Origin of the sequence: Mycobacterium sp. smrl_JER01 (assembly GCF_048513595.2) — a bacterium.
GTDB lineage: Bacteria > Actinomycetota > Actinomycetes > Mycobacteriales > Mycobacteriaceae > Mycobacterium.
The window spans coordinates 4,857,229-4,914,899 of sequence record NZ_JBLXXK020000001.1 but is presented as its reverse complement, the minus strand read 5'-3'; the positions used below and the strand labels follow the sequence as shown (position 1 = coordinate 4,914,899).

Below are 57,671 nucleotides of genomic sequence, written 5' to 3'. Positions count from 1 at the left end.
CTGTCGCCGTGGTCGCGGGCGCACCGAGGTGTGGGCCGGACTTTCCAGATCACCAGGCTGTTCCGTGAGATGACGGTGCTGGAGAACGTCGTCGCTCCACTGCGTGACTTCTCGGTGCCCCAGCTCGGTCTCGGTGCGGTGAGCGGGTCAGAAGCCGCGCGGGCCGAGGAACTCCTGGAGTTCGTCGGGATGGCCGCCTACCGCGACGCCAGGGCCGGAGCACTGTCCTACGGCCAGCAGAAGCTCGTCGAGCTCGCCCAGGTGCTGATGCTCGATCCCAAACTGATCCTGCTCGACGAACCGGCCGGCGGTATCAATCCCACCCTGATCGAGCGGATGGGAGACCTTATCCGCGAGCTGAATTCGAAGGGCAAGACCTTCCTGCTGGTCGAGCACAACATGCCGTTCGTCGTCGGGTTGTGCGACCCGATCCGGGTGCTGGCCCGCGGTGCGGTGATCGCTCAGGGCACCCCGGAAGAGATCCAGAAGGATCCGCTGGTGCTCGATGCCTACCTCGGTGACGACTACCTGCTCGAAGCGCCGTCCAAAGGTTCAGTACCGGTGGTGGAGAGGAATCCGGCATGATCAAACTCGAAGGAGTGGTCGCCGGATACGGCGGCGGTAACGTCCTGCAGGGCGTCGACCTTGAGGTCGGTCCGGGAGAACTCGGCTGCATCGTCGGCCCCAACGGTGCCGGGAAATCCACAGTGCTGCGGGCGGTCAGCGGCATCCTCAAGCCCAGCGCCGGACGGATCCTGCTGGACGGCAGAGACATCACCGGAATGGCACCCGACGAGGTGCTCGGATGCGGCGTCACCCAGGTGCCGCAGAGCAACGGGCTGTTCCCGCCCCTGACGGTCAAGGAGAACATCCTGATGGGCGCCTACGTCATCCGTAGGCAGCGCCGGTTGGTCAAAGAGCGCTACGACCAGGTGCTCGGCATGTTCCCGCTGGTGCAGGACAAGACCGGAATACGGTGCGGCAATCTCTCCGGTGGTCAGCGACGCATGGTGGAGTTCGCCCGGTCGCTCATGCTCGACCCCAAGCTGGTCCTGCTTGACGAACCGTCGCTGGGTCTCGATCCGAAATCGCTGACGGTCATCGACGAAGCCGTTGCGATCATGCGCGGCAACGGAAAAGCGGTGCTGATGGTCGAGCAGAACGTCCGATTCGGACTCCGGATGGCGTCGTCAGGCATCGTCATGGAGAGCGGCCGGGTACTGCTCACCGGCCCGGCGCAATCGGTGCTGTCCAATCCCGAGATCGCCGATCTGTACTTCGGTGGTGCGGTGCACGCGCCCAGCGCATCCGACACCCCGGCCCCCCAACCGAGCGCCTGAAACAGAAAAGGAAAGCACATGTCTGCCTCGAACGTGAAAATCGGCTGGATCGGCGCGGGCCGGATGGGCGCCCAGCTCGTCATCCGCCTGCTGGACGCCGGTTACGACGTCACCGTGTACAACCGCACCGCCTCCAAGGCCGCCGCGCTGGCCGACAAGGGCGCCAAGGTCGTCACGCAACCCGTCGACCTCGCCGATCGTGACCTGGTGTTCGCGATGGTGTCGTCGTCGAAAGACCTGGAGCAGGTGATGCTCGGCGAGGGCGGGCTGCTCACCGGCACCGATTCCCCTCGGGTGATCGCCGACTCGTCCACGGTGTCTGCCGACATCAGCGCCAAGATCCGCGAGGCCGCCAACTCCCGTGGCTGCGACTTCCTGGCCACTCCGGTGAGCGGAAACCCGAAAGTCATTGCGGCCGGCAAGCTCACGGTGGCGGTGTCGGGCCCGCGCGAGGTGTTCGACTCGATCGAGCCGGTGCTCAACGTCTTCGGCCGCAGTGTGACCTATGTGGGCGAGGGCGAGGTGGCCCGGTTGGTCAAGATCGCCCACAACCTGATGCTCGGTGTCGTGACCCAATGCCTGGCCGAGATCACCGTGCTGGTAGAAAAGGGTGGCGTCACCCGCGCCGACTTCCTGGCGTTCCTCAACGACTCCGTGATGGGATCGACCTTCACGCAATACAAGTCACCGGCATTCGTGAATCTCGACTTCAGTCCCACCTTCACCATGGAATTGCTGCAGAAGGATTTCGACCTGGGTCTGGAGGCGGCGTACGCGCTCAGATCGCCGATGCCGATCGCTTCGGCCACCCGGCAGATCGTCGCGCAGGCCGCGGGTGCGGGGGTGGGTGTCGAGGAGGATTTCGCGACGCTGTTGCTCGAGGTCGCCCGCGGTGCCGGCATCGAGCTCAAGCCCGAGAACGTCTCTGTCGATGACGGCCTGACCCCGGTGCACTCGTGACCGCATTGGTCGCCCCACCGGTGGCGGCGCGTCAACTCGGCGCACCCGGTCACATGGGCGTGGACTACGAGCAGCGGGTGGACTTCGCGCGGCTGCGCGACTACCGGATCGGCCGGGCGAAGGCCGCACTGGAGGCCAGCGGCTGCGGCGCTTTCCTGCTGTTCGACTTCTACAACATCCGCTACACCACCCAGACCTGGATCGGCGGTGCGTTGGGCGACAAGATGATCCGGTACTGTCTGCTCGCTCGTGACGCCGAACCGATCCTCTGGGACTTCGGCTCGGCCGTGCGACACCACAAGCTCTACAGCCCGTGGCTGCCGCAGGAGAACTGGCGGGCCGGGTTCCTCGGCTTCCGCGGTGCCGTCGCTCCGGACGCAGGCCTGATGCGTGATGCGGTGACCGAGATCAAGGGCATCCTGGTCGAGGCGGGCCTGGCCGATGCGCCGATCGGTATGGACATCGTGGAGCCACCGTTCCTGTTCGAGATGCAGCGACAGGGCTTGAAGGTCGTCGATGCCCAGCAGAGCATGCTCGATGCCCGGGTCATCAAATCGCAAGACGAGATCATGCTGCTCAACCAGGCCGCGGCCATGGTCGACGGGGTCTACCAGGACATCGTCGACGCGCTCAAACCCGGTGTTCGGGAGAACGAGATCGTGGCGCTGGCCAACAAGCGACTCTACGAGATGGGGTCCGATCAGGTGGAGGCGGTGAACGCCATCTCCGGTGAGCGGTGCAACCCGCACCCGCACAACTTCACCGATCGCATCATCCGGCCCGGCGATCAGGCGTTCTTCGATATCATCCACTCCTACAACGGGTATCGAACCTGCTATTACCGGACCTTCGGGGTGGGCAGCGCCACGCAGAGTCAGCGCGATGCCTACAAGCAGGCCCGGGAATGGATGGACACGTCGATCGCGGCCATCCGACCGGGCGCCGGCTCCGACCAGATCGCCCGGTTGCTGCCCAAGGCGGAGGATTTCGGGTTCGAGAACGAGATGGCGGCCTTCGGTCTCCAATTCGCCCACGGTCTCGGTCTGGGTCTGCACGAACGGCCGATCATTTCGCGGCTGAACTCGCTGGACAACCCGATCGAATTGCAGGCCGGCATGGTATTCGCGATGGAGACCTACTGTCCGGCGTCGGACGGAACCTCCGCGGCGCGGATCGAGGAGGAAGTGGTGGTCACCGACGACGGACCGGTGATCCTCACCAAATTCCCCGCCCAGGAACTGTTCGTCGCCAACGAATACTAGGTGGGTAGCGTCATGCTCGCCGCAGGCGGACCAACAGAAAGTACAGTGCGCCGGCGACCAGGCTTCCCGAAAGCCAGGAAAAGTCGGTGTTGCCCAGCGCTGTCGCAATCGGGCCCTGCATGGCCGGTACCAGTCCGTACTGCCATGACCACCCTGCAATGATCCCGGCGGCCAGGCTGGTCAGTCCCGCGGCGTTGTATCGCCCGTGATTCGAGGAACCGGCCTCCTCGTAGAGCGTGGCGACATCCAATGTGCCGCGGCGGATCACAAAATAGTCCACCAACATGATCGCGGCCCAGGGGCTGATCCACACCAGGATGGACACCATCCAGTGGTCGAAGGCGTGGGCGAAGCTGTCGGCGCGGACGAAGATGGCCAGAACGGCCGAGGCCACCACTCCGGCCACCAGCGTGATCTTCCAGCGGGCGGCACGCACACCGATTGACAATGCGGCCAGCGAGCAGGAGTACAAGTTCAAGATGTTGGTCGCGATCGGGCCGTGAACAAGCAGCAACAACACCGGGATCGCCATCACGCCGAAGGTGCTGACTACCAGGGCCGAAGGATCGCTGCCGCTGCCCGCACTGGCCAGGCACGCGCCGAGCGCCGCCAGCCACACTGTGGGAATGTACATGCCCAACGACGATGACCAGAACACCGTCCGCGCGGAGGCTGAGACGCGCACGAACCGGCTGTAATCCGAGGCGTAGGGAATCCAGGTCAGACCCCAGCCGACGCCGATCGCGGTCAACAGCTGGGTGACGGCGGTGAACTTCTCGTCCGGAGCCAACTCGGTTCCGGCAAGGGACCAGTTGACGTCGGTCGTCATCATCGCCAGCACCGTCATCGCTGCCATCACGAGAACCGTTGCGGGCACGGTGTATTTCTCGAAACTGCGGATTGCGTAGAAGCCGTAAAGCGCCAAACCCAGCTGAATCGCCATGATCGCGGCCGCGACGACGATGTCGAGCCACGCACCACCGGTGACGCCAACTTCGGCCAGGACGGCCATCACCAGATCGAGCACCACCCACGTGTTGACGCCCACCCAGCCCATGGTCAGCAGGAACTGCACGACTCCCGGTACGGCGGCTCCTCGTCGACCGAAGGGCGCACGCCCCAAGACCATTTGGTTGACCGCGGTGCGGTGACCGATCACATTGAAGATGCCGAAGATCGTGCAACCGAGAACGTTGCCGACTGCGACCACCACGAGCGTCTCGACCAGACTCAGCCCCAGTGTGATACCCAGCGCACCCAGCACCCAGTTGATCGGCGCGATGTTGGCGCCGGACCAGATCCAGAATAGTTCCCAAGGTGAGCAGTCGCGACTGTCCTCGGGGATGGGTTCGATGCCATGCGCGTCGAAGGGCACGCCCGTATCGACGTCGGTGATCGTGGGTGAGTCGACGGGAGTTGTCGGCATTGGTGTCCTCCTCAACACGGGTTGGCTCATCAAAACACCGTGGCGACGACAAACGCAGTGTATAAATGTCCATCATCAGACGCTTCCAATGGATGTAGACACATCGATGTTGAGCCTGCAGTCCCTGCTTCACGAGTCGGCTTTGGAGTTGTCCGTGTCTGTTGCGGGCCCGGTCGGAGCTTTGCAGGGTGAAGTGCTCTGGCTGCACAACACCGAACTACCTGATCCGTCTCCGTACATCCGCCCTGCCGAGGCGGTCCTGACCAACGGATTGTGGCGCTCGTCGGTGTCCGCTGCGGAGTTCGTCGATGCCCTTCTCCGTGCGCGTGCGTCCGGCCTGATATTCGGTCTCACCGTTGAAATGCCGGATTTACCGGCTGATTTGGTTGAAGCTTGCACGGCGAAGGGCATTCCGCTACTGGCGTTGCCCATCGCAGTGCCCTTTACAGCTGTCACTGAGGCGGCTGCCCGAATCCAGGGCGCGGCACGCCAGGACGCCCTGACAAAACTGGTCCGACGCGGGAACGCGCTGGCGCTGTCGATCGCACGCGGCGGCGGTGCTCAGGGAGTGCTGGATGTACTACGCCGTGAGCACGACCTGCCGTTGCTGGTCGTCGATCGGCTGGGTCGGCGCCTGGCGGGCCAGACGCAGGGCGGCGGAACGGATGTCGACGGTATCGCCGCAGCAGCGTTGACCCGCCGCCCCCCGCCGCTCGAAGTCGCACTGCCCGGTGTCGGCATCGCGGCGGTATTTCTGATCGAAGGCGCGATGGGTGAGGTCGACGCGGGGCTCTTCTGCGCGAAGCCGCTGGCACAGTTGACCCAATCCGAGCGCGACGCCGTAGATCAAGCCGCCCGGTTCCTGAGTCTGGAGGTCACCAAGCAACAGGCCCTGCACGCCATCGAATCGCGATTCTCCAGCGAGCTGCTCGAAATGATATTGTCCGGCGCCGCCCGCGCCGGCGAAGTGAGGGACCGATTGCGGGCCTTCGGCATCGATCCATCCGCACAGCTCGCTGTCATCGCAGTCGTGGTCGGTGACGAACCCGTGCGTCCGGCCGGTTCCACCGATGAGATCGAGGCATTCTTCCGTGGCCGCGGCCTTCCGGCGGTCGTGGTGGCCGGTAGCCAAGACACGGTGGTCGTCTTTCCCTGGTCGGGAACCGGGCCCGACGTTGTCGGCCTGTGTGACAATCTGGTCGCCGCCATCACCGAGGTTGCTCCCCGCGACCGCGTTGTCATCGGAATCGGCTCGCTGGCAACCGATTCCGCCGCGCTTCGGGAGCCGCTGATCGGCTCGCGGGAGGTCTGCCAGGTGCTTCGCCGGCGCGGAACCGACTCGCGCGTTGGCACATTCGCCGATGTCAGTACCTATCGGATGCTGCTGGGGTTACATGATCGCAGCGTGCTGCGCCGCTTCGCCGATGCCATTCTCGCCCCGCTGCGGGGCCACGACGAGCAGCATGGTACGGAGCTGGAGCGCACCCTGCGTGTCTTCCTGGGGCAGGATGGCCATTACGGGACCACCGCCGCCGAACTGTACATTCACGTGAACACCCTGCGAAACCGGTTGGTACGCATCAGCGAGTTGGCCGGACGTGATGTGGCGCGACTCGAAGACCGGGTGGACCTGTTTCTGGCGCTGGAGGCCGACGCCGTGAGTTGAAAGACTCAGTCGGGGTAGATATCCGGTGTCACCGGCGGCGGAGTGAGGACGCGGGGTTGTATCGCGGGGTCGGCGTTCACTGCGTCAGCCACCTCCCGGCATCGTGCGAACCGGACATCCCCGAATGACAACGCCTCCTCGATGACCCCACGCAGTGCCACGATGCGGCTGGGCCGGCCCGACAGAAACGGGTGCACACACAGGTTGAACAGACAGCGGTATCGGCGCATGGCGGCCAGCTCGGCTCGCCACATCTCCGCCACCTTCGCCGGTGACTCGATCACCGCGCCGATGTGCGGGTCGGGCAGATACGCATACTGCTCCCAGTCGTCGAGCGACCAATGCACGGGAAGCTCGACGATCGGCGTCGTGGCGGTGGCGACCAGGTAGGGACGGTCGTCACCCATCAGCGACGAGTCGTAGGCCAGGCCGTAGTCGGCGATGATGTCGGGCGTCTGCCAGCTGGCACCCCACAGTGCCGCGCGGTGTCCACGGATCTCGATATCCTGTGCCGCGAACACCTCCAAAGCGCGCTCGAAGTCTTCACGTTCCTCGGCTGCCGTCATGGTGGTCGGTGAGCGGTGGCTGTAGGAGTGGTGTGCGACCTCGTGCCCACGCTGCGCAATCGACGCCGCCAAACCGGGACGATGCTCAGCAACCCAGCCGGGGATGAAGAACGTTGCCGGCACCCCGAGCTCATCGAGCATGTCGAGAATTCGCGGTACGCCGACGTCTGGGCCGTACGACTGGTGTGACATCGTCATCAAGTGACCTGCGTAGTGACGGCCCTGTGCCAGGATCGGGGTCTCAGCATCGACGTCGAAGGTCAGGATCGCCACGGCAGCGGAATCGCCGTGCCATGGTGTCGTCATCGTCGGGACAACCAAGCCTGGGCAGTTGCGATGGTCGCCGTTGGCGAGAGCATTCCGTGGTCGAACTTGTTCAGCTCAGTCGCGGACGAAACTCGCTGCGGGAAATCTGGATTGGCCAACGCCCCGCGGCCCAGGGACAGCAGATCTGCGTGCCCGCCCTCCAGTACCACGGCGGCCTGACGCAGGTCATGCATACCGCCGTTGGCCATGACCGGCAGCCCCGTCGTCTCTCGCGCGAGCGCAGTGATGGTGCGGTCATCGCCCAGGCGGGCCGTCTCGATGAAATCGCGTCCCTCGCTCGCGATGTGCAGATAGTCGACTTCTGCCTCGGCCAGACGGGAGAAGATGACTTCGGCATCGGCGGCGCCTCCGGGCCAGCGATAGGTGAAGTCGTTGACCTTCGTCTGCGAAAGGCGCACACCGACGAGTGTGTCGGCGGCGACAGCATCGCGGATCTGGCGGACTATTCGCGATGTGAGGCGGATCCGGTTCTCGACAGGCCCGCCGTATTCGTCATCACGAGTATTGGTGTACTCGGTGAGGAACTGGTCGAGCAGATATCCATTGGCGGCGTGCACTTCAACACCGTCGAAGCCGGCGGCCTCTGCACGACGGGCTGCTTCCACGAAGCCGGCCACGGTGGCATCAATGTCGGCATCCGTCATGGCGCGCGGAGTAGGCCATGCCCCCGCCCCTCCGTACTCTTCGAGCATCCGTCCACGGGGCGCGATCGCGGACGGCGCGATGGTGTGCGCACCGTAAGCGTTGCCCTGCGAAAGCGCACCGGCGTGCATGAGCTGGGCGATGATCGGCGCCCCCTGAGCATGCACCGCGTCGGTAACCTGCCGCCAGGCTGCGATATGGATGTCGCGGGCCAACCCGGGCTGGTTGAGGTAGCCCTGGCTGTGCGTGGCGTCGGTGTAGATCCCTTCGGTGATGATGAGGCCGAAGCCTCCCCGAGCAAAGGCTGCATAGTATGCGCCCATGTCCGTGGTGGCGGAACCGTCGGAGGTTGCCGAGACGCGCGTCATCGGAGCGACGACGAATCTGTTGAGCAGGTGGGTGCTTCCGAGCCGGAATGCGGTGAGTGCTGGATGAGGCGACACGATCAGTTCTCCTGTCAGGGGTTGATGTCTAGGGCAAGAGGCGTTGGATGCTCACCGTTGATGGGATTGAGGTCCATCGGGCACGCGGACACCACCACCACGCAGTCCATGGCAGCGGTGAAAGTGATGGCGTCGCCTGGACCACTGCGGGCAGGAAGCCAGCTCAGGTCACCGTTCGGGCTCACCGGGATGTTCATGAAGGCGTTGACGGGCTGCGGTATCAGAGTCGGGGTCAGCCCCCGCTCTGCCAGTGCAATGCGAAGATTGTCGGCACATGACCGGTGGTCGACGGCCCCGAGGCCGCGGTACCTCTCCGGATCGCAGGCGGCCACCAGCATGTCGTGGACACCGGGCGAGGTATCAGCGCTGAGCGTCAAGATCGGTCGACGGCGGTTGGTGACGAACTGCTCGCCCACCCGGGGGAACAGTCGACCGGTGGTGGTGCGGGTGTGTGATGCGGACAGGTACTCGCCGATGTCGTGCGCAGCGAAGGCGAAGACATCGCCTACCTGACCGCCGTCGACGTCAATGACCCGAAGTTGGTCGCCGCGGCGAAGTTCGACCGCGCGGCCCTGGCGGGCAGGCACCTCCAACTCGCGGATGGGGATCCTCTGCTTCATGAACGCATTCAACGTCGGACAGCGCGCAGTCCGTCATGTCGAATTGCACAGCGTTCCCATTGAGTGTTGGAGATTCATCCATGCCGGGCGGAGGAGTGTTGCGCATAATCTCCGCGAATGCATCTCGAAAGAGTCGCATCGCGTGCATTGGTGGAACACGTCCTGCAACGGAGCCAGTCGTCAGAGACGATGATCAGCGTCACGGCAGACCGCGCCCGGCGGGAAGCCGACGCCAGCGACGCGCGTCGCCGCCGCGGCGTACTCCGCAGTGCGCTGGATGGGGTTCCGGTGGCATGGAAGGATCTCTTCGACGTCGCCGGCACGGTGACGACCGCCGGTTCGCGGTTGCTGTGTGACGGTCCGGTCGCCGACCGCGACGGAGCACTGGTGCGTCGGCTCAGTGCCCTCGGGGCGGTGACGGTGGGCAAGACCAATCTCAGCGAGTTCGCCTTCTCCGGCCTGGGCATCAACGCGCACTTCGGCACCCCGCTCAATCCGCTGAATCCGGCGCTGGTCCCTGGAGGTTCTTCCAGCGGCGCGGCGGTGGCCGTAGCAACAGGGTTGGTGCCGCTGGCGCTGGGAACCGACACTTCGGGTTCCGTGCGCGTGCCGGCCGCATTCACCGGCTGTATCGGATACCGTGCCAGTCACCAGCGATACGGCCGCAACGACTTCCGAGCGCTGTCGCCGTCCTTGGACTGTGTGGGCGTGCTGGCACGCTCCATGGGCGACATCGAGATTCTGGACCGCCTGTTGTGTCCCGGGGATGCCGCAGCACCAGTGCGAGAGGCCGTGATTCCAGCGGGCGAGTGGGTAGACGACTGCACCCCCGGGGTTCGGTCGGCCTTCGACGCAGCCGTCGAACGGTTACGGGCCTGCGGGATGGTCGTCACCGTGCGGCCGATGGCATCGATGCAACGTGCGCAGCGACTTCTCGACCGTCATGGGACGATCGTCGCAGCAGACGCCTACTCTGCCTACGGCCACCTCCACGGAGTCGAAGCCGCCACGCGCCGCCGTCTGTTGCATAGCGCCGATGTCTCGGTTGGGCCTGTTCGGCACGCTATGGCATTGGAGCGGAGGAGCTTTCGGGAAGAGCTCGACGGCGCTGTACTGATATGTCCCACCGTTCGACACGAACCGCCGATGGTGCAGGCGCTGCTGGCTGACGACGCTGCCTACGACGCGGCGAACGCCAGCACTCTACGCACCACAATGGTGCTCAGCTATCTCGGCACTTGTGGTGTATCGCTGCCGTTGCCGAGCGCCGGGTTGCTGATCTCGGCACCTGAGGGTTGCGACGCCGCAGTGCTCGCCACCGCCGACTTCTGTTCCAGGACCGTCAAAGCTTAAGTCACGGGCTGCCGCGCGAGACCCGCAGCCGCTCGGCGACCTCCGGCGCCAGACCCGCCATGCTGTCGGTACCGAGGTCGCCGTGGCGCAGGTCCAGGGTCTTGAGGAACTTCTGCTGTCCCATCGTCAGTGCGATGAAATAGCCCAGCTCCACCAGTTCAGGTTCGGTGAAGTGACGGTGCAGTTCGTCCCAGAGCTCATCGTCGGCGAGATTCGGGTCCCAGACGATGGCCTCGGCCCAGCACAATGCAGCCTTCTCCCGGTCACCGAGCACCGTCGACTCACGGAACTCGATCACGTCGTCGAACTCGCGCTCGGTCAGACCGGCCTGGGCGCCGAGGTGGGAGCGCTGGCCGGCGCAATACCCGCACTCCAGGCTCTTGGCTATGAAAACCCGGGACAGTTCCTTGACCGGATGGTCAAGCACGCCTTCGCGGAACGTCTGTTGCCACGACGCACTGAACGTGCGCAGAACAGCGGGCACGTGTGCGCGAATGGCCTGACTTTCCAATCGTGGAGTGCCGAAGGTCCGGGACTGTTCGAGGATCGCGACCAGATCGGGATCGGTGACCTGCTCGGGGCGAATGTAGCTGATTCGGGCCATGGTCAGGCCTTCCAGACCGTCTTGAGGTTGCAGAACTCGCGGATGCCGGCAGCTGCCAGCTCGCGTCCGTAACCGGAGTCTTTGATGCCGCCGAACGGAAGTTCCGGGTAGGACACCGTCATACCGTTGAGGAACACCGCACCGGCGTCGAGGTTGGCGACGAACCAGACCTGCTCGGCTGCGTCGTTGCTCCACACCGCCGAGCTCAACCCGAAGGTGGTCTGGTTGGCGATCTGCACCGCCTCGTCGCGGTCGCTCACCCGGTAGACCGACGCCACCGGTCCGAACGTCTCCTCCAGGACGATTCGCATGTCCTCGGTCAGTCCCGCCAGCACGGTGGGGGTGTAGTACCACCCGGGGCGATCGGGTGCGCTGCCGCCGGCGAGCACCTGGGCGCCCTTGACTACTGCGTCGTCTACCAGTTCGGCCACGTCGGAGCGGCCGGACTCGGTGGCCAGCGGGCCGACGTCGGTGCTCTCGTCCATCGGGTCACCGACCTTGAGCGCGTTCATTCTCTCGACGAAGGCGCCGACGAACTCGTCGTAGATGTCGGCGTGCACGATGAATCTCTTTCCGGCAATGCAGGACTGGCCGTTGTTGGAGATTCGGGCCTTCACCGCCGTCGCAGCCGCCGCCTCGACGTCGGCACTGGGCATCACGATGAACGGATCCGAGCCGCCGAGTTCCAACACGGCCTTCTTGATCTCCTGGCCGGCGGTGGAGGCCACCGACCGCCCGGCCGGTTCGGAGCCGGTCAGCGTGACGGCCTTGACTCGGCTGTCCTCGATGACGGTGGCGACCTCGCGGGCGCTGATGAGCAGCGTGCGGAACGAACCGGTCGGGAAGCCCCCCTTCTCGAACAGGTCGTCGAGGTAGAGCGCGGACCGCGGCACATTGGAGGCATGCTTGAGCAGGCCGGTGTTGCCGGCCATCAGTGCCGGGGCGGCGAACCGGATCACCTGCCACAGCGGGTAATTCCACGGCATCACGGCCAGCACCACGCCGAGCGGCTGCCACACCGTGCCTGCCGAGGAGGCATTGACCGTCGCCGGATCGGCCAGCTTCTCGGCGGCGAGGAACGCTTCGGCGTTGTCGGCGTAGTAACGCATGTTCCTGGCACATTTGAGCACCTCGGCGCGCGACTGCGCGATGGGCTTGCCCATCTCAACGGTGATCATCTCTGCGGCTCTGTCGACATCGGCCTCCAGCAGGTCGGCGGTGGCGTGCATCCACTCGGCACGCTGGGCATACCCGGTAGTGCGCAGTGTCTGGGCCGCTTCGTGCGCCTCGGCGATGCGGCGCTGCACCTCATCGGGAGTGTGGGCCTCGAAGGTCTCGACCGTCTCACCGGTGGCGGGGTTGATCGTCGCGATGGCCATGGCATTCCTTCTCTCGGGGGATCAGTCGAAAATTTCTGGGTGACGGGCCAATTGGCGCCGGGTGCGGCGGATGTGGCCGAGCAGCACCCGCTCGGCCTCCTCGGAATCGCGGTCGCGGATGGCGGCGACCAGCATGTGGTGCTCGTCGTGCACGATGCGGTGGCTGTCGTCGTCGAGCAGCTGGGTGAACGCGCGACGGTAGTGCTGGGTGGTGTTCCACAGCCGTTCCACCGTCGGGCCCAGGAAGGACGTCATCGCACCGGCATAACTGCCCAGATGGAACTCGCGGTCGAGGGCCAGGAATTGCTCGACGTCGGTGGTACCGCGCATCTGCTCGGCGAGTGCGGCCAGCCGATCGACGTGTCCGCCGTCCAGGTGCGGCAGGCTATAGCTCAGCAACAGTGGTTCGATGCGTTCACGCACCTGGTAGAGCTCGACACATTCGTCCAGGCTCAGCCGCGCGATCCACGCGCCGGCGTTGGCCACGGTGGTGACCAGGCCGTCGGATTCCAGGATTCGCAATGCTTCTCGGACCGGAACGCGGCTGGCACCGTACTGGGCCGCCAACTCCTCCTGGCGTAGCCGGGTGCCTGGGGGATACGCCCCGGTCAGGATGGCCTGGCGCAGTTCGTCGGCGACCCGGGCGCCGGTGACGCCGTCACGTACCTGGGGTTGGGTCATCTCAGTCCGCCGGATGATTCGGATTCCACAGCAGCACCGGGGTGTCGGCCTCGTATGCTTTGCCGTCGGGGAAACTGACCAGCTCGAATTGCATGCCCCACGGACTCAGAAAGTACACCCACCGCTGGCCCTCGCTGGCGTTTCGGCTGGCGGTCGGGCCGCCCAGCACCCGAAGCCCCTCGGCCCGCAGATAGGCCACCGCGGCGTCGATGTCGTGAACGTAGAACGCCAAGTGGTGCCCGCCGATATCGCTGTTGCGTGGTTGTGGGGCCTGCCCGTCGGCGGCGTCGTACTGGAAGACCTCGAAATTGGCGCCGGTGCCGCAGCGGTAGAAGCGCAGTTCGCGCATGACGGTTCGCGGATGGACGTTGAGGTGTTGTCGCATCCAATCGTCGTCGTGGGCGTACGGGCCCAGCGTGTAGACGTGCGTGCAGCCAAGGATCCCGACGAAAAAGTCGTGGGCCTCGTCGAGGTCGGGGACCGTGAAACCGATGTGGTCGGTGCCGACCAGGCCAGGTAGGGGCATCGGCCAACCTTTCTGAGTGGATCCAATAGAGCGATAATAGCGCAATGCAGTCCCATTTTTCCGAGGAATCTAGCCAAAGTGTATCCAATCGACGTATGGTGTTGGGACTCGCATCACACCGGACCCGCGTCGGTGTGCACTACCCCGGCGGTCGCTGGAGATGAGGGACATGCCAACCGAAACTCGCCTGGAGACGGGCTCGCCCTGGATCCAATTGGCCACCACCGATGCCGATTACGACGCGGCCGACCCGGCGTTGTTGGCCACGATGCTTGCCGAGTTGCACCTCATCCGCGCGTACGAGGAGACCGTGTTGGAACTGGCCGGTGAGGGCTTGGTGCACGGCCCGGCGCACTCCAGCATCGGACAGGAGGGCGGCGCGGTGGGATCCATCGTCGGCCTACGCTCGACTGACGCAATCAACGGCTCACACCGTGGACACCACCAGTTCCTGGCCAAGGCGCTCACACATGTGTCCGGCGGGGTCATCGACCCGGCCGCGCCGATCACCCCGAAGATCCAGCGGGTGCTGCTGCGCACCCTTGCCGAAATCCTCGGGCTGGCACAGGGATATTGCCGGGGACGGGGCGGCTCCATGCACCTGCAGTGGTTTGAAGCCGGTGCGCTGGGCACCAATGCGATCGTCGGAGGCGGCGTGCCGATGGGCGCCGGCAACGCGTGGGCGCAGAAGCACAGTGCCACCACCGATCTGACGATCAGCTACTTCGGCGACGGGTCCAGCCAGATCGGCTCGGTTCTGGAGACGATGAACCTGGCGGCCGCCTGGAAGCTGCCGTTCTGCTTCTTCATCGAGAACAACCTGTATGCCGTGTCGACACGGGTGGATGAGATCAGTGCCGACCCGCGATTGTCGGTGCGCGGGCAGGGCTTCGGTATCCCAGGCTGGCGGGTTGACGGAATGGACCCGCTGGCTGTGCATCTGGCGACCGAGCAGGCCGCGGTGCGGATGCGCGGCGGGGACGGTCCCGCCGTCATCGAGGCCGAGGTGTACCGGTTCTTCCACCAGAACGGCCCCTACCCGGGCAGCGCCTTCGGCTACCGGGACAAGGACGAGGAAGCGTTGCGGCGCGCCCGCGATCCGCTGGACAAGCTGGCCGGCCAGATGCTCCGGCGGAGTCTGATCGACGAAGCCGGCGTGACCGAGCTGCGCCGGCAAGCGCAGGCCGCGATGACGACCGCGGTGCCCGAACTCCTGGAGGACGATCCGCAGAAGGCCGGTAAGCGCCGCATCCGACCCGACCTGTGGCCCGACCCCGGCTTCGTCAACGTCGGGGTGCGCGGTGACGCCTCCGAACTGTCCTCGTTGGAGATGCTGGAGCCCACCACCCACCAAGGACCCTGGCGCAAGGTGAAATTCATCGAGGCGGTGGCCGGCGTGATGGACCGGCGAATGGCGACCGACGATCGGATCGTGATCTTCGGTGAAGATGTTCACCGCCTCAACGGTGGCACCAACGGTGCCACCAAAGGGTTGGCGAAGTACGGCGCCAACAGGCTCGTCGGCACACCGATCAGTGAGAACGCCTTCACCGGTCTCGGCGGCGGGCTCGCGCTCGACGGACGCTTCCGGCCGGTGGTGGAGTTCATGTATCCCGATTTCATGTGGGTGGCCGCCGATCAGGTGTTCAACCAGATCGGCAAGGCGCGGCACATGTTCGGCGGTGACAACCCGGTGCCACTGGTGCTGCGGACCAAGGTTGCGATGGGATCCGGCTACGGCTCCCAACACCTGATGGATCCCGCGGGCATCTTCGCGACCAGCCCGGGCTGGCGCATCGTCGCCCCATCCACCGCTGCCGACTATGTCGGTCTGATGAATGCTGCTCTGGCACTGCAGGACCCAGTGCTGGTGATCGAACACGTCGATCTCTACGGTGTGCCAGATCAGGTTCCTGAGGGAGACCTGGACTACATCATCGCGCCCGGGCACGCGGCCATCCGCCGGACCGGTGCGGACGTCACGGTGATCAGCTATTTGTCGATGGTGGCACGCTGCGCAGAGGCGATCGAGCAGACCGGTATCGATGCCGAGTTGATCGATCTGCGATGGCTGGATCGTGCATCGCTGGATTGGGACACCATCGAGGCCAGCGTGCGCAAGACCAACGCGGTGTTGATCGTCGAACAAGGTGCCCGCGGCAGCTCCTACGGTGGCTGGCTGGCCGACGAGATTCAGCGCAGGCTCTTCGACTGGCTGGACCAGCCGGTCGAGCGGGTGTCCGGGGAGGAGGCCTCGCCGAGCATCTCCCGGGCGCTGGAACGCGCCGCCATCGCCGGCACCGAAGAAGTCGTCGCCGGTTTGGAGAAGATGCGCACCGCGATGGGGGATAGGTCCTGGGCGAGCGAAGCGACGGGAAATAGGTCCTGGGCGAGCGAAGCGATGGGGGATAGGTCCTGGGCGAGCGAAGCGACGGGAAATAGGTCCTGGGCGAGCGAAGCGACGGGAAATAGGTCCTGATGGCGACCATGGTGCGGATGCCGGAGGTGTTGGCCAACACCGGCGAGGCGATCATCCAGACCTGGCTGGTGACTGTGGGGCAGGAGATCGCGGTCGGTGATCCGATCGCCGAGATCGAGACCGAGAAGGCGGTGGTCGAGTACGCCGCAGAAGTGGCCGGTGTGCTGACCCGGCTCTTGGCCGAGCCCGGAACGACGATCGCGGTGGGTGAACCCATTGCGGTGGTAACGGCGCCCGGTGAGGCCGCCGACGACATCGACGTGGGTGCGCGCGACCCGGAATCGGCGGCCCCGGTGATCGAGAAGGCCGACGAAATGGCCGGGTCCAGCGCGTCGTCTACGGTCGAGGCGCCGCAGCCGGGCGGTGCCCGGACGAATGGTAGACGCCTGTTCGCCACCCCGCTGGTGCGAAAGATCGCTCGGGAGAGGGGTATCGACCTGACGGTCGTGACGGGCACCGGTCCCGGCGGGCGCATCGTGCGCCGGGATCTGGATCGACTGCCTGCCGGTGAATCCGCAGCGCCTCCGTCGGCGAGCACTGCCGGTGAATCCGCAGCGCCTCCGTCGGCGAGCACTGCCGTTGCCGCGAGCACTGCTGTTGCCGCGAGCACTGAGGCGGCCGTGAGCGAAAGAGCCGGCGCGCAGACTGGCTTCGTCGACATACCGCTGACCGGTATGCGTAGGGCGATTGCGCGACGACTCACCGAGAGCAAGACCACGGTCCCGCACTTCTATCTGACCGCCGACTGCCGGGTCGACGGGCTGTTGGAGCTCCGTGGGGCGGTGAACAAGAGCGGCACCGTGAAGGTGTCGGTGAACGATTTCGTGCTCAAGGCGGTCGCCGGCGCGCTGATGGAGGTGCCTGAGGCTAACTCGATGTGGAACGGCGATTCGGTCCGGCGTTTCGACACCGCCGACATCGCGGTGGCTGTCGGGGTAGAGGGTGGGCTGTTGACTCCGGTGCTGCGCGGGGTGGACGGGTTGCCGATATCGGTGGTTGCCGCCCGGATCGCCGATCTCGCCGAGCGTGCCCGCGCGGGCAAGGTCAAACAGCAGGAGCTCGAAGGGGGCAGTTTCTCGGTGTCCAACCTCGGCATGTATGGGGTGACAGAGTTCTCGGCGATACTCAATCCACCGCACTCCGGGATTCTTGCGGTGGGAGGCGCCGTGCAGAAGCCTGTCGTCGTCGACGGTGAACTCGCTGTAGGGACGGTGATGACGGTGACACTGTCGGCCGATCACCGCGTGATCGACGGAGCGGTTGCTGCGCAGTGGATGGCAGCGTTCGTCCGTCGCATCGAGAACCCGCTGTTGATCCTGGTGTGACGGTGACGATCGCTACCCCAGGTTGGGATGAACCACCCGCAGCTTCGCGGCGATCCGCGTCAACGCCCGAAGGTCGGCAACCGAGAGCGGGTCGAGGACGTACTCGCGCACGGCCCGCACATGCACCGGCGCGGCCGCGACCACGAGGCGGTAGCCGTCGTCGGTGAGATGGGCCAGGGTGTAACGGCCGTCGTCAGGGTCGGGGGATCGGGTCACCCAGCCGCGCTGCTCGAAGCGTTTGACCACGTTCGACAGCCGTGACAATGAGCCGTTGGCCAGAAAAGCCAACTCGCTCATGCGGATTCGACGTGCGGGCGCTTCGGAGATGTGGCTCAGGGTGAGGTATTCGAACAATGTCAGATCGACCTGTCGCAGTGGCGACTCCAGCTTGCCGGGCAGCAACAGCATGAGCGAGACCAGACCGGTCCACGCCTGCTTCTCCTCTTGGCTCAGCCAGTTCGGCTCCTCGCTGCGCGCCATGAACGGAACCCTATCCGGCCGTCGCGCCGAGTTCACGTTGAAGCCGTCGGAATCGCAACCCGGAATAACTTCAAGTGTGAAGTCATTGAGTACCGTCGTAGACAGTCCACGCACGAAATGACTATCGAAAGGTGATCGATGGCCGACATCGAGTTCTTCGCGACCCCGGGCTACGGCGAGATGTTCCGCGAGACGCGGCACTACAGCCAGGCCGTTCGGATCGGAAATCGCATCGAGATCTCCGGTCAAGGTGGCTGGGACGACGAGCTGAATTTCCCCGAATCCCTGGAAGCCGAGATCGTCGCGGCGTTCGAGAATGTGGAGCGCACCCTCGCGACAGCGGGCGCAAGCTGGCGCGATGTGGTGCACGTGAACTCCTATCACGTGGCCGCCGATGCGGACACCATCAGCGGTGCACACAACGACGTGATGGTCGCCCAGCTGCGCAGGTGGATGCCCGATCGGGCCCCGATCTGGACGCAGACCGGTGTCTCCGTGCTGGCGGCGCCGAAGATGCGGATCGAGATACGGGTGACTGCCGTCGTCGAGGGGTGACGCCGCCGTGGCCGGTGACGGTCCACCAGGGACGGGTCGATCCACCAGGAGGGGCCGATCAACCAGGAAGGGAATGAAATCCGTCGGCACCGCGCTTTAGTGCAGCATGACCTTCACCCTCGGCGCAGACTCCGCTCTGCTGAAACCTGTCCAGATTGGTGAGATCACGGCCGAGAATCGGATCTTCATGGCGCCGTTGACCAGATCACGCGCGGACGCCGACGCCACACCGTCACCGCTGGCGGCGCGCTACTACGCCCAGCGTGCCGCCGCCGGGCTGATCATCTCCGAGGCCACCGCGGTGTGCGAGCAGGCCAACGGTGCATACCTGAACACCCCGGGCATCTACACCGACCGGCAGCAGGAGGCGTGGGCCGAGATCGCGTCGGCGGTGCACGAGGCCGGCGGCAAGATGGTCGTGCAACTGTGGCACGTCGGCCGGATGGCGCATCCGGACATCAGCGGCTTCGAGAACGTCGGCCCGTCGGCGGTGGCCGCCGATCTGGACACGCACACCCCGAACGGGAAGAAGCCGCTGCCGGTGCCGCGGGCGCTCACGGTGAGCGAGATACAGGAGATCGTCGGTCAGTTCCGTTCTGCCGCCCGACGTGCCGTCGACGCCGGTATGGACGGTGTCGAAATCCATTCGGCCAACGGATATCTCTTACACGAGTTCCTCTCCGACGTCGTCAACCGGCGCACCGACGAGTACGGCGGATCGCCGCAGAACAGGGCCCGATTCGCCGCCGAGGTCATCGAAGCGGTGGCTGCCGAGATCGGCCCGGGACGGGTCGGTGTGCGCCTCTCTCCGGGAAATCCCGCGGGCGACATGGCAGAGATCGACCAGGTCAGCGCTTATGAGTCGTTGTTGTGCCGGATCGCCCCGCTGGACATCGGATACCTGCACCTGGTGATTCAGCCCTCAGAGCCGACGTTCGCGGCGCTGCGCACCCAGTGGGAGGGCACGCTGGTACTCAACACCCCCCGCACCGTCGACACCGATTTCGACCTCCTGGACAACCTTGCGAAATGGGGGGTCATCAGTGCCGCGGCTGTCGGGCGCGCGTTTCTCGCCAATCCGGACCTCCTCGACCGGCTCAAGGTGGGGGCCGAGCTGAACGAGCCGGACATGGCCACGTTCTACGCGCCAGGACCCGCGGGCTACATCGACTACCCGAGGTTGGACGAACTGACCGCACCGCAGTCGGCGTGACGATTGTTCGCCGGCGCCCGCTCAGGTGGCGAACAGCCGAGCGGTCCGGACTTCGTGCCTCATCCCGCTGATCTCCAGTGTTGGGGCGGTGCTCCACACGTCGTCGACCTCACGCGCGCACGCATCGTCGGTGAGCTCCACGACCCGAGTGACGTTATCTGCCTGAATTCGCTGGCTGTGTCGCGGCCCGAGTCTGCCCAGACGAACCGCCGCGCCCAGCATCGAGGCCATCTGCGTGCGCACCGAACCCAGTACCGCGGTGTGCATGGAAATGCCAAGTCGCGCCTGGACGGCACCCTCCACGACGGCGTTGTGGCCCGGCGCGTCGCCGCGTGCCACGGTGTCTAGGTAGTCGCAGTCGGTGATCAGGTCGATATGGTGGGCTGCCGACACCAGCAACCGGCCCGCCGAGGTCGACGCGATCCGGGCGTTGTCGAACAGTTTGTAGGATTCGAGCAGTTCGTCGAGTTCCTGCAGCCGCGGGCCGCTGGAGCCAGCGCGCCACGCGGCGGCGACGAACGTGGCGTCCAGCGGCGCGTACCCCTCGGCGAGGTAGCCGAGGACGGCGCGCCCGATGTCATCGGGACCGGCGCCCGGCCGCTCGGTGAGCCATTCCTCCAGGCCTTGACTGTGCACCATACGACCCGCGGGAAAAGCGCTGTCGTGCAGTTGCATCCACAACGCAAGGGCGGCATGTTCAGTGGTGATGGCCGACATGGTCTCCTGCCGACGTCCGCGACCACCCGTCGACGGCCAGCGGCACCGGCGCGACGGTGCCGGTGAGCCCGAGCTCGGCGAGAAGCTCGGCCGCCGCCTGCGCGCTGGTGAACAGCGGTGCGGCGACGGCGTCGTCTGACACGTCGATCGGCGCGTGTTGATTGCCGAGCAGGTAGCCCAGCATCAGCATCCGCCGGGCTCCCTCGGCGCCGGGATTGTCGTCGAACCTCGCGGTGATGGCCGGCTCGGCCGGACGACGCACGACGACCACCGCATCGCCGTCGTCGGCGATGACCTCACCGGCACGCAGGAAGCTTCCGCGCGGCAGCACGATCTGCACCCGTAGCCCGGTGTCGGCGACGACGACCTGGCGATGTTTGGCCGCATCGCCCCAACCGATGTCGACATGATGACGCCTGCGGCCGTCGAACCGGACATCCTCGGCGTCGCCGAGGTCGGCCAGGGCTCTCACCAGGTCTCCTCGGATGCGCGGGTGCATGCCGCGGATTGCGACCAGGCCCGGCACGCCGCGAACAGACGGTCGCGGATGCGCCGCAGGGCCGTGGCGTGCGGGAGCATGACTCGGACGAAGACCCCGGCCTCGGCGGGCAGCCGGCTCGCGCCGCCATTGCCGTCCAGGGCGCATCTGAGGTCCTGCAGTAGTGCCTCGATCGGGTGCCCGGGAACCACCGCGACGAAGGTCGCCAGATAGTCGCCGTCGACCAGGCTCCCGCCGCGACCACCCTGCGGTCGCAGGAGTTGTCGATCCCGTGCGACGGCGCGTCCGTCCACACGGACGGCGAATGCACTGTCGTAGCGTGCGAAACCGAAGCGTTCGCCGTGGGCGATCCGGCCGGCAGCCAAGGCTTCCCATCCGAAGAAGGCGCCGCCGGTGGCCACATCGACGACCACACGCTGAGTGAATGCGGAAGCCGCGTGCGGGATGACGGTGCCAGGGCAGTACTCCAGGAGCGCGTCGGCATCGACGTTGAATGTCAGCCGGTGCTGTGCCCCCGGACCGTCGCCTGCGAACACCTGAGTGGCGGACTGGGTGGTCAGGTGTAGTTGGGTTCCCGGTCGGCAACTGACCGTTGTTGTGAGTTCGTCATCGGAAAATGTTCCACCGCTTGGGCTTTGCACACACAGGGTGGCGGCGTGCGGGCGGGCGGGGTCACAGTGCAGCGGGACGGTCACCCGCTGGGGATAGCGCTGGTGCAGCGTGGATGCGCGGGTGCGTCCGGATCGGTCGGCGACGACGTCGACGCACAGGGTGCCTGGGAGGATCACCGCCGGCGCCGTCACCGCACACCCGCTGTCAGCATCGCACCGTCGATCACGTGCTTCGTCACGCGCGCGAGTCCGGTACCGGAGTGCAGGTCGGTGAACACGGTCGGCTTGACGGGTCGGGCCAGTGCGCAGTCGCGACGCATCATGTCGAGGTCGGCGCCGACTCGCGACGCCAGATCGATCTTGTTCACCACGAGCAGGTCCGCCTGCAGGAGGCCGATGCCCCGCTTGCGCGGAATGTCGTCGCCGGCGGCGGTATCGATGACGAAGATCCAGTAGTCCACCAGATCCGAGGTGAAGGTGGCGGCCAGATTATCGCCGCCGGATTCGATCAGGATCACCTCCAGATCGGGAAATGTACGGCACAGTCGTTCTGCTGCAGCAAGATTGGCAGAGGGGTCCTCGCGGATCGCGGTGTGTGGGCAGGCGCCGGTCTCGACCGCCAGGACCCGCTCTGGGTCGATGACACCGCTGCGCCGCACCCGTCTGGCATCCTCGTCGGTGACCAGGTCGTTGGTGATCACCCCGACGCTCAAGCCTGCGCGGGTCAGCTCCGGCACCAGCGATTCGACCAGTCTGGTCTTGCCGGAGCCGACCGGACCACCGATTCCGATGCGGATGACGTCGGACATGTGCTGCTCCCTGTCGTGTGGGGTGTCCCGCTCATTTGAGGGTGTACCGGCGGCCCAACGGCACCCGGACCATCGGTGTGCTCACGCACGGCTGACCGTCGACCAGCACGCGATAGGTGTCTGGTTCGATGACGATGTCGGGCAAGTAGTCGTTGTGCAGTAGGTCCGCCTTGGTCAGCGCACGGGCGCCCCGGCACGCCACCAGGGGGGTGGCCAGGCCGAGTCGGTTCCCGAGCCCGGCGTTTATGGCAGCGCCCGCGACGAAGTTGACCGACACATCAGCCGGGGCGTGCCCGAAGGCCGCCCACTGAGGGCGGTACCGCAACGGTTCACACGTCATCAGCGAGGCATTGGCCTCGCCCATCACCGACCACGCCGGGAATCCGCCCTTGAACACCACCTCGGGTCGGATGCCGAAGAATTTCGGCTCCCACAGCACGATGTCGGCGAGCTTACCCGGCTCCAAAGAACCGATCTCGTGGTCGATCCCGAACAGTCGCGCCGGATTGATCGTCAACTTGGCGATGTAGCGAAGAATCCGCGTGTTGTCCGCGCCGGTGCCTTCGTCGGCGGGCAGCGCGCCGCGGGTCGACTTCATATGGGAGGCCAGTTGCCAGGTGCGGGCGATGGTTTCGCCGATGCGTCCCATGCCCTGGGAATCCGAACCCATCGCCGATATGGCGCCGAGGTCATGCAGCACATCCTCGGCGGCGATGGTCTCTCGACGGATCCGGGACTCGGCGAACGCGACGTCCTCGGGGATACGCGGATTGAGATGGTGGCACACCATCACCATGTCGAGGTGTTCGTCGAACGTGTTCAGCGTGTACGGATTCGTCGGATTCGTCGACGACGGAAGGCAGTAGGGCTCCCCGACCACCCGCATGATGTCTGGGGCGTGACCGCCGCCGGCTCCTTCGGCGTGATAGGTGTGGATGGGCCGGCCGCCGATCGCGGCCATGGTGTCCTCGAAGAACCCCGACTCGTTGAGGGTGTCTGTGTGGATCTGCACCTGCAGATCGAGTTCGTCTCCGGCATCCAGTGAGGCGCGGATCGCCGCGGGTGTCGCCCCCCAATCCTCGTGGATCTTGAAGCCGATCGCCCCGGCCAGGCCCTGTTCGATCAACGGTGCCGTGCTCGAGGCGCTGCCGTTTCCGATGAAACCGAAGTTCATCGGGAAGCTCTCGGCCGCACGGAGCATGCGGGCCAGGTTGTTGGGCCCGGACGAGGTGATGCCCACGGTGACTGGACCGAGGCCGCCGCCGATCATCGTGGTGACACCGCTGGAGATCGCCTCCTCGACCAAACCTGCGCTGTCGAAATGAACGTGCACGTCGATGGCGCCCGCGGTCGCGATCATGCCTTCGCCGGCCCGGATATCCGTGCCGGCACCGATCACCAACTCCGGATCGACACCGTCCATCGTCCTCGGGTTTCCGGACTTACCGATCCCGGCGATCCGGCCGTCTCGAATCCCGATGTCGGCCTTGCGGATACCCAGCACCGCATCGATGATCAGCACGTTGGTGATCACGAAGTCGAGGGCGCCCTCGGCATTGGTGATGTCTCCGTGCACCGCCATGCCCTCGCGCATCGTCTTACCGCCGCCGAACACCGACTCGTCACCGTAGACGGTCGCGTCGTTCTCGACCTTGGCGAGCAGTTCGGTGTCAGCGAGCCGGACGCGGTCGCCGGTGGTCGGTCCGTACAACTCGGCGTAGTGACTGCGGCTGATCCGGTGCCCCATGTCACGCCCCCTGGGTGGAGTCGAGGAAGCCGAGTTCGCGTAGCCGGTGCATCAGATCCGCGTCTGGAGCAGTGACCGTCGTGGCGTTGGTCACGTCGTTCTGGCCGATCACGGTGCGTTCGCCACCGTAGCTGGTCAACGAGACCCCCTGCTCTTCACCGGGTTCGAAGCGCACGGCGGTGCCGGAAGGGATGTCCAGACGCATCCCGAACGCGGCGGCCCGGTCGAAGCGCAGTGCCCGGTTCACCTCGAAGAAGTGGAAGTGCGAACCCACCTGGATGGGTCGATCTCCGGTGTTCTCGACGGTGACGACGGCGTGCCTGCGCCCGGCGTTGAGCTCCAACTCGCCATCGCTGGGCAGGATCTCGCCTGGAACCAGGTCAGGTTCGGGTGCCGTGCTGCCGCCGGGCCCGACTGCCGGACCGATGGCGTCGTGGACGGTGACCAACTTCTGGCCGTCCTCGAAGAATGCTTCCACCTGCACCGAGCCCAGCAGTGCGGTGACGCCGGGCATCACATCGTCGTCGGTGAGAACCGTCGCGCCGTGGGCTGCCGCCTCGGCAACGGTGGCGCCGGCCCGAGCGGCCTCGACAACCTCGTCGGCGATCAGGGCGCGCGCCTCGGCGTAGCTGAGGCTCAGACCGGCCGCACGGTGTTTACGGGCCAGTTCGGCAGCGAGGAACAACAGCAGCCGATCTTCGTCCTTGGGAGTCAGATGCATGGCGTCAGCCTGTGATCCCGGCGGCCCACGGATACTCCTTGAGGAACGGGTCGGGTTCGATCGGGGCCGGCGACTCCCAGATCTGATAGATCAGGCCGTCGTCGGCGACCCGGCCGATGCGGGCGGTCTTGGTGACGTGGTGGTTCTCGCCGTCGAGGGTCATCGTGCCTTCGGGTGCGTCGATGGTCACACCGGCGGAGGCGTTCTGGATGTCGGCGACGTCGAACGAATTCGCGCGCTCGACAGTCGCCTTCCACAGATAGACCGCGGAGTAGGCCGATTCCATCGGGTCCGACGTCACCCGGTCGGCGCCGAAACGGTCCTTGAAGTCGGCGACGAATGCCGTGTTCGCCGGCGTGTCGAGCGTCTGGTAGTAGTTCCACGACGAAAGCTGGCCGACCAGTGTTGGTGCGCCGATGCTGCGGACCTCCTCTTCACCGACGCACATCGACATCACCGGCATGACCTCCGGAGTCAGGCCTGCGCTGCGATACTCCCGGAAGAACGCGTTGAGCGAGTCGCCGACCACGACGTTGAAGATCGCGTCGGCGTCGGCGCTGCGGATCTTGTTGACGATGGTGGAGAAGTCGGTGCTGCCCAGCGGTGTGTAATCCTCTCCTTTGATCTCGATGCCGTTCGCCAGTGCGTAAGCCTTGACGATCGCATTCGAGGTGCGTGGGAACACGTAGTCGCTGCCGACCAGGTACAGCGACGTGACGCCCTGTTCCTTCAGATAGTCCAGCGCCGGGATGATCTGCTGATTGGTCGTGGCGCCGGTGTAGAAGATGTTCGGCGAGCTCTCCAGTCCTTCATATTGCTGGCCGTAATACAGCAGCGCGTTGTCGTCCTCGAAGACCGGCAGCATCGCTTTGCGGCTCGCGGAGGTGTATCCCCCGAAAACCGCTGCAACACAGTCGGACTGAACGAGCTTCTGAGCCTTCTCCGCGAATATGGTCGGCTCCGAGGCGCCGTCTTCGCCGATCAGCTCCAGTTGCTTGCCGAGTACGCCGCCGGAGGCGTTGACCTGCTCGACGGCCAGCACGATCGCGTCCCGGATCACCGACTCGCTGACGGCAAGACCGCCCGACAACGAGTTGATGGCGCCGACCTTGACCACATCGCCGGAGGTGTCGGCACAACCGGTCTGCGCTGCCGAGACGTTGTCGTCCCCGGCGCGGCTGCCGCACCCGGCGAGCGCGGTTGCCGCCGCAAGCAGCGCGACAGTACATCGAATTCTGTTCATGGGGGCCGTCCCTGGTGAGGCATTGGGTGTCCGCACGGCGTTGTGGGACGAGTTTCGGTGCCGCCCAGCGTAGAAACCACGACCCACCTCCACCATGGGAGAAATCTCCCAAATCACCGAGTCGTTTCCGCCCTGCCTCAAGTCGGAAACGTCGCGGAAACACCACCTGTCGATGATGGCCTGACTGACCCGGGGGAGACGGCGAAGGAATACGCAGGTATGGCTGGGATCTATGGCGACGTGCTGGGCAGTGAGCTGAGCACCGAGACCCGCGCCCACGATCTGCTCGACACGCTCGCCGGCCGGGCGGCGTCGTCGGCGTCGGCGATCTGTCTGTGGGATCCGATCCGGCGCTGCCACGTCGGCGTGGCCAACCACGACTATCCCGACGAGGTGATGGACCACTTCAACTCATGGTTCGTCGACAACGACCCGCTGTTCGACGCGATGCGCGTGCACGGTCTCGGTGCCTTGCGATGGCGCGACTTTCCCGACTACCGAACCGGCTATTCGGTCAACAACGTTTTCCGCCCTGCCGGGTTCGACGAAGGCCTTTCGGCACGGCTGGTGACAACCGACGGCACCTACGTCGGAACGATCCATGTCAATTGCGACGATCCCCGGTACCCGAGCGACGATGACGTGGCCGAGATCAACGCGCTGCGAACACAGGTGGCCGAGCAGTTGGACTTCTCCCAACGGCCGCGGATCGTCTCCGAGCTGATCGCACCTGATGCGCAGGCCTGGGCCGTCGATGATCTGGGTCGGGCGCACCTGCTGCGGTACGGCGACACATTTGATTCCGCCCTGGATGCGCTGGCGATCAGCGAGCTGGCCCTGTCATTCCTTGCTGCGGCGCCTGTCCTCAGGCCTGAGGCGCTGCGCTGGCATGACGGGAACTCCTGGCTGCACGTGCGGCGTATCGCGACATCGTCGCGATATCGCGGGGACAGTCTGTGCGCGGTGCTGTTGGTGACACGGGTACCGCTGCCGATGGGCATCACGCCGCGCGAGCTTGACGCGCTCACGCTGGCGGTCTGCGGTTTCACCAATTCGGAAATCGCTGAGCGGCTGTTCATCAGCGCGCGCACTGCCGGCCATCACCTGGAGAGTGCCTCCGCCAAACTCGGTGCGGCAAACCGCGCGTCGTGTGCGTCGCACGCCATATCGCTGGGCCTCGTGTCGGCGGACGTACTGCGCGACCTCGGAGGTGGGCAGTCCGTCGCGGTGTAGGGGGTCATCACCCGGGCGCACAACATGATTGGAGCCCACGAGGTGAGGTTTTACGCACCAGCGCCCGCTGGATGCATCCACCCTCCGCCCTGGATGAAGTCGGCGTCGAAGCGCTGCCAGGGTGGGAAGCGATGGTCACGTCTTCTTGTTCTTGGCGTAGTGGCGCGCAGCCCGCGCCCGGTTACCGCAGCCGTGGGAACACCATTCACGCCGGCCGTCGCTGAGGAAGAACAGAATGCAGCCCGGGGCGCCGCAGGCCCGCAAGTGGGCACGGTCGGGTCCGCCGAACAATTCCACGGCATCGGCGGCGATGGTGCCGAGTGCCGACTCGATCTCACCTCCGTCGCTGGTGGCGACGACGTGCGGCGTGGGATGCATCGACAGTTCGCTCCACCGCGAAGGCATCGCAGCGTGACGGTTGAGGACTGCCACCGCGTCATCGTCCGCGGGTTCTGCCTTCACCAGCGACCCGGCGAGGGCTCGGATGGCAGTGCGCAGTGTCCACCGTCGACTGGAGTCTGGAGCGGGCGGCCACCCACGCCGGCGCACAGCAGACCGTCGACTTCGTCGTCGAACAGGTCATCGCGATCGAGCAGGAGACCGGCCTGCGCTGGACTTTCGGCGGCTACTCGAAGTTCAACCCGTGACATCATGTGTGAACCCTTCGGGCGGCGGGAAACACACGGGGATGGCTACCTACCGTGTTCTGAATCCCAAGGGCGACGTCGTCGACACCAAAGACATCGAAAGTGCCGAGGACGCGCACGCGTGGTTCGTCGACCAGAAGGCCGACAACTCCGAGCTGGGGTGGCGCATGGAGGTCGAGCATGACGGCGAATGGTCGTTCTTCGACGACACCGAGGGCACCTCTGACTGACTGACCGGCGTCAGCCCGAATCTGACCGCACTCCAGGCTGCCCAACCAAGCGGTTGGGCGAGGCTGCTAGCATCGCGCACAGAGGAGCAGCCTCCCCGCGGGCTCAAACCCGCGAAACCCCTGAACAGGACCTGGAGAACACATGTCCGAAGAAGCCTTCATTTACGAAGCGATCCGCACCCCTCGCGGCAAACAGCGCGGCGGTTCGCTCAACGAGGTCAAGCCGGTCAACCTCGTGGTCGGTCTCATCAACGAGATCCGCGCCCGCTATCCCGACCTGGACGAGAACCTGATCAGCGACGTCATCCTCGGCGTCGTTTCCCCGGTGGGCGACCAAGGCGGCGACATCGCCCGCACCGCCGGCCTGGTCGCCGGCCTGCCGGAGACCACCGGCGGCTTCCAGCTCAACCGGTTTTGCGCGTCCGGCCTGGAGGCCGTGAACCTGGCCGCCCAGAAGGTCCGATCCGGCTGGGACGACCTGGTGCTTGCCGGCGGTGTTGAATCGATGAGTCGGGTCCCGATGGGCTCTGACGGCGGCGCCTGGGCCAGCGACCCCGAGACCAACTACCGGATCGGCTTCGTCCCCCAGGGCATCGGGGCCGACCTGATCGCCACCATCGAGGGTTTCTCGCGCGAGGACGTCGACGCTTATGCCGCACGTTCGCAGGACCGGGCCGCGGCAGCCTGGTCGGGCGGGTACTTCGCGAAGTCGGTGGTGCCGGTCAAGGATCAGAACGGTCTGGTCGTGCTGGATCACGACGAGCACATGCGCCCGGGATCGACCGTGGAAAGCCTCGGCAAGCTGAAGACCGCCTTCGACGGCATCGGTGCGATGGGCGGCTTCGACGATGTGGCGCTGCAGAAGTATCACTTCGTGGAGAAGATCAACCACGTCCACACCGGCGGCAACAGCTCGGGGATCGTCGACGGCGCGGCGCTGGTGCTCATCGGTTCTGAGTCCGCCGGTACGTCGCAAGGCCTGACCCCGCGCGCCCGCATCGTGGCCACCGCGACCAGCGGCGCCGACCCGGTCATCATGCTCACCGGCCCGACTCCGGCCACCCGCAAGGTGCTCGACCGCGCCGGCCTCACGGTCGACGACATCGACCTGTTCGAGCTCAACGAGGCTTTCGCCTCGGTGGTGCTGAAGTTCCAGAAAGACCTCAACATCCCCGACGAGAAGCTCAACGTCAACGGCGGCGCCATCGCGATGGGACACCCGCTGGGTGCCACGGGCGCCATGATCACCGGCACCATGGTCGACGAACTTGAGCGGCGTAACGCGCGGCGTGCGCTGGTCACGCTGTGCATCGGCGGCGGCATGGGCGTGGCAACCATCATCGAGAGGGTGTAAAGCAATGGCCGAGAACACTATTCAGTGGGACAAGGATGCCGACGGCATCGTCACCCTGACGCTGGACGATCCGACCGGTTCGGCCAACGTGATGAACGAGCACTACAAGGAATCCATGCACAACGCCGTGCAACGCCTTGTGGAGGAGAAGGATTCGATCACCGGCGTGGTGATCGCCAGCGCGAAGAAGACGTTCTTCGCCGGCGGTGACCTCAAGGGCATGATGAAGGTCGGCCCCGACAACGCCGCCGAATCGTTCGCCGAGGTCGAGTTCATCAAGGCCGACCTGCGCGCGCTGGAGACCCTGGGCAAACCCGTCGTGGCGGCCATCAACGGCGCCGCCCTCGGTGGCGGCCTGGAGATCGCGCTGGCGTGTCATCACCGCATCGCCGCCGACGTCAAGGGCGTGGTGATCGGTCTGCCCGAGGTCACCCTGGGTCTGCTGCCCGGCGGCGGCGGCGTCGCGCGCACCGTGCGCATGTTCGGCATCCAGAAGGCGTTCATGGAGATCCTCAGCCAGGGCACGCGCTTCAAGCCGGGCAAGGCCTTGGAAATTGGGCTTGTGGATCGGCTCGTCCAGTCCGTCGACGAACTCATTCCGGCCGCCAAGGCGTGGATCAAGGCCAATCCCGACGCCCACACCCAGCCGTGGGACCAGAAGGGCTACAAGATGCCCGGCGGCACGCCGTCGCATCCGGCGCTGGCCGCCATCTTGCCGTCGTTCCCGGCGCTGCTGAAGAAGCAGCTCAAGGGTGCGCCCATGCCGGCGCCGCGCGCCATCCTGGACGCCGCCGTCGAGGGTGCGCAGGTGGACTTCGACACCGCCACCCGCATCGAGAGCCGCTACTTCGTCTCGCTGGTGACCGGCCAGACCGCCAAGAACATGATCCAGGCGTTCTTCCTGGACCTGCAGGCCATCAACGGCGGTGCCTCGCGTCCCGACGGCATCGCCAAGCAGGAGATCAAGAAGATCGGCGTGCTGGGTGCGGGCATGATGGGCGCCGGTATCGCCTACGTCTCGGCCAAGGCCGGCTATGACGTTGTGCTCAAGGATGTTTCGCTCGAAGCCGCCCAGAAGGGCAAGGGCTACTCCGAGAAGCTGGAAGCCAAGGCGCTGGAGCGGGGTCGCACCACCAAGGAGCGTTCCGAGGCGCTGCTTGCCAAGATCACTCCGACCGACGATCCGGCCGATCTCAAGGGTGTCGATTTCGTGATCGAGGCCGTGTTCGAGAACCAGGACCTCAAGCACAAGGTGTTCCAGGAGATCGAGGACATCGTCGAGCCGAACGCGCTGCTGGGCTCCAATACCTCCACGCTGCCGATCACCGGCCTGGCTTCCGGGGTCAAGCGCCAGGAGGATTTCATCGGCATCCACTTCTTCTCACCCGTGGACAAGATGCCGCTGGTAGAGATCATCAAGGGCGAGAAGACCTCTGACGAGGCGCTGGCCCGGGTGTTCGACTACACCCTGGCCATCGGCAAGACCCCGATCGTGGTCAACGACAGCCGTGGCTTCTTCACCAGCCGTGTCATCGGCACCTTCGTCAACGAGGCGCTGGCCATGCTCGGCGAGGGCGTGCCGGCGGCCAGCATCGAGCAGGCCGGGGCGCAGGCCGGTTACCCGGCCGCTCCGCTGCAGCTCTCCGACGAGCTCAACCTGGAGTTGATGCAGAAGATCGCCACCGAGACCCGCAAGGCGACCGAGGCGGCCGGCGGCACCTACGTGGCGCACCCGGCCGAGGAAGTCGTCAACAAGATGATCGAGATCGGTCGTCCATCGCGGCTCAAGGGTGCGGGCTTCTACGAGTACGTCGACGGCAAGCGCGTTGGCCTGTGGCCCGGTCTCGCCGAGACGTTCAATGCCGGGTCTGGTTCCGGCGCGGCCGATATCCCGTTGCAGGACATGATCGATCGCATGTTGTTCGCCGAGGCGCTGGAGACTCAGAAGTGCCTCGACGAGGGTGTGCTCACCTCGACCGCCGATGCGAACATCGGCTCGATCATGGGCATCGGCTTCCCGCCCTACACCGGCGGTTCGGCGCAGTTCATCGTCGGGTATCAGGGCGCCGGTGGCATCGGCAAGGAAGCCTTCGTGGCTCGCGCCAAGGAGTTGGCCGCCAAGTACGGCGAGCGTTTCAACCCGCCGTCCTCCTTGGCCTGAGTGCTGACGCCCTAGGCGACTGACGCAGAACCCCCGCGACCCCCGAGGTCGCGGGGGTTTTCGCGGTTTCGGCCGAGGGGCACGCGGTCCGGCGTGGCGTAGGGAGGTGCGGGCTCATCGTCGAGCCGCGGACACCGGCGAGGGCTGCACGCCGTGGGCAATCCCGCCCGCGGCGTGGATACCGGCGGCGAAGGACAGTATCGGTCGGAAGGTACGGGAAGAGCGCAGCTTCCGCAGTATACGGAGCCCGGGGGAATGTCGCTTGTAGAACATGACTCCACCCTCCCGCCTGCGGAGCTGACGCGAAAGTGGCCCTGGTGCCTATCTTGCTTAAGATAGTGACATGCACACTGTCGCGATCCTCGCCTATGACGGAATGTCGGGTTTCGAATCGGGGACGGCCGCTGAGATCTTCGGTATGACCGAACTGTCCGAGCGGTTTTCCGCGGGTCTGGCGCGGCCCTGGTATTCGGTCAAACTCTGCTCCGAGCACACCGAGAACCGGATGCTCGGTGGCGCCGTTGTCCATACCTCCTACGATCTCGACGACCTGGCCGCAGCTGACACGGTGGTGATTCCCAGCGTGCGCGACGTCGCCGAGCCGATATCGCCGGCGCTGGTGGCGGCCATCAAAGCGGCCGACGAGCGGCAGGCCAGGCTGGTGTCCATCTGTTCGGGCGCGTTCGTGCTCGCCGCGGCCGGAGTGCTCGACGGCCGCACCGCGACCACCCACTGGATCTACGCCGACATGCTCAAGGCGCAATATCCCGGCGTCGACGTCGATCCGGCACCGCTCTACGTCGACAGCGGTCGCGTCCTCACCAGTGCCGGCTGCGCCGCGGGCCTCGATCTGTGCCTTCACATCGTGCACAACGACTACGGAGGACGGGTGGCCAACGACCTCGCCCGGAGGATGGTGATTTCACCGCACCGGTCGGGTGGGCAAGCGCAGTACATCGAGAACCCCGTGCCCGAACCTCTGGACGACGGGCGGATAGCCGCGGGAATGGCCTGGGCGATGGAGAATCTCGACCAACCCATCACGCTCGATCAACTGGCCGACCGCTCGGCGATGTCGCGGCGCAGCTATCTGCGGCACTTTCAGAAGGCCACCGGTACAACGCCGATCAAGTGGCTCATCGAGCAGCGGGTACACGCCAGTCTGACGCTGCTGGAGGGGTCGGCGCTGTCCATCGAGCAGATCGCCGTGCGAGTGGGATTCGAGTCCCCGGCGACCTTCCGCCATCATTTCGCCCGGCAGATGCGTACCACCCCGAGTGACTACCGCAGCGCGTTCACCGGGCCACAGGTGGAACCGACCGTTGCGCCACGCACGCCATCGGCGACCGAGCCGGTCTAGACCGCCCCGAGATCTGCGGAGAGCCAGTGTTTCGGGTCGACGAATACGGCCACGCTCTCGCCATGCTCGCGCCTGGCGAACTCGAGGTAGCCGTCCACCTTCTCCGGCTCCAGATAGCGCTTGGTCATCTCCACGAGTTGTTCGTCAGTGCCGGTCTCGATGCGTAGGACCGGACCGTCGACGGCCACGTAGCGCACGGTGGGCTGCACGCGGTCCACCATCAGTGACACGTGGCCACTCGCCTGGATGAGCCGGTGCTTACGCGAACCGGCGCCGGTGGTGAACCACAGCTCACCCCCCGGCGAATACTGGTACCAAATGGGCACGGTGAGCGGGCCACGGTTCTCGCCGGCGTCAACGGACAGCGCAGCGACGTGGGGTTCGGCGAGAAAATGTTCACGTTCATCCTTGGAAAGGGCCATGATTCGTACGGTACTGACCGGTGCCGACTACCGCGCGAAATGAGGTATCGGGCCTAAAGTCGAGGGCATGCGCTTCGGAATCTTCATCCCCCAGGGCTGGCGGCTGGACCTGGTCGGCATCGCACCGCACGAGCAGTGGCAGACGATGCGTGATCTCGCTGCCTATGTGGACCGCGGCGACGTCTGGGACTCGTTGTGGGTATACGACCATTTCCATACGGTTCCGGTCCCCACCTCGGAAGCCACCCATGAAGCCTGGACGCTGATGTCGGCCTACGCAGCCACGACGTCGCGGATCAAGCTGGGGCAGATGTGCACGGCGATGAGTTACCGCAATCCGGCCTACCTCGCCAAGGTTGCCGCGACTGCTGACATCATCTCCGGCGGACGCATCCAGATGGGTATCGGTGGCGGCTGGTACGAACACGAGTGGCGGGCCTATGGATACGGCTTTCCCACGGCCGGCGTTCGGTTGGGACGGCTCGACGAAGGCGTCCAGATCATGCGCGACGCCTGGCGCGACGGCGTCGTGACGTTTGACGGCAAGCACTATCAGGTCGACGGGGCCATCGTCGCTCCCCAGCCCCTGCAACCCGGCGGAATCCCGCTGTGGATCGCCGGGGGTGGTGAGAAAGTGACACTTCGTATCGCCGCGAAGTATGCGCAGTACACCAACTTCACCGCGGAGCCGGAGGGCTTCGCCCACAAGTCACAGGTGCTCGCAGACCACTGCGGCGAGGTGGGGACCGAATTCGACGCCATCGTCCGTTCGGCGAACATCAATGCCGTCGTCGGGTCTTCCGAGGCGGAAGTGCGGGAGCGGCTGGCAGGCGTGCGTTCTCGGATCAGCGCCCTGACCGGCGAACCGGCTGCCGACGCCATGCTGAACTCGATGAGTACGCCGGCGGGCGGGAGCGGCACGCCCGAGCAACTCGTGGAAGCGCTGCAGCGACTCCGTGGTCTCGGATGCGAGTACGTGATCTGCTATTTCCCCGAGGCCGCCTATGACCGCTCCGGGGTCGAGTTGTTCGAGCGCGAGGTAATTCCGGCGCTGTCCTGATAGCCGGTGGCCGCGGATCGGCGGCTCGTGACGAGCGGGTCGCCGACCGGTGATGTCGTTCCAGGCTGCCCACGCCGTTCCGGCGTCGACCGGTGTCCTGTCAGCACGTAACAGGCAAATACTGACGCTCGCGACGCCGTCCTCGACATCGCCCGGCCGCGGCCGCCCCGTCCGGACGTGCAGTGGGATGGCAGGGGGCAGTGTGTCCGCTGAGCCAGGTCCGCACGCAGTCGCGATTTGAGCAACGTCATCTGCCAGCATCATCAGCTCCGTACAGTGCAGACTGTGGGTTGCCGACCGCAAACCCAGGCCTGCACCGCCGGGCCCGACCAGGGCTAACAGTGTCCATTCGCCGCGATGATGACCGGCGATCCGGCGTACTTCTGTGCGCAATTTTCGCCTATGCAAATTTGCTGATCCTTGGTAACGTTGCCGCGTGATCTCGGTACTTGCTAGAGCAACTAGCTGTCAGGTGGTAGCCGAGTGCATGCCGACGCAAAAAAAGATCGCAAATTTCGTTAACGGAGTCACGTTATTGGCTTAGGCTCACCCCTAGCTGGGCGCGCGCTGAATCTGGAGGCGTGCGCCCAGCAAACCAGGCAACACTGATGAGGAATGGTCACGGAGAGTTCGGCGGGGGCTCTCTGGTGGGGGAACGCGCGATCCACCACCATCCGATTCGGGTTTTGTCGGGACAAAAGAACAGCGGGGGGACGCAGACACAGCAACGAAGGATGAGATATGTGTGCAGCTCCCGCCCGACATCGCGCCGCTCGCACCTCGAAAGGTGAGCCGGAGATCTGGTCTGCCAAAGAACTCGTCGACGGCGTTGGGCGCGGACGCACCGCCAGGCACAGCCGGACCACACCGTCCAAATATGCCGGCCACATCGGCCGCGTCGGCGCCCTGGCAGTGTCGTTGGGAGTCGGTTTCGCCGTCGCCAACTCGGCCGGCGTCGCGTACGCAGACAGCGACACCGACTCATCGGTCTCGACATCGGACAACAACTCGTCGGCAAGTGGCCCCTCAGTGGCCGCGCCGGCGACATCCCCGGATACCGGTGGGTCTGACCACACAGAGTCGCAGACCGATGCCACCGACCCCGACGCCGACGAAGACCCCGTCGAGGACGACGTTGACGACAGCGCCGAGGAACCGGCCGCCGATCCGTCCCTGGAGACGGAGCCAGACTCAGACCCGCACGACCCAGGCCTCGACGAACCGGACCTCGACGACACATCGGGCGACATCCCCGACAGCGATACCTCCTCGCCTGTCGACACGGACGAAGGTTCCGGATCCGCGCCGGTGATCGAGGCGTCGGCTCCGCCGCGCCAGAGCGGACCTGACGAAGACACCGTCGATGCTGCCCTTGGGGCCGACTCGGACATCGAACTCTCCGACACGCCACCGGTCGAGGTCGACGAACCCCAGATCGCGGTCGTCTCGCTCACGGACACCGGCACGGCCCCGGCGGCATCCTCACTGGAACTGGAAAGCTCCGAGTCGGTCGGTCTCTTCACCGCCGTCGTGTCCAATGTGGTGGCGCCGTTGGCAGATCCCCAGGCCCCAGCGCGTGCGCCCTGGCTCGACGCGCTGTTGGCATGGGTCCGCCGCCAGATCAGCCATACGTTCTTCAACAAGAGTCCTGTGTACGGACCGATCACCACCGAGCAGATCTTCACCGGTCAGTTGCTCATCGATCTGCATGCCACCGATCCCAATGGCGACCCGCTGACCTACGACATCATTCAGCCCGAGCACGGCTGGGTTTTCCGCGATCTGATCACCGGCCGCTTCATCTACACACCGTACGAACTCGTGGCCGGTGACCCGCTGCAGGACAGCTTCCAGGTGGTCATCCGGGACGATTCCGAGCATCTCAGCGGCGCGCTGGGCAGCATCCAAAGCCTGCTGCACAGTGTGGCCCGGATGTTCGGACTTGCCCAGGCCGATAACGTCACCGTCACCATTCCGGTGTTCGTCGATCCCGTCATCCAGTTGCCACCGTTGATCACCCCGATCGCGGGTCTCGGCTATACGCTCGGCGGTGATCCGGTGAAACTGGTGTCTGGTGTCGCCGTGGCGGACGGGGATTCGGATCACCTGTCCGAAGTGATCATCAAACTCGCGACACTGGCACAGGACGGCGATCTCCTGGAATACGCCGCGATCGAGGGGAACCCGATCACCGCCACCTGGGATGCGCAGACGAAAAGCCTGACGCTCAGCGGTATTGCGAGCAAGGCGCAGTACAAGCAGGCGATCGAGGCGGTGACCTTCTCGGCCACCGGAGGTGCGCTGCTGGTGCGAGGTGTGACGCTGTCGGCGACTGACGAGCACGGTATCGAGAACATCGCGCCCGGGTTCGTCACCGTCGGGGTGTGGCCGGCTGTCAAGCTGCCGCCGTTGGTGACCCCGCTGCCCGGCTTGGGCTTCACCATCGGCGATGACCCGGTGAAACTGGTTTCGGCGGTCGACATCGCCGACGGGGACTCTGACTACCTGTCCAAGTTGATCCTCAAGATTGCCACCCTGGCCCAGGCCGGCGACGTTTTGGGCTACGTTGCGCCGGAGGACAATCCGATCATCGCGACATGGGACTCCACCACGAAGACGTTGACGTTGTCCGGAGTTGCGACCAAAGCACAGTACGAGCAGGCGCTCAAAGCGGTGACATTCTCAGCGACCGAAGGCGCACTCCTGGTTCGCGGAGTGACCATCTCCGCGACTGACGCCGACGGTGTGGACAACATCGCTCCCGCCTTGGTCACTGTCGGTGTCTGGCCTGCCACGCAACTGCCGCCCCTGGTGACGCCGTTGCCAGGTCCTGGCTACACACTCGGCGGCGATCCGGTCAAGCTGGTGTCTGCCGTGGGCATAGCCGATGGCGACTCGGACCAGCTGTCCGAGGCGATCTTGAAGATCGTGACGCTCGGCCAGGACGGTGATGTGCTGGGTTACGTTGCCCCGTCCGGTAATCCGATCGTCGGCTCCTGGGATGCCGGCTCCAGGACCTTGACGTTGTCGGGGGTGGCGACCAAGGCCCAGTACGAAGAGGCGCTCAAGGCGGTGACGTTCTCGGCCACCGGAGGTGCGCTGCTGGTCCGGGGTGTGTCGATCTCGGTCACCGACGAAGACGGGGTTGCGAACATCGCGCCGGGATTCGTCACCGTCGGTGTGTGGATGGCGACCCAGTTACCGCCGCTGGTGACACCCGTCGGTGCTCCCACCCACACGCTCGGTTCGGCGCCGGTGAAGCTGGTCTCGGCCGTCGACATCGCCGACGGCGACTCCGACTACCTGTCCGAGGCCGTGCTGAAGATCGCGCTGCTCGGTCAGTCCGGTGATGTGCTGGGTTATGTTGCGCCGTCCGGTAATCCGATCACCGGATCCTGGGATGCCGGCAGTCGTACGTTGACACTGTCGGGGCTGGCGACCAAGGCGCAGTACGAGGAAGCGCTCAAGGCGGTGACGTTCGCGGCGACCCAGGGTGTGGGTCTGGTGCGCACCATCACCATCGATGTCACCGATGACACCGGCGTGCAGAGCCTGACCTCGGGAATCGTGCTCGCCGGTGCGCGCTGGTCATTGCCGCCTTTGGTGACACCTGTCGGTGCACCCACCTACACGCTCGGCGCCGCGCCGGTGAAACTCGTATCCGGGGTCGATGTCGCCGACGCCGACTCAGGGTTCCTTTCCAAGGCCGTGCTGAGGATCACGTTGCTGGGTCAGTCCGGTGATGTGCTGGGTTATGTTGCGCCGTCCGGTAATCCGATCACCGGATCCTGGGATGCCGGCAGTCGTACGTTGACACTGTCGGGGCTGGCGACCAAGGCGCAGTACGAGGAAGCGCTCAAGGCGGTGACGTTCGCGGCGACCCAGGGTGTGGGTCTGGTGCGCACCATCACCATCGATGTCACCGATGACACCGGCGTGCAGAGCCTGACCTCGGGAATCGTGCTCGCCGGTGCCAGGAATCCGCTTCCGCCGCTGGTGACGCCGTTCGGCGGACGGTCGTACACGATCGGTAAGCAGCCGGTGAACCCAGTCGCGGCTGTCGACATCGTCGACGCCGACTCTGACTACCTGACGAGTGCGACCGTCGAGGTCACGCTGTTCGGCCGTTCCGGCGATGTGCTGGCCTACAGCGGCCTGGCGGGAGTACCGATCAGCGCCACCTATGACGCGGGCAGCAGGACGCTGACGCTCACTGGTACCGCGACCAAGTCCCAGTATGAAGCGGCACTCAAGGCCATCACCTTCACTGCGACCGGCGGAGCTTGGACGACAAGGACTTTGGCGATCAGGGTCACCGACGACGCCGGCGTTCGCAGCTCGGCAGGTCTGTTGACGCTGTCGGTGTGGTGACCGACCCCCGGACACGTCCCGATAGATATGCCGGCGGCCTACCTGGCCACCGGAAGTAGGCGCTGGATCTCCACGCCCTCGCGGCCATCGACAACTTCATACCGGACATGAGCAATACGGAGGACGTATGTGTGCAAACCCGGCCCGTCATCGCGTACAACGCAAGGGTGCGTCTGGCCCCGAGGTCGGGTTCTGGTCAGCCGAGTGCCTCGTGGAGCGTGCCCGGGAGGGCGGATCGGCGAAGCACTCGCGCAGGACGACGTCGAAGTACGCGCTACACATTGGCCGGGTAGGTGCGCTCGCCGTTTCACTCGGTGTCGGTTTGGCGGTCGCCAACGCCGGAGTCGCATACGCCGATTCTGACACCGACTCGTCGGTGTCAGAATCGAAACCTGATGAGGCGTCCACCTCGTCAGGGCCGGCACGGGGCGATTCGGTAGAGCGGGACACTCCGGCGGACGACACACACTCCGACGCCGGAGCCGACGCGGAGGTGGCGGACGACGATGACGAGAGCGAGGACCCTGATGCCGACGTAGGCGCCTCCGACGAAGAGTCTGACACCGAGTCCGATGACGATTTGCCGCCAGCGAACGGCTCGGACACCGAATCAGCCGAAACCGACGAGGGCGCCCCAGACGTCGGCGACCATGTCGAGCAGTCGGGTTCTGGCTCTGCCGCGGGCGAGGAGGTCGGGGACGACGAGTCGGGTCTCGCAGCACCCGACGGCGAGATCGGAGATGCAGACGACGGGGATGTCTCGGCCGGAACCGGCACCGAGGCCGTCGCGGAGAACGCTGCAGCGGATGACGTCAAGGTGGTGGACGTGGTCACTCCGTCGACCACCCCTGTCGTGCGGGCCACCGCCTCTCAGTCGAGCGTCGAGACCGTTGACGTCGTGACGGCTTTGGTATCCGCAGTGGTATCGCCGTTCGCCAGCCCCAACGCGCCGGCGCAGGTGCCGTGGTTCGATGCGTTGCTCGCCTGGGTGCGACGTCAGGTATCCCATACCTTCTTCAACAAGACACCCGTGTACGGACCGATCACGATCGAAAAGCTCTTCACGGGGCAACTCTCGATCGATGTGAAGGCGACGGACCCGAACGGCGATCCGTTGACCTACGACATCATCCAGCCGCAACACGGAGTGGTCTTCCGGGACTTGATCACCGGAAAATTCATCTACACCCCGACCACGATCGTGACCGGCCAGCCATTGCCGGACACGTTCCAGGTCGTTATTCGGGATGACTCCGAGCACCTCACCGGCCCACTCGGGACGATTCAGAAGCTCTTCCACGGAATAGCAAGGCTTCTCGGCATGGCCGAGAAGGACAACGTGACCGTCACCGTCCCGGTCACGATCGATCCTCTCGTGCAGCTGCCGCCGACAGTCGTGACAGCCGGACTCCCGATCTTCAAACTGGGAGGTTCTCCCGTAAAGGTGCTGTCGTCGGCCGTCATCACCGACACGGATTCGGATCAGATCGCCAAGGCCACGATCAGGATCGCGACATCTGGTCAAGACGGCGACATACTCAACTACAACGCGCCGGACGGCAGCCCGATCACCGCGTCGTGGGATGCGGCAACCCGGACGCTGACATTGTCCGGGATGGCGACTGCTGATGAGTACGAACAAGCGCTCCTTGCAGTGACCTTCACCGCAACGACCGGGGGACTGGCGCGCGGCGTTTCGATCTCTGTCACCGACGACACGGGTCTGCAGAGTGTGGTGCCGGGTGCGGCGATCGTGTCGGTGATTGGTGTGCCGCCGACGGTGGCGGTGATCGGCACCCCGATTTTCAAGCTCGGTGGTGCCCCGGTGAAGGTGGTCTCCTCGGTCACCCTGAGCGACCTCGATTCGGACAACCTGTCCGGGGCCACCCTGGTGATCTCCTCGGCGTACAAGACCGGTGATGTTTTGAGTTACGCCGCACCGGACGGGAATCCGATTACAGCCAGCTGGGATGCGGTGACGCGCACTCTGACGTTGTCGGGGGTGGCGACCCTCGACCAGTACGAACAGGCGATCAAGGCGGTCACCTTCAGTGCTTCTGAGGGTGGGATCGCGCGCGGGATTTCGGTGCATGTGACCGATGACGCCCAGGTGCAAAGCCTGGTGCCGGGTGCGGCGATCGTGTCGGTGATTGGTTTGCCGCCGACGGTGGCGGTGATCGGCACCCCGATCTTTAAGCTCGGTGGTGCCCCGGTGAAGGTGGTCTCCTCGGTCACCCTGAGCGACCTCGACTCCGACCACCTGTCCGGTGCCACCCTGGTGATCTCCTCGGCCTACAAGACCGGCGACGTGCTCAACTATGTTGCTGTTGAGGGCAGCCCGATCACCGCGTCGTGGGATGCGGCGACCAGGACGTTGACCCTCAGCGGCGTGGCCACCCTCGACCAGTACGAGGCGGCGATCAAGGCGGTCACCTTCAGTGCTTCTGAGGGTGGGATCGCGCGCGGGATTTCGGTGCATGTGACCGATGACGCCCAGGTGCAAAGCCTGGTGCCGGGTGCGGCGATCGTGTCGGTGATTGGTGTGCCGCCGACGGTGGCGACGATCGGCACCCCGATCTTTAAGCTCGGTGGTGCCCCGGTGAAGGTGGTCTCCTCGGTCACCCTGAGCGACCTCGATTCCGACCACCTGTCCGGGGCCACCCTGGTGATCTCCTCGGCCTACAAGACCGGTGATGTTTTGAGTTACACCGCACCGGACGGGAATCCGATCACCGCGTCGTGGGATGCGGTGACGCGCACTCTGACGTTGTCGGGGGTGGCGACCCTCGACCAGTACGAACAGGCGATCAAAGCGGTCACCTTCAGTGCTTCTGAGGGTGGGATCGCGCGCGGGATTTCGGTGCATGTGACCGATGACGCCCAGGTGCAAAGCCTGGTGCCGGGTGCGGCGATCGTGTCGGTGATTGGTGTGCCGCCGACGGTGGCGACGATCGGCACCCCGATCTTTAAGCTCGGTGGTGCCCCGGTGAAGGTGGTCTCCTCGGTCACCCTGAGCGACCTGGATTCCGACCACCTGTCCGGGGCCACTCTGGTGATCTCCTCGGCCTACAAGACCGGCGACGTGCTCAACTATGTTGCTGTTGAGGGCAGCCCGATCACAGCCCACTGGGATGCGGTGACGCGCACTCTGACGTTGTCGGGGGTGGCCACCCTCGACCAGTACGAACAGGCCATCAAAGCGGTCACGTTCAGTGCTTCTGAGGGTGGGATCGCGCGCGGGATTTCGGTGCATGTGACCGATGACGCCCTGGTGCAGAGCGTGGTGCCGGGTGCGGCGATCGTGTCGGTGATTGGTGTGCCGCCGACGGTGGCGGTGATCGGTGCCCCGATTTTCAAGCTCGGTGGTGCCCCGGTGAAGGTGGTCTCCTCGGTCACCCTGAGCGACCTCGACTCCGACCACCTGTCCGGTGCCACCCTGGTGATCTCCTCGGCCTACAAGACCGGCGACGTGCTCAACTATGTTGCTGTTGAGGGCAGCCCGATCACCGCGTCGTGGGATGCGGCGACCAGGACGTTGACCCTCAGCGGGGTGGCCACCCTCGACCAGTACGAACAGGCCATCAAAGCGGTCACCTTCAGTGCTTCTGAGGGTGGGATCGCGCGCGGGATTTCGGTGCATGTGACCGATGACGCCCAGGTGCAAAGCCTGGTGCCGGGTGCGGCGATCGTGTCGGTGATTGGTGTGCCGCCGACGGTGGCGGTGATCGGCACCCCGATCTTTAAGCTCGGTGGTGCCCCGGTGAAGGTGGTCTCCTCGGTCACCCTGGGCGACCTCGACTCCGACCACCTGTCCGGGGCCACCCTGGTGATCTCCTCGGCCTACAAGACCGGTGATGTTTTGAGTTACACGCACCGGACGGGAATCCGATCACCGCGTCGTGGGATGCGGCGACCAGGACGTTGACCCTCAGCGGGGTGGCCACCCTCGACCAGTACGAACAGGCGATCAAAGCGGTCACCTTCAGTGCTTCTGAGGGTGGGATCGCGCGCGGGATTTCGGTGCATGTGACCGATGACGCCCAGGTGCAAAGCCTGGTGCCGGGTGCGGCGATCGTGTCGGTGATTGGTGTGCCGCCGACGGTGGCGGTGATCGGCACCCCGATCTTTAAGCTCGGTGGTGCCCCGGTGAAGGTGGTCTCCTCGGTCACCCTGGGTGACCTGGATTCCGACCACCTGTCCGGGGCCACTCTGGTGATCTCCTCGGCCTACAAGACCGGCGATGTGCTCAACTATGTTGCTGTTGAGGGCAGCCCGATTACAGCCCACTGGGATGCGGTGACGCGCACTCTGACGTTGTCGGGGGTGGCCACCCTCGACCAGTACGAACAGGCGATCAAAGCGGTCACGTTCAGTGCTTCTGAGGGTGGGATCGCGCGCGGGATTTCGGTGCATGTGACCGATGACGCCCAGGTGCAAAGCCTGGTGCCGGGTGCGGCGATCGTGTCGGTGATTGGTGTGCCGCCGACGGTGGCGGTGATCGGTGCCCCGATCTTTAAGCTCGGTGGTGCCCCGGTGAAGGTGGTCTCCTCGGTCACCCTGGGTGACCTCGACTCCGACCACCTGTCCGGGGCCACCCTGGTGATCTCCTCGGCCTACAAGACCGGCGACGTGCTCAACTATGTTGCTGTTGAGGGCAGCCCGATCACCGCGTCGTGGGATGCGGCGACCAGGACGTTGACCCTCAGCGGGGTGGCCACCCTCGATCAGTACGAGGCGGCGATCAAGGCGGTCACGTTCAGTGCTTCTGAGGGTGGGATCGCGCGCGGGATTTCGGTGCATGTGACCGATGACGCCCAGGTGCAAAGCGTGGTGCCGGGTGCGGCGATCGTGTCGGTGATTGGTGTGCCGCCGACGGTGGCGGTGATCGGCACCCCGATTTTCAGCTCGGTGGTGCCCCGGTGAAGGTGGTCTCCTCGGTCACCCTGAGCGACCTCGACTCCGACCACCTGTCCGGGGCCACTCTGGTGATCTCCTCGGCGTACAAGACCGGTGATGTTTTGAGTTACGCCGCACCGGACGGGAATCCGATTACAGCCAGCTGGGATGCGGTGACGCGCACTCTGACGTTGTCGGGGGTGGCGACCCTCGACCAGTACGAACAGGCGATCAAGGCGGTCACGTTCAGTGCTTCTGAGGGTGGGATCGCGCGGGGGATTTCGGTGCATGTGACCGATGACGCCCTGGTGCAGAGCGTGGTGCCGGGTGCGGCGATCGTGTCGGTGATTGGTGTGCCGCCGACGGTGGCGGTGATCGGCACCCCGATTTTCAAGCTCGGTGGTGCCCCGGTGAAGGTGGTCTCCTCGGTCACCCTGGGTGACCTCGATTCCGACCACCTGTCCGGGGCCACCCTGGTGATCTCCTCGGCCTACAAGACCGGCGACGTGCTCAACTATGTTGCTGTTGAGGGCAGCCCGATCACCGCGTCGTGGGATGCGGCGACCAGGACGTTGACCCTCAGCGGGGTGGCCACCCTCGATCAGTACGAGGCGGCGATCAAGGCGGTCACGTTCAGTGCTTCTGAGGGTGGGATCGCGCGCGGGATTTCGGTGCATGTGACCGATGACGCCCAGGTGCAAAGCGTGGTGCCGGGTGCGGCGATCGTGTCGGTGATTGGTCTACCGCCGACGGTGGCGGTGATCGGCACCCCGATTTTCAAGCTCGGTGGTGCCCCGGTGAAGGTGGTCTCCTCGGTCACCCTGAGCGACCTCGACTCCGACCACCTGTCCGGTGCCACCCTGGTGATCTCCTCGGCCTACAAGACCGGTGATGTTTTGAGTTACACCGCACCGGACGGGAATCCGATTACAGCCAGCTGGGATGCGGTGACGCGCACTCTGACGTTGTCGGGGGTGGCCACCCTCGACCAGTACGAACAGGCGATCAAGGCGGTCACCTTCAGTGCTTCTGAGGGTGGGATCGCCCGCGGGATTTCGGTGCATGTGACCGATGACGCCCAGGTGCAAAGCCTGGTGCCGGGTGCGGCGATCGTGTCGGTGATTGGTGTGCCGCCGACGGTGGCGACGATCGGTGCACCGACGTACACCATCGGAACCGCTCCGGTGAAGCTGCTGACATCGGCCAGTATCGCCGACGCTGATTCCGACAATCTGTCTGCAGCGACCGTCACGATCGCGACGCTGGGTCAGGCCGGCGATGTACTCGGTTACGTCGCTCCGGCAGGCAATCCGATCACCGCGACCTGGAACGCCGGCACTCGCACGCTGACACTCACCGGTGTGGCGACCAAGGCCCAGTATGAGGCGGCACTCGAAGCCGTCACATTCTCGGCGACCGGAGGCGCGCTCCTTGTCCGAGGGATCGTGATCACGGTGACCGATGAGACCAACGTGGACAGTGTGCTGCCCGGCGCGGCGACTGCCAACGTCCGGTACTCGCTGCCGCCCTCGGTGGTCACAGTCGGAACGCCTACTCACACAATCGGCACGGCACCCGTCACGTTGTTGTCATCTGCGACCATCACCGACGCTGACTCTGACTACTTCTCGTCGGCAAGGGTCACGATCGAGACCCTCGGTCAGTCCGGTGACGTACTCGGATACGTTCAGCCTGCAGGTAATCCGATCACCGCCACGTGGGATGCGGGCAGCAGGACACTGATACTGAGCGGCGTCGGAACCAAGGCTCAGTACGAGGAGGCGCTCAAGGCAGTCACCTTCTCGGCGACAGGCGGGATCCTCTTCGTCCGGGGGATCTCCGTGTCGGTGACCGACGAGACCGGGGTCAGCAGCTCCGGCCTGCTCAACGGCGCCGCCACCGCCACAGTGCGGGAGAACTCAGCGCCTGGACTATGGATCACCGGTGGAAAGTCCTACAACCGTAACGATTCGCCGATCAATCCTGTTGTCACGCTGGATATCACCGATGACCTTGGTTACCTGTCCGGCGCGACACTGAAGGTCACCAGCTTCGTACAGTCCAACGACACCCTTGGTTACGTGCAGCCGGCGGGCAATCCGGTAACGGCTTCCTGGGACCCGGGTTCCAAGACGCTGACCCTGTCGGGAACGGCGACCGTCGCCCAGTACGAGCAGGCGCTGCGGGCCGTCACGTTCTGGGCGAACCAGGGCGCATGGACCACGCGAACCATCGCGGTCACCATCACCGACAACGGGGGCAAGAGCACCTCGGGTTCGTTGACCGTTTCGGTGTGGTGACCCGGAGGCCTACCCGGGTCAGATCGCCGGTCCGAGCAGGTCGTCGGCGTCCTTGATGACGTAGCCGTAGCCCTGCTCGGCCAGGAATCGCTGCCGGTGCGCGGCGTACTCGGCGTCGAGGCTGTCTCGCGACACCACCGAGTAGAAGACCGCTCCTCCGCCGTCTGCCTTGGGGCGCAGCAACCGGCCGAGCCGCTGGGCTTCTTCTTGTCGCGATCCGAATGTTCCCGAAACCTGCACTGCCACACTGGCTTCAGGAAGATCGATGGAGAAGTTCGCGACTTTCGACACCACGAGGGTGCGGATCTCGCCGCGCCTGAACCCGTCGAAAAGTGCCTCACGCTCGGCGTTCTTCGTCGACCCTTGTATCACCGGGGCGTTCAATTCGGCACCGAGTTCGTCCAACTGGTCCAGGTACGCGCCGATCACCAGCGTCGGCTCGTCTGGGTGGCGCTCCAGAATGGACTTCACCACCGCGACCTTCGTATGCGCCGTCGCGCACAGCTTGTACCGTTCATCGGGTTCGGCTGTTGCATAGAGCATCCGCTCGTTGTCGGTCATGGTCACGCGAACCTCGACACACTCAGCCGGCGCAATCCAGCCCTGCGCCTCGATGTCCTTCCATGGCGCGTCGTAGCGTTTGGGGCCGATCAGCGAGAACACGTCGCCTTCTCTACCGTCCTCCCGGATCAGCGTCGCCGTCAGCCCGAGGCGTCTGCGCGATTGCAGATCGGCCGTCATCCGAAAGACCGGGGCGGGCAGCAAGTGGACCTCGTCGTAGATGATCAGACCCCAGTCACGGCTGTCGAAGAGCTCGAGATGCTTGTACTCGCCTTTGGTTCGACGGGTGATCACCTGATAGGTCGCGATGGTGACCGGTCGGATCTCCTTGCGTTCGCCGGAGTACTCGCCGATCTCTTCTTCGGTCAACGACGTCCGCGCAATCAGTTCACGTTTCCACTGCCGACCCGCGACGGTGTTCGTCACCAAAATCAGGGTGGTCGCCCCCGCCTTCGCCATCGCGGCCGCGCCCACCAGGGTCTTGCCCGCGCCGCAGGGCAACACCACGACGCCGGAACCGCCGTCCCAGAACGAATCCGCGGCCATCTGTTGGTAATCGCGTAGCTGCCACCCGTCCTGCGCGAGATCGATGCGGTGTGCCTCGCCGTCGACATACCCGGCCAGATCCTCGGCCGGCCAGCCGATCTTGAGCAACATCTGCTTGACCCGGCCGCGTTCGCTGTTGTGCACGACGACCGTGTCCTGATCGAGGCGGGCGCCGAGCATCGGCGCGATCTTCTTGTTCCGGAGCACCTCCTCAAGGACGGCGCGGTCGAAGCTGACAAGTGTGAGGCCATGCGCGGGATGCTTGACCAGCTGTAGACGGCCGTAGCGCGCCATGGTGTCGACGATGTCGACCAGCAGGGGTTGCGGCACTGCGTAGCGGGAGAACGTCACCAGCGCGTCGACGACCTGCTCCGCGTCGTGTCCGGCGGCCCGCGCGTTCCACAGCGCCAGCGGCGTGATGCGGTAGGTGTGGACGTGCTCGGGCGCCCGTTCCAGTTCCGCGAAGGGCGCAATCGCGGCCCGCGCCGCGCCGGCCTGGTCGTGGTCCACTTCGAGCAGCACCGTCTTGTCGGACTGCACGATCAGGGGGCCGTCAGTCACCGTGGACCCCGCTGATGTTCTGACTGAAACTCATGTTCGTCGATTATCCAGGCTGGGCCGACGTCGTGGACCGAGACCACCGCAGAGCGAAGTGAGGGGGGGGTCGGCAAACGTCTGTCTTTTCCCTTGGGGAACATGCCGGTCTGTCGTGACTCATGGCCGGGTCTTGCGGGAAATGAACGATGCGGAGCAAAACGATGTCGCTCAGCGCAGATCTGCCGCACCGTCAAATTTGCTGACATGGCTTAACAGCACTTCCGGACAGTAGTCAGATGTGCTGGCTGGGTGTCTGAGTAAAGAATTCTGTGAGTTCGTCAATTTCGGACGTTTTTTGCTTTAGTCTGCTACCTGCAAGGGCGTCCCGGCGCTGACCGGGCCTGCTCAGCTACCAGTGGGTAAGTTCATCGAGTCGGGGAGCGACATGGCGCGGCGAGGGGTCGTTGTCAGGCCACGCGGGGTCGCCATTTCCCATCAATTCGCAGGGCGGATTCGCCCCGTCAGCATCACCATGCCTTCGGGCCGAGCAGTGGAGATCGCCATATGAGTGCAAACCCAGCCCGCCCGGCCCGTCACCGCGTGGTGCGCGAAAGTGCAAACGGCAGTGCCCCGACGTTCTGGGCGGCCCGCCTTCTCGATGGCGGCACGCCGGTCGGGTCGCCGAGACACGCGCGCGGGGCGGGTCGCGCTACGCGCAGAACGTCGGGCGGGTGGGGGCGCTCGCAGTGTCGCTGGGCATCGGGCTGGCGGTGGCGAACTCTGCCACCGGGGTGGCCGTGGCCGACGATTCGGATTCGGGGTCCTCGGTGTCCACCGCGGGGTCGAACGCCGGACCCGCCGCCGACTCCACCCCGTCCGGCAACGATCCGCAGGGCGCCGATTCGGGGTCCGATGATGCGGGTCAGGACGATGGCGACGATGACGGCGCGCTCGACGACGATGACCTCGGCGAGGACCTCAACGACGATGACCTCGGCGAGGACCTCGACGATGAGGACCTCGATGACGGCGATGGCACCGGTGAGGCAGGAGCCGGCCAGGGCGCAGATGACCAGGACGGTGACGATGGCTCCGCGGAAGGCGACGTCGCGGCCCCCGATGCCAACGCTGGCGCGCAAAGTGGTTCGCTTGCCGACGATTCCGAGATTTCCGAGTCTGTCGATCAAGGAACTCAGCCCGGGGATGGTGGCGAACCTGCGGGCATAGAGGAGGTCCGGGATCCAACCGACGATCTCGACGCCGAGGGTGCTGTCCCGGATGCCACCGTCGATGCCGTCGTGCCGTCGCCGTCCGGGGGTACCGACGTCGAGGGCGAGACATCGGTGGTCGCGCTCGCAACCGACGAGACGGTCAGCGAAGTCAACCTCTTCAGTGCCGTGATGTCGACGGTCATCTCGCCGCTCCTGGCGCCGGAGGTGCCGGTCCCTGCGTCGATCACCGACGCCCTGCTGGCGTGGTTCCGCCGCATCATCACGCACACGTTCTTCAACAAGACTCCGGTGGTGCGCTCGGTGACCACCACACAGATCATCACCGGCCAGGTCATCATCGACATCGACGCCTACGATCCCAACGGGGATCCGCTGACCTACGACATCATCCAGCCGGCCGGCGGCTTCGTGTTCCGCGACCTGCTGACCGGCAAGTTCGTCTACACGCCCCTGACGCCCGTGATCGGGGATCCGCGCCCGGTCGAGTTCACCGTGATCGTGCGGGACGACTCCGAGAACCTGACCGGTGTGCTGGGGTCGATCCAGCGACTGCTGCACTCGGTCGCTCGTGCGTTCGGTCTCGCCGAGGCCGAGAACTTCACACAGGGCGTGAGTTTCAACGCCGACCCGATCCTGCAGCTGCCGCCGTCGATGGTGGCGGTCGGCGGCCTCCCGTACACGCTGGGTGGAGACCCGGTCAAGGTACTGTCCCTCGCCGAGATCATCGACCTGGATTCGTCGTCGATGGACAGCGTCACCGTCACGATCGGACTGGGATATCAGAGCGGCGACAAGCTGGGCTACGTCGCGCCCGACGGTGTCGACCTCGACGTGGAATGGGTCAACGACTACACCCTGACCTTGTCCGGTACCCGCCCGATCGCGCAATACGAGGCGGCGCTCAAAGCGGTGACGTTCAGCGCCACCCAGCTGGGTCTGCTCGGACGGACGGTGGAGATCACCCTGGTCGACGAGCAGGGACTCGGTTCCCTACTGCCGGCCACCGCCCTGGTTGCGGTGTTGCCTGCCATCTATCTCCCGCCCTCACTGGTGGCGGCCGGCGGCCTGCCCTACGTGCTGGCCGGAAACCCGGTCAAACTGCTCTCCATCGCCGAGATCATCGATCTGGATTCGTCATCGATGCAGAGCGTGACCCTCACCATCACCGGCGGGCGCCAGACCGGTGACACGCTCGGTTACATCGCACCCGACGGCAGCCTGGTGACGGGCACCTGGGAGAACGACTGGACGCTCACCCTGACCGGCCCGGCGTCGACCGGACAGTTCGAAGCGGCGCTGAAAGCGGTCACTTTCAGCGCCACCGAGCTCGGCCTGCTGGCGCGCACGGTGGAGATCACGCCGACCGACACCGACGGTGTGCAGAGCCTGCTGCCCACGCTGGTGGCGATCGGGGTTCTCCCGTCGATCGTCATCGAGCTGCCATTGACGGTCACTCCCATCGGCTTGCCCGTCCACACCATCGGTAAGCCGCCCGTGCCGCTGATGTCCGGGGTGAGCATCGCCAATGCCGATGACGGAATGCTCTCGGGCGCAACGGTGACCATCGGTCTGGGTCGCATGTCGGGTGACAAATTGACCTATACGGCGCCGGCGGGTAATCCCGTCGTCGTCGTCCAGACCAACGACTGGACGCTCACCTTGTCCGGTGCGGCCACCGTGGCGCAGTACCAGGAAGCGCTCAAGGCCATCTCCTTCAGCGCAACCCAACTCGGCCTGACCCGCACGGTGAGCATCACCGTCGTCGAGGCCGACGGGGACACCAATCCGATTCCCGGAGTGGTGTTCGCCAACACCGCAGCGCCGCTGTTGCCGACGGTGGCCGTGCTCTCCCTGCCACCGACCTACACCCTCGGTAAACCGGGCGTGGTGCTCGCGCCGGTGGTGGAGATCGTCGACCTCGATTCGACGACCATGACCGGGGCCACCGTGAAGATCACCGGCGGGCGTCAGTCCGGCGACGTACTCAACTACACACCTCCCGCGGGTAGCTCGATCACGGCCACCTGGAACGGAACCGACACGCTCACGCTGTCTGGTGTGGCGACCAAAGCACAGTACGAAGCCGCGCTGGAAGCGGTCACCTTCGCGGCCTCCGGCGGCGTGGCGATCATTCGGACTTTCTCCATCAACGTCACGGACGACTCCGGGGTCAACGCGGCACTGCCGGCACTCGTGTTGGGAGGGGTGAAGAATCCCGACCGTCCGACGTTGGCCGTTCTCGGGCTGTCGGGGCTGGCGTTCCCGTCGGTCGGGCAGACTGTCAGGCCGATCACCTCGGCGACGATCATCGACCCCGATTCGACGGTGCTCACCGGCGCCACGGTGAAGATCACCGACAACTTCGTCACCGGCGACACGCTGACATACACACCCATCGCGGGCAATCCGGTCACCGCCAGCTTCAACAGCGCCACCCGCGAGCTGACGTTGTCGGGCACCGCGACGCTGGCGCAGTACAAACAGGCGCTGGAGGCGGTCACGTTCAAGGCGACCCAGTACGGCGGCGGCTGGCTCTCGGTCAGTCACACCCGGACCCTGTCGATCTATGTCACCGACGATTCCAACGTCAGCAACCTGCTGCCCGGGATCGTGCTGGTGACGGTGTACCGCTGAGGGACTACCCGGCGTCGGCGGACACCACCGACGTGACGCGGTGGATCGCGAATTCGCGCACTCGTCCCGAGGCCGGGTCGTAGGCGGTCAGCTGTCCGCCGCGGATGTTGATCGGCGCCACCACGCGCTGAGTAGCCACCCCGGCGGGATCGACATAACCGATCACCGCCGACTCCTGGTGGTGGGCGGCCTGCTGGAGCTCGGAGATCGCCACCGCAGGGTCGAGTCGCATGCCGCTCGGCGGTGCCGAAGCGACCTTTCGCAACACCGCGACGATGGCTCCCAGGGTTTGGTCCGTCGGGACCGGAGCGTGCCGGTACCCGCGGCGGCGTGCCGGGGCGGGCACCCGCGCCCCCGGCGGCGCAGATCGACGATGGCCCCCGTTGCGTCCTCGGCGGCAGGGGCGAAGCCCGCTGTGCGCAACGCGGCAAGGACGTCGCTGATCGGCGCCTGCGACACCGCCACGGTCGAAGCGAGCAGCCGAAGTTCAACCGATTCGGTCGCCGGCGCGGACACCGCCTGGGCAAGCAGCGCGGCGTCCTCGCAGCGGACAAACGCCGACGCCATTCCCACCCGAAGCTGTCCGTGCCGCCGCGCGACGTCATCGATGAGATAGGACAATCCTTGTGGGACAGGCGTTTTCGAATGCCGACTGAACAGCGCGTGGATCTCGCCCGCGGTCTTTCCGGTGTCGAGGGCCCGTCGCACCGACGCCTCGTCGATACGGTAGACCATTGCCGCGCCCGCCGATTCGACGGTGGCGACGGCCGCCAACTGCTCGGCGAGCGACCGCTCCAGCGGGCCGGGCACGATGACGGTCAGGTCGGCTTGGAGCAGGAAATGATCGATCGGCGCGGGCAGAATCTTCTCCATCGCCGCGATGACCGCGTCGTCACTGTCGCCGGCCAACAGCCGCCGCATCGGTGACGCGAGAGCGCCGCGACCGACCACTCCGACCGCATGGGCCTCGGTGAGTATGTCGCCGATCGGGTTCGGTTGTAGGCGCACCGACCACCGGGGCCGTCGCCACACCATCGCCCGAGACACGCTGTCCGCGTTCACTCCGGAGCCCGGTGGCAGCCCGGCAAGGACATCGAGCATCAGCCGGCGGTCGAGGGGTGCCGCTGTGGAGAACAGCGAATCAGACAGCGCCGCATAGGGTTTGTTGTCCGGGCCACGACTGCCGACCAGGCTGGGGCGGCCCGGCAGCTCAAGCCAGGCGGACACCAGCAGGTGCCACTTCGCCGGGGTCGGGGACTCCACGAACCGATCGAAGGTCACCGTCGGCGCCCAGTGTGACGAGCCGTCGGAGTCATCGGCATCGGTGACTCCGGGCGCGATCAGGCCGGCGGCCGCGGCCACCTCCAAGATCAGTGCCAGCCGGCGCTCGTCGATGCCGGTGACCTTGGTCAGCCGTTTCACCTCGCGCACCCCGAGGCCGCCGCTACGGAGCTCGGGAACCGGTGCCGCACTGAGTGTTTCCAGGACAGCCTCGACCTCGCGCAGCATGTCGATCGCCGCACCGGCGGCCACGGCGTCGACGTCGGCTGTCGTCGTGGTGGTGACGGTCGGGTCGGGAGCAGAGAGGTTCGCCGGCCCCGGATGCTCACCGCGCAGGGTGTGGCCCACCAGGCGCGGCAGGATGACGGTGTCGTCATCGAGTCGGCGCAGCAGACCCGCCGCCAGCAGCCGCTGGACCGGCCGGTCCGGCGGGGTACCGGGCATGGCATCGCGGGTCCGGCCGATCGGGGAGCCCTCCAGCAACTTGTCCAACAAGTCTCGCGCAGCGTCGTCCATCGCCTCGAGTGCGGCCGCGATCTCGTCGCCGGCCAGCGTCGGACTCTCGACGGTGGCCTGTCCGGGATACCAGGGCAGGCTCGACGCCGCTTCAGCGACGACGCGCAGCGCCCCTCCCCGGTGGCGTCGCCCCACACCAGTGCCCGCGCGCACAGCCGATCCACCGCTGCTCGGATGTCGGCGCCCTCGATACGCTCACAGAACACGCCGGCCAGCTCGGTGAAGGTGACCGTGGCGGTGTCGGCATGCAGGGTGAGCAGCGCGTCGAGCACCGACAGATGGAGGAAGTCCAAGTCGTCGGTGGCAGCTTTGACCGACTGACGCGCCGCGGCCCGTGCCGCCAGCGCGGCGATACTGCCCGGTGGGGGCTGGGTGAGATCAGGCCGCAGACGTAACAGCTCGATCAGCTGCTCGTCGTCCAACTCGGCCAACCAGGCGCCCAGCGGCATGCCCGGATTCTTCGTGCTCATTGCTGACCAGCGTAAAGGAGCCTCCCGACCTCGCCAGTCGGCAACTGGCCTGCCACAATGGCAGGGTGGCTGATGACAAGAAGAACCGATACGTCGACCCAGGTTGGCCCACGACCGATCCTGATGATCATCCGGTCAGCGAGCTCGCCACCGATCGCACCGGTGCGCTGTCACCGTTCGGTGACGTGACGTTCCCGTTGCCCGCCGAGGAGCTGCCCTTCATTCAGTCCGCCACCGTCATCAACCGGTAGGGGTGCGCGCGGGGTGACTGAAGGTCTGTCGCATCTCGACCAGACCGGCGCGGCCCACATGGTGGATGTCACCGCCAAGAACGCCACCAACCGGGTCGCGATCGCCGTGGGTACGGTGCACACCCGGCCCGACGTCGTCGACCTGATCAGCGGCAACGGCTTGCCCAGGGGGATGTACTGGCCACCGCGCGGGTGGCGGGGATCCTGGCCGCCAAACGGACCAGCGACCTCGTCCCGCTGTGCCATCCGCTGGCCATCACCGGTGTTGACATCGACTTCACGATCGGCGGGGCGCAGGATCCGGGTGGCGTGACCATCACCGCGACGGTCCGGACGACAGACCGCACGGGCGTGGAGATGGAGGCGCTCACCGCCGTCAGCGTGGCGGCGCTGACCGTCTACGACATGATCAAGGCCGTCGACCGAGCGGCGCGGATCGACGACATCCGCGTCGTCCGCAAGGAGGGCGGCAAGACGGGAACATGGGTCGGGTGACGCGTTCGGGGCTGGTTGTCATCGCATCGACCCGGGCCTCGAGCGGCGTGTACGAAGACCGTTGCGGCCCGGTGCTCGTCGAATGGCTCAACGAGCGGGGCATCAGCGTGCCGCCGGCGGTGGTGGTGGCCGACGGTGCGCCCGTCGATGTCGCGCTGCGCACCGCTGTCGCTCGCCGGTACGACGTCATCCTCACCTCGGAGGGACCGGCATCTCGCCGACCGATTCCACCCCGCAGATCACCTCCGCGTTGCTGGACTACGAGATCCCGGGGCTCGCCGACGCCATCAGGCGTTCTGGACTGCCCAACGTGCCGACGTCGGTGCTGTCTCGAGGGGTCTGCGGTGTCGCCGGCCGCACGCTCATCGTCAACCTCCCCGGCTCACTGGGTGGGGTCACAGATGGCCTCTCGGTACTCGGCGATGTCCTCGACCATGCGCTGGACCAACTGCAGGGTAAGGACCATTCGCGATGACGGTCGTGGTGCGCGCCGCGCTGACGGCGGAGCCGATCGGGGTGACCGATCACGAGCACCTGGTCGCCCACCATGCCGCCGGTGCAGTGGTCACCTTCGCCGGCGTCGTACGCAACCACGACGGCGGACGGACCGTCACCCGCCTCGAATACTCGGCACACCCGATGGCGGGACAGACGCTCGCCGAGGTGGCCGCCGAGATCGCCGCCGACTGCCAGGGTGTGCGGGCCATCGCCGTGAGCCATCGCGTCGGCGCACTGTGCATCGGCGACGCAGCCCTGGTCGCCGCGGTTGCTGCCGACCATCGGGCCGCGGCCTTCGAGACGTGTGCCCGGCTGGTCGACCTGGTCAAGGAACGACTCCCGGTGTGGAAGCACCAGTTCTTCGCCGACGGCACCGACGAGTGGGTGAATTCGGCTTAGTCGGCTGCGGGTCCGGTCAGGCGGGAGGCGGCACCGGTGCAGGAGCCGGCGCGGGCAGCGGCGCCACCTCGGCCGGGGCTGGTGCCGGGCCGGCCAGCGGGGCCACCGGGGCGCCGGGAGCGGCCGGATTGACCGGGGCGATGGGTGCCGGGCCGCCGGGAGTATCGGGCGTGGTCAGCGGTCGCTGAGTCAACGCCAGCAGGGCGTCCGAACCGGAGATTTCCTGAGTCTGAATGGCGTGCCAAATCTCCTTGAGATAGGTCACGTTGGCGCTTTGCCGGGGACCCTGAGGTGCCATCGCGGTGCCGGGAGGCAGGTTGTCCGGGCTTGCCAGGTGCGGCACCTCGGAGGGGATCGGAAGCTCACCGCTGACCACCTGGTTGGCGATGTCGTAGGCCGGACCAGGCACCGTGACGCCGTTGAGCGGCGGCGCCAGCGGGTCCGGGGCAGGGGCGGCGACCGCGGCCGGGGCCGGGGCCGGGGCGGCGACAGGGGCCGGGGCAGGGGCAGGCAGCGCAGGATCAGCGGGGGCGGGCTGCAGCGGCGCATCCAGGCCCAGCGACCACAGCTGGGGGTGGTCCGCGGGCGCCGGGGCGGCATCCCAATTCGCGGCGGCGATAACCGCGCTCGGTGCCGGCGGCGCATCAACCGGAGCCGGTGCAGGAAGCGGTGCCTCCAACGGTGCGATGGCGACGGCGTCGACGGCAGGAGCAGGTGCCGGAGGCATACCCTCCGGCGCCGGCGCGGCCAGCGCATCGAATGCCGCAGCCGCGGGCGGTAGGACCTCGGGGGCCGGGGGAGCGGGGCCGGGGCGGCGAGGGCGTCGGCGGGGGCCGGGGGCAGGACCTCGGGGGCCGGGGCAGGACCTCGGGGGCCGGGGGCAGCGGGGCCGGAGCGGCGAGCGCGTCGGCGGGGGCCGGGGGCAGGACCTCGGGAGCGGGCGGCAGCGGTTCGGGGGCCGGGGGCAGCGGGGCCGGAGCGGCCAGCGCGTCGAACGGTGCCGGCGGGGGCGGGGGCGCGAACGGATCGAGTGGCGGCGGCGGAGGCAGCACACCGTTGAGGCCGACCGGTTCCGCCGGAGCGGGCGGTTCCTCGACGATGTTGCGCGGCGTTGCGGCGGAGAGCGGCCCGCCGCACGACGGCCACGCACCCTTGCCCTGAGACGCCAGGACCCGTTCGGCCACCGCGATCTGCTCTTCCTTGGTGGCCAGGTAGGCGGCTGGGGCGAACTCACCGCCGCCGTGGCCGGACCAGGTGCTCGGTGAGAACTGCAGGCCACCGTGGTAGCCGTTGCCGGTGTTGATGGCCCAGTTGCCGCCGGACTCACAGCGGGCGACCTGGTCCCATTCGCCGTCCGTCGCCGCGCCGGCCTGGCCGGCGAGCGCAATGCTCCCGCCACCGATGACTGCACCGGTGAAGGCGATCTTGGCGACGCTGACAGCAGATGATGCGGGCTTACGGTGCCGTCCACTCATAAGTGCGTGAAGTCCTCTCTGAAGCGCCCGCGAGGTCAGCTGTCGGGTTCGGGCTGGAGAGGTCGCCCGGCCGTCGTCGTCGAAACGGCGACGGCTTCACCCCAAGGAACCGGTGAGGTCCCTGGTCCTGTACATCGGTGGACCGGTTGGGTCCCCCGCCTCCATCCAAGTTGTATCTCGTTGTCCCCGCTCACCGACGGATGGAGCTCGGCGCAATCGGTGAAGCGGCAGGCCGGTCGCGATGTGGGGGTGAACGGCCTGGTTCAAGACCGTAACGGCTCACCCGAGCCGAGTCATCTTTTGTCCGGCTCCGTGTGTCCGGCCAGGGCAAATAGTAAAAAAACTCTAAAAGACCAGGAAAGGCCGTTGTTCCTGCAGGTGCCACTCGCCTCAACCTGGCCGTAGCCATCTCGTGATCATTCCGTTATGTGACGTAAATCACGGAATACTCTCCGCCTGATCGGTTCTACCCGCCGGCGAACGGAGGCAGAACATCGATCGTGCGCACACCTTCCAGCTCAGTCGCCATGTCCCGCACCGCAACTCCG

The 57,671-nt window shown here is 65.8% G+C and carries 46 protein-coding genes, 3 pseudogenes and 1 riboswitch (2 of these 50 only partly in view); of the genes and pseudogenes, 26 read left to right on the top strand and 23 right to left on the bottom strand.

What is annotated here, in order from left to right; all coding sequences use genetic code 11:
- The 4 genes in view from ACNUDN_RS22995 to ACNUDN_RS22980 are tightly spaced (at most 18 nt apart) and all read left to right on the top strand, a layout consistent with a single transcriptional unit that may run on beyond the window.
- Positions 1-585, top strand: partial view of a branched-chain amino acid ABC transporter ATP-binding protein/permease gene (locus tag ACNUDN_RS22995; protein ID WP_419124043.1) — the end only. The gene continues 1,281 nt to the left of window position 1, outside the view; the window shows 585 of its 1,866 coding nt (coding positions 1,282-1,866); the start codon falls outside the window, past its left edge; it ends in the stop codon at positions 583-585.
- Positions 582-1,340, top strand: coding sequence for an ABC transporter ATP-binding protein (locus ACNUDN_RS22990; protein ID WP_419124042.1), 759 nt, complete (start codon positions 582-584; stop codon positions 1,338-1,340). The genes ACNUDN_RS22995 and ACNUDN_RS22990 overlap by 4 nt, the downstream gene beginning before the upstream one ends.
- Before the next feature lie 18 nt (positions 1,341-1,358).
- The gene (locus ACNUDN_RS22985) at positions 1,359-2,300 is read left to right on the top strand and encodes an NAD(P)-dependent oxidoreductase (protein ID WP_419124041.1); all 942 of its coding nucleotides are present in this window, start codon (positions 1,359-1,361) and stop codon (positions 2,298-2,300) included.
- The gene (locus ACNUDN_RS22980) at positions 2,297-3,562 is read left to right on the top strand and encodes a M24 family metallopeptidase (protein WP_419124040.1); all 1,266 of its coding nucleotides are present in this window, start codon (positions 2,297-2,299) and stop codon (positions 3,560-3,562) included. Before ACNUDN_RS22985 ends, ACNUDN_RS22980 begins: the two co-directional genes overlap by 4 nt.
- A gap of 10 nt (positions 3,563-3,572) precedes the next feature.
- On the opposite strand, the gene ACNUDN_RS22975 is transcribed toward ACNUDN_RS22980, so the two are convergent.
- A complete protein-coding gene (locus tag ACNUDN_RS22975) occupies positions 3,573-4,988 on the bottom strand; it encodes a cytosine permease (protein WP_419124039.1) in 1,416 nt (471 codons plus the stop codon).
- Between ACNUDN_RS22975 and ACNUDN_RS22970 the strand changes: the two genes are divergently transcribed.
- Positions 4,960-6,654, top strand: coding sequence for a PucR family transcriptional regulator (locus tag ACNUDN_RS22970; protein WP_419124038.1), 1,695 nt, complete (start codon positions 4,960-4,962; stop codon positions 6,652-6,654). The genes ACNUDN_RS22975 and ACNUDN_RS22970 overlap by 29 nt on opposite strands.
- A 5-nt stretch (positions 6,655-6,659) precedes the next feature.
- Here the strand turns inward: ACNUDN_RS22970 and ACNUDN_RS22965 are convergent, their stop codons facing one another.
- Genes ACNUDN_RS22965 through ACNUDN_RS22955 form a run of 3 tightly spaced genes read right to left on the bottom strand, consistent with a single transcriptional unit; the run spans position 6,660 to position 9,252 of the window.
- Positions 6,660-7,526, bottom strand: coding sequence for a polysaccharide deacetylase family protein (locus ACNUDN_RS22965; protein ID WP_419124037.1), 867 nt, complete (start codon positions 7,524-7,526; stop codon positions 6,660-6,662).
- Positions 7,523-8,632, bottom strand: a complete 1,110-nt coding sequence (locus tag ACNUDN_RS22960; RefSeq protein ID WP_419124036.1) for an oxidoreductase — start codon at positions 8,630-8,632, stop codon at positions 7,523-7,525. Before ACNUDN_RS22960 ends, ACNUDN_RS22965 begins: the two co-directional genes overlap by 4 nt.
- 14 nt (positions 8,633-8,646) lie before the next feature.
- Complete coding sequence (locus tag ACNUDN_RS22955; protein ID WP_419124035.1) at positions 8,647-9,252, bottom strand: DUF1989 domain-containing protein; 606 nt, start codon at positions 9,250-9,252, stop codon at positions 8,647-8,649.
- 117 nt (positions 9,253-9,369) lie between these two features.
- On the opposite strand from ACNUDN_RS22955, the gene ACNUDN_RS22950 reads away from it, so the two are divergent.
- Positions 9,370-10,605, top strand: coding sequence for an amidase family protein (locus ACNUDN_RS22950; RefSeq protein ID WP_419124034.1), 1,236 nt, complete (start codon positions 9,370-9,372; stop codon positions 10,603-10,605).
- 1 nt (position 10,606) lies between these two features.
- On the opposite strand, the gene ACNUDN_RS22945 is transcribed toward ACNUDN_RS22950, so the two are convergent.
- From ACNUDN_RS22945 to ACNUDN_RS22930, 4 genes are read right to left on the bottom strand one after another with little or no spacing between them, the layout of a single operon-like run.
- Positions 10,607-11,209 carry a carboxymuconolactone decarboxylase family protein gene (locus tag ACNUDN_RS22945; protein WP_419124033.1) on the bottom strand — a complete coding sequence of 201 codons (603 nt, stop codon included), beginning with the start codon at positions 11,207-11,209 and terminating at the stop codon, positions 10,607-10,609.
- Between the two features lie 2 nt (positions 11,210-11,211).
- Complete coding sequence (locus ACNUDN_RS22940) at positions 11,212-12,588, bottom strand: NADP-dependent succinic semialdehyde dehydrogenase (protein WP_419124032.1); 1,377 nt, start codon at positions 12,586-12,588, stop codon at positions 11,212-11,214.
- A gap of 21 nt (positions 12,589-12,609) precedes the next feature.
- Positions 12,610-13,269 (bottom strand): GntR family transcriptional regulator, encoded by a 660-nt coding sequence (locus ACNUDN_RS22935; RefSeq protein WP_419124031.1) that lies wholly within the window; start codon positions 13,267-13,269, stop codon positions 12,610-12,612.
- 1 nt (position 13,270) lies between these two features.
- Positions 13,271-13,795: a VOC family protein gene (locus ACNUDN_RS22930; RefSeq protein WP_419124030.1), complete on the bottom strand. Its 525-nt coding sequence runs from the start codon at positions 13,793-13,795 to the stop codon at positions 13,271-13,273.
- A 169-nt stretch (positions 13,796-13,964) separates the two neighbouring features.
- Here ACNUDN_RS22930 and ACNUDN_RS22925 point away from each other — a divergent pair, with 169 nt between their 5' ends.
- Both ACNUDN_RS22925 and ACNUDN_RS22920 read left to right on the top strand, forming a co-directional pair.
- Positions 13,965-16,274, top strand: a complete 2,310-nt coding sequence (locus ACNUDN_RS22925) for a dehydrogenase E1 component subunit alpha/beta (RefSeq protein WP_419124029.1) — start codon at positions 13,965-13,967, stop codon at positions 16,272-16,274.
- On the top strand, positions 16,274-17,599 hold the full coding sequence (locus tag ACNUDN_RS22920; RefSeq protein ID WP_419124028.1) for a dihydrolipoamide acetyltransferase family protein: 1,326 nt from the start codon (positions 16,274-16,276) through the stop codon (positions 17,597-17,599). The genes ACNUDN_RS22925 and ACNUDN_RS22920 overlap by 1 nt, the downstream gene beginning before the upstream one ends.
- 12 nt (positions 17,600-17,611) lie before the next feature.
- Here the strand turns inward: ACNUDN_RS22920 and ACNUDN_RS22915 are convergent, their stop codons facing one another.
- Positions 17,612-18,079 carry a MarR family winged helix-turn-helix transcriptional regulator gene (locus tag ACNUDN_RS22915; RefSeq protein ID WP_419124027.1) on the bottom strand — a complete coding sequence of 156 codons (468 nt, stop codon included), beginning with the start codon at positions 18,077-18,079 and terminating at the stop codon, positions 17,612-17,614.
- Positions 18,080-18,217: 138 nt separating this feature from the next.
- On the opposite strand from ACNUDN_RS22915, the gene ACNUDN_RS22910 reads away from it, so the two are divergent.
- Both ACNUDN_RS22910 and ACNUDN_RS22905 read left to right on the top strand, forming a co-directional pair.
- Positions 18,218-18,634: a Rid family hydrolase gene (locus tag ACNUDN_RS22910; RefSeq protein ID WP_419124026.1), complete on the top strand. Its 417-nt coding sequence runs from the start codon at positions 18,218-18,220 to the stop codon at positions 18,632-18,634.
- Positions 18,635-18,740: 106 nt separating this feature from the next.
- The gene (locus tag ACNUDN_RS22905; protein ID WP_419124025.1) at positions 18,741-19,847 is read left to right on the top strand and encodes an alkene reductase; all 1,107 of its coding nucleotides are present in this window, start codon (positions 18,741-18,743) and stop codon (positions 19,845-19,847) included.
- Between the two features lie 21 nt (positions 19,848-19,868).
- On the opposite strand, the gene ACNUDN_RS22900 is transcribed toward ACNUDN_RS22905, so the two are convergent.
- From ACNUDN_RS22900 to urtA, 7 genes are read right to left on the bottom strand one after another with little or no spacing between them, the layout of a single operon-like run.
- A complete protein-coding gene (locus tag ACNUDN_RS22900) occupies positions 19,869-20,564 on the bottom strand; it encodes an urease accessory protein UreF (protein ID WP_419124024.1) in 696 nt (231 codons plus the stop codon).
- Positions 20,545-21,063, bottom strand: a complete 519-nt coding sequence (locus ACNUDN_RS22895; RefSeq protein WP_419124023.1) for an urease accessory protein UreE — start codon at positions 21,061-21,063, stop codon at positions 20,545-20,547. Before ACNUDN_RS22895 ends, ACNUDN_RS22900 begins: the two co-directional genes overlap by 20 nt.
- Entirely contained in the window at positions 21,033-21,866 is an 834-nt protein-coding gene (locus ACNUDN_RS22890) for an urease accessory protein UreD (protein WP_419124022.1), read from the bottom strand. Before ACNUDN_RS22890 ends, ACNUDN_RS22895 begins: the two co-directional genes overlap by 31 nt.
- Positions 21,863-22,483, bottom strand: a complete 621-nt coding sequence (ureG, locus tag ACNUDN_RS22885) for an urease accessory protein UreG (protein ID WP_419124021.1) — start codon at positions 22,481-22,483, stop codon at positions 21,863-21,865. The genes ACNUDN_RS22890 and ureG overlap by 4 nt, the downstream gene beginning before the upstream one ends.
- 31 nt (positions 22,484-22,514) lie before the next feature.
- A complete protein-coding gene (ureC, locus tag ACNUDN_RS22880) occupies positions 22,515-24,230 on the bottom strand; it encodes an urease subunit alpha (RefSeq protein ID WP_419124020.1) in 1,716 nt (571 codons plus the stop codon).
- 1 nt (position 24,231) lies between these two features.
- Positions 24,232-24,951 carry an urease subunit beta gene (locus ACNUDN_RS22875; RefSeq protein WP_419124019.1) on the bottom strand — a complete coding sequence of 240 codons (720 nt, stop codon included), beginning with the start codon at positions 24,949-24,951 and terminating at the stop codon, positions 24,232-24,234.
- Between the two features lie 4 nt (positions 24,952-24,955).
- The gene (gene urtA / locus ACNUDN_RS22870; protein WP_419124018.1) at positions 24,956-26,194 is read right to left on the bottom strand and encodes an urea ABC transporter substrate-binding protein; all 1,239 of its coding nucleotides are present in this window, start codon (positions 26,192-26,194) and stop codon (positions 24,956-24,958) included.
- A 219-nt stretch (positions 26,195-26,413) separates the two neighbouring features.
- Here urtA and ACNUDN_RS22865 point away from each other — a divergent pair, with 219 nt between their 5' ends.
- Entirely contained in the window at positions 26,414-27,427 is a 1,014-nt protein-coding gene (locus tag ACNUDN_RS22865) for a helix-turn-helix transcriptional regulator (RefSeq protein WP_419124017.1), read from the top strand.
- A gap of 135 nt (positions 27,428-27,562) precedes the next feature.
- Here the strand turns inward: ACNUDN_RS22865 and ACNUDN_RS22860 are convergent, their stop codons facing one another.
- Positions 27,563-27,976: a CGNR zinc finger domain-containing protein gene (locus tag ACNUDN_RS22860; protein ID WP_419124016.1), complete on the bottom strand. Its 414-nt coding sequence runs from the start codon at positions 27,974-27,976 to the stop codon at positions 27,563-27,565.
- Here ACNUDN_RS22860 and ACNUDN_RS22855 point away from each other — a divergent pair.
- From ACNUDN_RS22855 to ACNUDN_RS22835, 5 genes are all read left to right on the top strand, one after another.
- On the top strand, positions 27,925-28,074 hold the full coding sequence (locus ACNUDN_RS22855) for a hypothetical protein (protein ID WP_419125352.1): 150 nt from the start codon (positions 27,925-27,927) through the stop codon (positions 28,072-28,074). The genes ACNUDN_RS22860 and ACNUDN_RS22855 overlap by 52 nt on opposite strands.
- Positions 28,075-28,115: 41 nt before the next feature.
- Positions 28,116-28,304, top strand: coding sequence for a hypothetical protein (locus tag ACNUDN_RS22850; RefSeq protein ID WP_419124015.1), 189 nt, complete (start codon positions 28,116-28,118; stop codon positions 28,302-28,304).
- 142 nt (positions 28,305-28,446) lie between these two features.
- A complete protein-coding gene (locus tag ACNUDN_RS22845) occupies positions 28,447-29,658 on the top strand; it encodes an acetyl-CoA C-acetyltransferase (RefSeq protein ID WP_419124014.1) in 1,212 nt (403 codons plus the stop codon).
- Between the two features lie 4 nt (positions 29,659-29,662).
- Positions 29,663-31,819: a 3-hydroxyacyl-CoA dehydrogenase NAD-binding domain-containing protein gene (locus ACNUDN_RS22840; protein ID WP_419124013.1), complete on the top strand. Its 2,157-nt coding sequence runs from the start codon at positions 29,663-29,665 to the stop codon at positions 31,817-31,819.
- Positions 31,820-32,162: 343 nt separating this feature from the next.
- Complete coding sequence (locus tag ACNUDN_RS22835; protein ID WP_419124012.1) at positions 32,163-33,179, top strand: helix-turn-helix domain-containing protein; 1,017 nt, start codon at positions 32,163-32,165, stop codon at positions 33,177-33,179.
- Here the strand turns inward: ACNUDN_RS22835 and ACNUDN_RS22830 are convergent.
- Positions 33,176-33,601, bottom strand: coding sequence for a pyridoxamine 5'-phosphate oxidase family protein (locus ACNUDN_RS22830; protein ID WP_419124011.1), 426 nt, complete (start codon positions 33,599-33,601; stop codon positions 33,176-33,178). The genes ACNUDN_RS22835 and ACNUDN_RS22830 overlap by 4 nt on opposite strands.
- Positions 33,602-33,668: 67 nt before the next feature.
- On the opposite strand from ACNUDN_RS22830, the gene ACNUDN_RS22825 reads away from it, so the two are divergent.
- From ACNUDN_RS22825 to ACNUDN_RS22805, 5 genes are all read left to right on the top strand, one after another.
- Positions 33,669-34,661: an LLM class F420-dependent oxidoreductase gene (locus ACNUDN_RS22825; RefSeq protein ID WP_419124010.1), complete on the top strand. Its 993-nt coding sequence runs from the start codon at positions 33,669-33,671 to the stop codon at positions 34,659-34,661.
- Positions 34,662-35,402: 741 nt separating this feature from the next.
- A complete protein-coding gene (locus ACNUDN_RS22820; RefSeq protein WP_419124009.1) occupies positions 35,403-39,032 on the top strand; it encodes a hypothetical protein in 3,630 nt (1,209 codons plus the stop codon).
- 493 nt (positions 39,033-39,525) lie between these two features.
- Positions 39,526-42,957: a hypothetical protein gene (locus tag ACNUDN_RS22815; protein WP_431960681.1), complete on the top strand. Its 3,432-nt coding sequence runs from the start codon at positions 39,526-39,528 to the stop codon at positions 42,955-42,957.
- Positions 42,958-42,968: 11 nt separating this feature from the next.
- Positions 42,969-43,955, top strand: a complete 987-nt coding sequence (locus ACNUDN_RS22810) for a hypothetical protein (protein WP_431960679.1) — start codon at positions 42,969-42,971, stop codon at positions 43,953-43,955.
- A complete protein-coding gene (locus tag ACNUDN_RS22805; protein WP_431960677.1) occupies positions 43,952-46,228 on the top strand; it encodes a hypothetical protein in 2,277 nt (758 codons plus the stop codon). Before ACNUDN_RS22810 ends, ACNUDN_RS22805 begins: the two co-directional genes overlap by 4 nt.
- Positions 46,229-46,246: 18 nt before the next feature.
- Here the strand turns inward: ACNUDN_RS22805 and ACNUDN_RS22800 are convergent, their stop codons facing one another.
- Positions 46,247-47,896 carry a DNA repair helicase XPB gene (locus ACNUDN_RS22800; RefSeq protein WP_419124006.1) on the bottom strand — a complete coding sequence of 550 codons (1,650 nt, stop codon included), beginning with the start codon at positions 47,894-47,896 and terminating at the stop codon, positions 46,247-46,249.
- A gap of 707 nt (positions 47,897-48,603) precedes the next feature.
- On the opposite strand from ACNUDN_RS22800, the gene ACNUDN_RS22795 reads away from it, so the two are divergent.
- Entirely contained in the window at positions 48,604-51,738 is a 3,135-nt protein-coding gene (locus ACNUDN_RS22795; RefSeq protein ID WP_431960675.1) for a hypothetical protein, read from the top strand.
- Between the two features lie 4 nt (positions 51,739-51,742).
- Here ACNUDN_RS22795 and ACNUDN_RS22790 read toward each other — a convergent pair.
- Positions 51,743-54,005: pseudogene (locus ACNUDN_RS22790) on the bottom strand (helicase-associated domain-containing protein).
- A gap of 65 nt (positions 54,006-54,070) precedes the next feature.
- Here ACNUDN_RS22790 and ACNUDN_RS22785 point away from each other — a divergent pair.
- The 4 genes and pseudogenes from ACNUDN_RS22785 (at position 54,071) to ACNUDN_RS22770 (ending at position 55,648) form a co-directional block, all read left to right on the top strand.
- The gene (locus ACNUDN_RS22785) at positions 54,071-54,256 is read left to right on the top strand and encodes a hypothetical protein (RefSeq protein ID WP_419124004.1); all 186 of its coding nucleotides are present in this window, start codon (positions 54,071-54,073) and stop codon (positions 54,254-54,256) included.
- 58 nt (positions 54,257-54,314) lie between these two features.
- Positions 54,315-54,751, top strand: a pseudogene (gene moaC / locus ACNUDN_RS22780) (cyclic pyranopterin monophosphate synthase MoaC).
- Positions 54,739-55,226, top strand: a pseudogene (locus tag ACNUDN_RS22775) (MogA/MoaB family molybdenum cofactor biosynthesis protein). Before moaC ends, ACNUDN_RS22775 begins: the two co-directional pseudogenes overlap by 13 nt.
- A complete protein-coding gene (locus ACNUDN_RS22770) occupies positions 55,223-55,648 on the top strand; it encodes a molybdenum cofactor biosynthesis protein MoaE (RefSeq protein ID WP_419124001.1) in 426 nt (141 codons plus the stop codon). Before ACNUDN_RS22775 ends, ACNUDN_RS22770 begins: the two are co-directional and overlap by 4 nt.
- A 16-nt stretch (positions 55,649-55,664) precedes the next feature.
- Here the strand turns inward: ACNUDN_RS22770 and ACNUDN_RS22765 are convergent, their stop codons facing one another.
- The 3 genes from ACNUDN_RS22765 to ACNUDN_RS22755 all read right to left on the bottom strand — a co-directional run.
- The gene (locus ACNUDN_RS22765; RefSeq protein WP_431960673.1) at positions 55,665-56,327 is read right to left on the bottom strand and encodes a hypothetical protein; all 663 of its coding nucleotides are present in this window, start codon (positions 56,325-56,327) and stop codon (positions 55,665-55,667) included.
- Positions 56,293-57,123, bottom strand: a complete 831-nt coding sequence (locus tag ACNUDN_RS22760) for a transglycosylase family protein (RefSeq protein WP_431960671.1) — start codon at positions 57,121-57,123, stop codon at positions 56,293-56,295. Before ACNUDN_RS22760 ends, ACNUDN_RS22765 begins: the two co-directional genes overlap by 35 nt.
- A 9-nt stretch (positions 57,124-57,132) precedes the next feature.
- Positions 57,133-57,308: riboswitch (cyclic di-AMP (ydaO/yuaA leader) on the bottom strand.
- A gap of 281 nt (positions 57,309-57,589) precedes the next feature.
- On the bottom strand, positions 57,590-57,671 hold the final stretch of the coding sequence (locus tag ACNUDN_RS22755) for a MoaD/ThiS family protein (RefSeq protein WP_419123999.1). The gene runs 182 nt beyond the window's last position; 82 of the gene's 264 nt are visible here — the last part of the coding sequence; the start codon falls outside the window, past its right edge — the gene reads right to left on this strand; the stop codon is at positions 57,590-57,592.

What these genes read in the sequence shown, in the direction of transcription:
- ACNUDN_RS22945 (WP_419124033.1), bottom strand. Translation starts at nt 11,209, where the DNA reads ATGGCCCGAATCAGCTACATTCGCCCCGAGCAGGTCACCGATCCCGAT.
- ACNUDN_RS22865 (WP_419124017.1), top strand. Translation starts at nt 26,414, where the DNA reads ATGGCTGGGATCTATGGCGACGTGCTGGGCAGTGAGCTGAGCACCGAG.
- ACNUDN_RS22930 (WP_419124030.1), bottom strand. Translation starts at nt 13,795, where the DNA reads ATGCCCCTACCTGGCCTGGTCGGCACCGACCACATCGGTTTCACGGTC.
- ACNUDN_RS22830 (WP_419124011.1), bottom strand. Translation starts at nt 33,601, where the DNA reads ATGGCCCTTTCCAAGGATGAACGTGAACATTTTCTCGCCGAACCCCAC.
- ACNUDN_RS22940 (WP_419124032.1), bottom strand. Translation starts at nt 12,588, where the DNA reads ATGGCCATCGCGACGATCAACCCCGCCACCGGTGAGACGGTCGAGACC.
- ACNUDN_RS22900 (WP_419124024.1), bottom strand. Translation starts at nt 20,564, where the DNA reads ATGTCGGCCATCACCACTGAACATGCCGCCCTTGCGTTGTGGATGCAA.
- ACNUDN_RS22840 (WP_419124013.1), top strand. Translation starts at nt 29,663, where the DNA reads ATGGCCGAGAACACTATTCAGTGGGACAAGGATGCCGACGGCATCGTC.
- ACNUDN_RS22770 (WP_419124001.1), top strand. Translation starts at nt 55,223, where the DNA reads ATGACGGTCGTGGTGCGCGCCGCGCTGACGGCGGAGCCGATCGGGGTG.
- ACNUDN_RS22835 (WP_419124012.1), top strand. Translation starts at nt 32,163, where the DNA reads ATGCACACTGTCGCGATCCTCGCCTATGACGGAATGTCGGGTTTCGAA.
- ACNUDN_RS22955 (WP_419124035.1), bottom strand. Translation starts at nt 9,252, where the DNA reads ATGAAGCAGAGGATCCCCATCCGCGAGTTGGAGGTGCCTGCCCGCCAG.
- ACNUDN_RS22920 (WP_419124028.1), top strand. Translation starts at nt 16,274, where the DNA reads ATGGCGACCATGGTGCGGATGCCGGAGGTGTTGGCCAACACCGGCGAG.
- ACNUDN_RS22850 (WP_419124015.1), top strand. Translation starts at nt 28,116, where the DNA reads ATGGCTACCTACCGTGTTCTGAATCCCAAGGGCGACGTCGTCGACACC.
- ACNUDN_RS22820 (WP_419124009.1), top strand. Translation starts at nt 35,403, where the DNA reads ATGTGTGCAGCTCCCGCCCGACATCGCGCCGCTCGCACCTCGAAAGGT.
- ACNUDN_RS22905 (WP_419124025.1), top strand. Translation starts at nt 18,741, where the DNA reads ATGACCTTCACCCTCGGCGCAGACTCCGCTCTGCTGAAACCTGTCCAG.
- ureC (WP_419124020.1), bottom strand. Translation starts at nt 24,230, where the DNA reads ATGGGGCACCGGATCAGCCGCAGTCACTACGCCGAGTTGTACGGACCG.
- ACNUDN_RS22845 (WP_419124014.1), top strand. Translation starts at nt 28,447, where the DNA reads ATGTCCGAAGAAGCCTTCATTTACGAAGCGATCCGCACCCCTCGCGGC.
- urtA (WP_419124018.1), bottom strand. Translation starts at nt 26,194, where the DNA reads ATGAACAGAATTCGATGTACTGTCGCGCTGCTTGCGGCGGCAACCGCG.
- ACNUDN_RS22950 (WP_419124034.1), top strand. Translation starts at nt 9,370, where the DNA reads ATGCATCTCGAAAGAGTCGCATCGCGTGCATTGGTGGAACACGTCCTG.
- ACNUDN_RS22990 (WP_419124042.1), top strand. Translation starts at nt 582, where the DNA reads ATGATCAAACTCGAAGGAGTGGTCGCCGGATACGGCGGCGGTAACGTC.
- ACNUDN_RS22825 (WP_419124010.1), top strand. Translation starts at nt 33,669, where the DNA reads ATGCGCTTCGGAATCTTCATCCCCCAGGGCTGGCGGCTGGACCTGGTC.
- ACNUDN_RS22985 (WP_419124041.1), top strand. Translation starts at nt 1,359, where the DNA reads ATGTCTGCCTCGAACGTGAAAATCGGCTGGATCGGCGCGGGCCGGATG.
- ACNUDN_RS22910 (WP_419124026.1), top strand. Translation starts at nt 18,218, where the DNA reads ATGGCCGACATCGAGTTCTTCGCGACCCCGGGCTACGGCGAGATGTTC.
- ACNUDN_RS22935 (WP_419124031.1), bottom strand. Translation starts at nt 13,269, where the DNA reads ATGACCCAACCCCAGGTACGTGACGGCGTCACCGGCGCCCGGGTCGCC.
- ACNUDN_RS22925 (WP_419124029.1), top strand. Translation starts at nt 13,965, where the DNA reads ATGCCAACCGAAACTCGCCTGGAGACGGGCTCGCCCTGGATCCAATTG.
- ACNUDN_RS22965 (WP_419124037.1), bottom strand. Translation starts at nt 7,526, where the DNA reads ATGACGACACCATGGCACGGCGATTCCGCTGCCGTGGCGATCCTGACC.
- ACNUDN_RS22875 (WP_419124019.1), bottom strand. Translation starts at nt 24,951, where the DNA reads ATGCATCTGACTCCCAAGGACGAAGATCGGCTGCTGTTGTTCCTCGCT.
- ureG (WP_419124021.1), bottom strand. Translation starts at nt 22,483, where the DNA reads ATGTCCGACGTCATCCGCATCGGAATCGGTGGTCCGGTCGGCTCCGGC.
- ACNUDN_RS22895 (WP_419124023.1), bottom strand. Translation starts at nt 21,063, where the DNA reads ATGCACCCGCGCATCCGAGGAGACCTGGTGAGAGCCCTGGCCGACCTC.
- ACNUDN_RS22760 (WP_431960671.1), bottom strand. Translation starts at nt 57,123, where the DNA reads ATGAGTGGACGGCACCGTAAGCCCGCATCATCTGCTGTCAGCGTCGCC.
- ACNUDN_RS22915 (WP_419124027.1), bottom strand. Translation starts at nt 18,079, where the DNA reads ATGGCGCGCAGCGAGGAGCCGAACTGGCTGAGCCAAGAGGAGAAGCAG.
- ACNUDN_RS22975 (WP_419124039.1), bottom strand. Translation starts at nt 4,988, where the DNA reads ATGCCGACAACTCCCGTCGACTCACCCACGATCACCGACGTCGATACG.